Origin of the sequence: Amycolatopsis bullii, from assembly GCF_014654205.1 — a bacterium.
Classification (GTDB): domain Bacteria; phylum Actinomycetota; class Actinomycetes; order Mycobacteriales; family Pseudonocardiaceae; genus Amycolatopsis; species Amycolatopsis plumensis.
Genome location: NZ_BNAW01000025.1, coordinates 1 through 53871, shown reverse-complemented (window position 1 = coordinate 53871; position 53871 = coordinate 1). Strand labels below are relative to the sequence as shown.

Annotated in this window: 62 protein-coding genes and 1 pseudogene (1 of these 63 only partly in view); 23 read left to right on the top strand and 40 right to left on the bottom strand. The window is 72.6% G+C overall.

Annotation, left to right across the window (positions count from 1 at the left end; all coding sequences use genetic code 11):
• Positions 1 to 524: the 5' portion of an L-glyceraldehyde 3-phosphate reductase gene (gene mgrA, locus IE317_RS25610; RefSeq protein WP_191313887.1), read on the bottom strand. It extends 505 nt beyond the left edge of the window; the window shows 524 of its 1029 coding nt (coding positions 1-524); the start codon lies at positions 522 to 524; the stop codon falls past the left edge of the window.
• Between the two features lie 63 nt (positions 525 to 587).
• On the opposite strand from mgrA, the gene IE317_RS25605 reads away from it, so the two are divergent.
• Positions 588 to 1469 carry an AAA family ATPase gene (locus tag IE317_RS25605; RefSeq protein WP_191313886.1) on the top strand — a complete coding sequence of 294 codons (882 nt, stop codon included), beginning with the start codon at positions 588 to 590 and terminating at the stop codon, positions 1467 to 1469.
• A complete protein-coding gene (locus tag IE317_RS25600) occupies positions 1466 to 2833 on the top strand; it encodes a vWA domain-containing protein (protein WP_191313885.1) in 1368 nt (455 codons plus the stop codon). Before IE317_RS25605 ends, IE317_RS25600 begins: the two co-directional genes overlap by 4 nt.
• Here the strand turns inward: IE317_RS25600 and add are convergent.
• Positions 2811 to 3785, bottom strand: a complete 975-nt coding sequence (gene add, locus IE317_RS25595) for an adenosine deaminase (RefSeq protein ID WP_191313884.1) — start codon at positions 3783 to 3785, stop codon at positions 2811 to 2813. The two genes, IE317_RS25600 and add, sit on opposite strands and share 23 nt — an antisense overlap.
• Positions 3786 to 3948: 163 nt before the next feature.
• Between add and IE317_RS25590 the strand changes: the two genes are divergently transcribed.
• Positions 3949 to 4164: an antitoxin gene (locus tag IE317_RS25590; protein WP_444859548.1), complete on the top strand. Its 216-nt coding sequence runs from the start codon at positions 3949 to 3951 to the stop codon at positions 4162 to 4164.
• Position 4165: 1 nt separating this feature from the next.
• On the opposite strand, the gene recQ is transcribed toward IE317_RS25590, so the two are convergent.
• Positions 4166 to 6001 (bottom strand): DNA helicase RecQ, encoded by a 1836-nt coding sequence (recQ, locus tag IE317_RS25585; RefSeq protein WP_191313882.1) that lies wholly within the window; start codon positions 5999 to 6001, stop codon positions 4166 to 4168.
• Positions 6002 to 6069: 68 nt separating this feature from the next.
• On the opposite strand from recQ, the gene IE317_RS25580 reads away from it, so the two are divergent.
• Positions 6070 to 6498 carry a DUF6314 family protein gene (locus IE317_RS25580; RefSeq protein ID WP_191313881.1) on the top strand — a complete coding sequence of 143 codons (429 nt, stop codon included), beginning with the start codon at positions 6070 to 6072 and terminating at the stop codon, positions 6496 to 6498.
• Here the strand turns inward: IE317_RS25580 and IE317_RS25575 are convergent.
• A complete protein-coding gene (locus tag IE317_RS25575; RefSeq protein ID WP_191313880.1) occupies positions 6495 to 7238 on the bottom strand; it encodes an SDR family oxidoreductase in 744 nt (247 codons plus the stop codon). The two genes, IE317_RS25580 and IE317_RS25575, sit on opposite strands and share 4 nt — an antisense overlap.
• A 243-nt stretch (positions 7239 to 7481) precedes the next feature.
• Between IE317_RS25575 and IE317_RS25570 the strand changes: the two genes are divergently transcribed.
• The 3 genes from IE317_RS25570 (at position 7482) to IE317_RS25560 (ending at position 9389) form a co-directional block, all read left to right on the top strand.
• Positions 7482 to 8183, top strand: coding sequence for a hypothetical protein (locus IE317_RS25570; RefSeq protein ID WP_191313879.1), 702 nt, complete (start codon positions 7482 to 7484; stop codon positions 8181 to 8183).
• 2 nt (positions 8184 to 8185) lie between these two features.
• On the top strand, positions 8186 to 8800 hold the full coding sequence (locus IE317_RS25565) for a hypothetical protein (RefSeq protein ID WP_191313878.1): 615 nt from the start codon (positions 8186 to 8188) through the stop codon (positions 8798 to 8800).
• A 73-nt stretch (positions 8801 to 8873) separates the two neighbouring features.
• Positions 8874 to 9389 carry a mycothiol transferase gene (locus IE317_RS25560; RefSeq protein ID WP_191313877.1) on the top strand — a complete coding sequence of 172 codons (516 nt, stop codon included), beginning with the start codon at positions 8874 to 8876 and terminating at the stop codon, positions 9387 to 9389.
• Here the strand turns inward: IE317_RS25560 and soxR are convergent.
• On the bottom strand, positions 9377 to 9847 hold the full coding sequence (soxR, locus tag IE317_RS25555; RefSeq protein ID WP_191313876.1) for a redox-sensitive transcriptional activator SoxR: 471 nt from the start codon (positions 9845 to 9847) through the stop codon (positions 9377 to 9379). The two genes, IE317_RS25560 and soxR, sit on opposite strands and share 13 nt — an antisense overlap.
• Before the next feature lie 98 nt (positions 9848 to 9945).
• On the opposite strand from soxR, the gene IE317_RS25550 reads away from it, so the two are divergent.
• The gene (locus IE317_RS25550; protein WP_191313875.1) at positions 9946 to 10536 is read left to right on the top strand and encodes an NADPH-dependent FMN reductase; all 591 of its coding nucleotides are present in this window, start codon (positions 9946 to 9948) and stop codon (positions 10534 to 10536) included.
• Between the two features lie 30 nt (positions 10537 to 10566).
• Here the strand turns inward: IE317_RS25550 and IE317_RS25545 are convergent, their stop codons facing one another.
• From IE317_RS25545 to IE317_RS25535, 3 genes are read right to left on the bottom strand one after another with little or no spacing between them, the layout of a single operon-like run.
• Positions 10567 to 11052: a hypothetical protein gene (locus tag IE317_RS25545; protein ID WP_229902908.1), complete on the bottom strand. Its 486-nt coding sequence runs from the start codon at positions 11050 to 11052 to the stop codon at positions 10567 to 10569.
• Entirely contained in the window at positions 11049 to 12458 is a 1410-nt protein-coding gene (locus IE317_RS25540; protein WP_191313873.1) for a sensor histidine kinase, read from the bottom strand. Before IE317_RS25540 ends, IE317_RS25545 begins: the two co-directional genes overlap by 4 nt.
• Positions 12455 to 13144, bottom strand: a complete 690-nt coding sequence (locus IE317_RS25535; RefSeq protein WP_191313872.1) for a response regulator transcription factor — start codon at positions 13142 to 13144, stop codon at positions 12455 to 12457. The genes IE317_RS25540 and IE317_RS25535 overlap by 4 nt, the downstream gene beginning before the upstream one ends.
• Positions 13145 to 13254: 110 nt before the next feature.
• Here IE317_RS25535 and IE317_RS25530 point away from each other — a divergent pair, with 110 nt between their 5' ends.
• The 3 genes from IE317_RS25530 (at position 13255) to IE317_RS25520 (ending at position 16535) form a co-directional block, all read left to right on the top strand.
• Positions 13255 to 14157, top strand: coding sequence for a phosphatase PAP2 family protein (locus IE317_RS25530; protein WP_191313871.1), 903 nt, complete (start codon positions 13255 to 13257; stop codon positions 14155 to 14157).
• A gap of 126 nt (positions 14158 to 14283) precedes the next feature.
• Positions 14284 to 15675 (top strand): pyridoxal phosphate-dependent decarboxylase family protein, encoded by a 1392-nt coding sequence (locus IE317_RS25525; RefSeq protein WP_191313870.1) that lies wholly within the window; start codon positions 14284 to 14286, stop codon positions 15673 to 15675.
• Between the two features lie 14 nt (positions 15676 to 15689).
• Positions 15690 to 16535 (top strand): alpha/beta fold hydrolase, encoded by an 846-nt coding sequence (locus tag IE317_RS25520; RefSeq protein ID WP_191313869.1) that lies wholly within the window; start codon positions 15690 to 15692, stop codon positions 16533 to 16535.
• Here the strand turns inward: IE317_RS25520 and IE317_RS25515 are convergent.
• Positions 16509 to 17513 (bottom strand): pirin family protein, encoded by a 1005-nt coding sequence (locus IE317_RS25515; RefSeq protein WP_191313868.1) that lies wholly within the window; start codon positions 17511 to 17513, stop codon positions 16509 to 16511. The genes IE317_RS25520 and IE317_RS25515 overlap by 27 nt on opposite strands.
• Before the next feature lie 490 nt (positions 17514 to 18003).
• Here IE317_RS25515 and IE317_RS25510 point away from each other — a divergent pair, with 490 nt between their 5' ends.
• Both IE317_RS25510 and IE317_RS25505 read left to right on the top strand, forming a co-directional pair.
• A complete protein-coding gene (locus IE317_RS25510; protein ID WP_191313867.1) occupies positions 18004 to 18438 on the top strand; it encodes a single-stranded DNA-binding protein in 435 nt (144 codons plus the stop codon).
• Between the two features lie 168 nt (positions 18439 to 18606).
• Positions 18607 to 18897, top strand: coding sequence for a hypothetical protein (locus tag IE317_RS25505; protein ID WP_191313866.1), 291 nt, complete (start codon positions 18607 to 18609; stop codon positions 18895 to 18897).
• A 118-nt stretch (positions 18898 to 19015) separates the two neighbouring features.
• Here IE317_RS25505 and IE317_RS25500 read toward each other — a convergent pair whose 3' ends face one another.
• On the bottom strand, positions 19016 to 19432 hold the full coding sequence (locus tag IE317_RS25500; RefSeq protein WP_191313865.1) for a zinc-ribbon domain-containing protein: 417 nt from the start codon (positions 19430 to 19432) through the stop codon (positions 19016 to 19018).
• A gap of 156 nt (positions 19433 to 19588) precedes the next feature.
• Here IE317_RS25500 and IE317_RS25495 point away from each other — a divergent pair, with 156 nt between their 5' ends.
• Positions 19589 to 20014, top strand: coding sequence for a nitroreductase/quinone reductase family protein (locus IE317_RS25495; RefSeq protein WP_191313864.1), 426 nt, complete (start codon positions 19589 to 19591; stop codon positions 20012 to 20014).
• On the opposite strand, the gene IE317_RS25490 is transcribed toward IE317_RS25495, so the two are convergent.
• From IE317_RS25490 to IE317_RS25475, 4 genes are read right to left on the bottom strand one after another with little or no spacing between them, the layout of a single operon-like run.
• Complete coding sequence (locus IE317_RS25490) at positions 20011 to 22125, bottom strand: transglycosylase domain-containing protein (protein ID WP_191313863.1); 2115 nt, start codon at positions 22123 to 22125, stop codon at positions 20011 to 20013. The genes IE317_RS25495 and IE317_RS25490 overlap by 4 nt on opposite strands.
• 36 nt (positions 22126 to 22161) lie before the next feature.
• Positions 22162 to 22983, bottom strand: coding sequence for an ABC transporter permease (locus IE317_RS25485; RefSeq protein ID WP_191313862.1), 822 nt, complete (start codon positions 22981 to 22983; stop codon positions 22162 to 22164).
• The gene (locus IE317_RS25480) at positions 22943 to 23749 is read right to left on the bottom strand and encodes an ABC transporter ATP-binding protein (RefSeq protein ID WP_191313861.1); all 807 of its coding nucleotides are present in this window, start codon (positions 23747 to 23749) and stop codon (positions 22943 to 22945) included. The genes IE317_RS25485 and IE317_RS25480 overlap by 41 nt, the downstream gene beginning before the upstream one ends.
• Positions 23746 to 24186, bottom strand: coding sequence for a MarR family winged helix-turn-helix transcriptional regulator (locus IE317_RS25475; protein WP_191313860.1), 441 nt, complete (start codon positions 24184 to 24186; stop codon positions 23746 to 23748). Before IE317_RS25475 ends, IE317_RS25480 begins: the two co-directional genes overlap by 4 nt.
• A 546-nt stretch (positions 24187 to 24732) precedes the next feature.
• Here IE317_RS25475 and pspAB point away from each other — a divergent pair.
• From pspAB to IE317_RS25460, 3 genes are all read left to right on the top strand, one after another.
• Complete coding sequence (gene pspAB / locus IE317_RS25470) at positions 24733 to 25287, top strand: PspA-associated protein PspAB (RefSeq protein WP_191313859.1); 555 nt, start codon at positions 24733 to 24735, stop codon at positions 25285 to 25287.
• Between the two features lie 81 nt (positions 25288 to 25368).
• Positions 25369 to 25776 carry a VOC family protein gene (locus IE317_RS25465; RefSeq protein ID WP_191313858.1) on the top strand — a complete coding sequence of 136 codons (408 nt, stop codon included), beginning with the start codon at positions 25369 to 25371 and terminating at the stop codon, positions 25774 to 25776.
• A gap of 81 nt (positions 25777 to 25857) precedes the next feature.
• The gene (locus IE317_RS25460) at positions 25858 to 26493 is read left to right on the top strand and encodes a hypothetical protein (RefSeq protein ID WP_229902907.1); all 636 of its coding nucleotides are present in this window, start codon (positions 25858 to 25860) and stop codon (positions 26491 to 26493) included.
• Here the strand turns inward: IE317_RS25460 and IE317_RS25455 are convergent.
• A complete protein-coding gene (locus tag IE317_RS25455) occupies positions 26415 to 27041 on the bottom strand; it encodes a hypothetical protein (RefSeq protein WP_191313857.1) in 627 nt (208 codons plus the stop codon). The two genes, IE317_RS25460 and IE317_RS25455, sit on opposite strands and share 79 nt — an antisense overlap.
• Before the next feature lie 66 nt (positions 27042 to 27107).
• Here IE317_RS25455 and IE317_RS25450 point away from each other — a divergent pair, with 66 nt between their 5' ends.
• Entirely contained in the window at positions 27108 to 27797 is a 690-nt protein-coding gene (locus IE317_RS25450) for a GNAT family N-acetyltransferase (RefSeq protein WP_191313856.1), read from the top strand.
• On the opposite strand, the gene IE317_RS25445 is transcribed toward IE317_RS25450, so the two are convergent.
• Positions 27794 to 28222: a hypothetical protein gene (locus tag IE317_RS25445; protein WP_191313855.1), complete on the bottom strand. Its 429-nt coding sequence runs from the start codon at positions 28220 to 28222 to the stop codon at positions 27794 to 27796. The two genes, IE317_RS25450 and IE317_RS25445, sit on opposite strands and share 4 nt — an antisense overlap.
• Before the next feature lie 137 nt (positions 28223 to 28359).
• On the opposite strand from IE317_RS25445, the gene IE317_RS25440 reads away from it, so the two are divergent.
• The gene (locus IE317_RS25440; RefSeq protein ID WP_191313854.1) at positions 28360 to 28716 is read left to right on the top strand and encodes a hypothetical protein; all 357 of its coding nucleotides are present in this window, start codon (positions 28360 to 28362) and stop codon (positions 28714 to 28716) included.
• On the opposite strand, the gene IE317_RS25435 is transcribed toward IE317_RS25440, so the two are convergent.
• From IE317_RS25435 to IE317_RS25415, 5 genes are all read right to left on the bottom strand, one after another.
• The gene (locus tag IE317_RS25435) at positions 28713 to 29990 is read right to left on the bottom strand and encodes a sensor histidine kinase (protein ID WP_191313853.1); all 1278 of its coding nucleotides are present in this window, start codon (positions 29988 to 29990) and stop codon (positions 28713 to 28715) included. The genes IE317_RS25440 and IE317_RS25435 overlap by 4 nt on opposite strands.
• A 349-nt stretch (positions 29991 to 30339) precedes the next feature.
• Positions 30340 to 31770: a carboxylesterase/lipase family protein gene (locus tag IE317_RS25430; protein ID WP_191313852.1), complete on the bottom strand. Its 1431-nt coding sequence runs from the start codon at positions 31768 to 31770 to the stop codon at positions 30340 to 30342.
• Between the two features lie 147 nt (positions 31771 to 31917).
• On the bottom strand, positions 31918 to 34092 hold the full coding sequence (locus IE317_RS25425; RefSeq protein ID WP_191313851.1) for a xanthine dehydrogenase family protein molybdopterin-binding subunit: 2175 nt from the start codon (positions 34090 to 34092) through the stop codon (positions 31918 to 31920).
• Positions 34089 to 35051, bottom strand: a complete 963-nt coding sequence (locus tag IE317_RS25420; protein ID WP_191313850.1) for an FAD binding domain-containing protein — start codon at positions 35049 to 35051, stop codon at positions 34089 to 34091. The genes IE317_RS25425 and IE317_RS25420 overlap by 4 nt, the downstream gene beginning before the upstream one ends.
• A complete protein-coding gene (locus tag IE317_RS25415) occupies positions 35038 to 35490 on the bottom strand; it encodes a (2Fe-2S)-binding protein (RefSeq protein WP_191313849.1) in 453 nt (150 codons plus the stop codon). The genes IE317_RS25420 and IE317_RS25415 overlap by 14 nt, the downstream gene beginning before the upstream one ends.
• Before the next feature lie 194 nt (positions 35491 to 35684).
• Between IE317_RS25415 and IE317_RS25410 the strand changes: the two genes are divergently transcribed.
• Positions 35685 to 36260: a TetR/AcrR family transcriptional regulator gene (locus tag IE317_RS25410; RefSeq protein WP_191313848.1), complete on the top strand. Its 576-nt coding sequence runs from the start codon at positions 35685 to 35687 to the stop codon at positions 36258 to 36260.
• On the opposite strand, the gene IE317_RS25405 is transcribed toward IE317_RS25410, so the two are convergent.
• The 3 genes from IE317_RS25405 to IE317_RS25395 all read right to left on the bottom strand — a co-directional run bounded on the left by IE317_RS25405 (position 36257) and on the right by IE317_RS25395 (position 39749).
• A complete protein-coding gene (locus IE317_RS25405) occupies positions 36257 to 36619 on the bottom strand; it encodes a hypothetical protein (protein WP_191313847.1) in 363 nt (120 codons plus the stop codon). The two genes, IE317_RS25410 and IE317_RS25405, sit on opposite strands and share 4 nt — an antisense overlap.
• A 743-nt stretch (positions 36620 to 37362) precedes the next feature.
• Entirely contained in the window at positions 37363 to 38847 is a 1485-nt protein-coding gene (locus IE317_RS25400; protein ID WP_191313846.1) for a CoA-acylating methylmalonate-semialdehyde dehydrogenase, read from the bottom strand.
• 32 nt (positions 38848 to 38879) lie between these two features.
• Positions 38880 to 39749 carry a Cgl0159 family (beta/alpha)8-fold protein gene (locus tag IE317_RS25395; RefSeq protein ID WP_191313845.1) on the bottom strand — a complete coding sequence of 290 codons (870 nt, stop codon included), beginning with the start codon at positions 39747 to 39749 and terminating at the stop codon, positions 38880 to 38882.
• A 139-nt stretch (positions 39750 to 39888) separates the two neighbouring features.
• Between IE317_RS25395 and IE317_RS25390 the strand changes: the two genes are divergently transcribed.
• A complete protein-coding gene (locus IE317_RS25390) occupies positions 39889 to 40665 on the top strand; it encodes a GntR family transcriptional regulator (RefSeq protein ID WP_191313844.1) in 777 nt (258 codons plus the stop codon).
• 19 nt (positions 40666 to 40684) lie between these two features.
• Here IE317_RS25390 and IE317_RS25385 read toward each other — a convergent pair whose 3' ends face one another.
• From IE317_RS25385 to IE317_RS25335, 11 genes are all read right to left on the bottom strand, one after another.
• Positions 40685 to 41146 carry a hypothetical protein gene (locus IE317_RS25385; protein ID WP_191313843.1) on the bottom strand — a complete coding sequence of 154 codons (462 nt, stop codon included), beginning with the start codon at positions 41144 to 41146 and terminating at the stop codon, positions 40685 to 40687.
• Positions 41143 to 42768, bottom strand: coding sequence for a cytochrome bc1 complex cytochrome b subunit (gene qcrB, locus IE317_RS25380; protein ID WP_191313842.1), 1626 nt, complete (start codon positions 42766 to 42768; stop codon positions 41143 to 41145). The genes IE317_RS25385 and qcrB overlap by 4 nt, the downstream gene beginning before the upstream one ends.
• An 82-nt stretch (positions 42769 to 42850) precedes the next feature.
• Positions 42851 to 43420, bottom strand: a complete 570-nt coding sequence (locus tag IE317_RS25375) for a hypothetical protein (RefSeq protein ID WP_191313841.1) — start codon at positions 43418 to 43420, stop codon at positions 42851 to 42853.
• Between the two features lie 13 nt (positions 43421 to 43433).
• On the bottom strand, positions 43434 to 44573 hold the full coding sequence (locus tag IE317_RS25370) for a zinc-dependent alcohol dehydrogenase (RefSeq protein WP_229902915.1): 1140 nt from the start codon (positions 44571 to 44573) through the stop codon (positions 43434 to 43436).
• 55 nt (positions 44574 to 44628) lie between these two features.
• Positions 44629 to 45339 (bottom strand): alpha/beta fold hydrolase, encoded by a 711-nt coding sequence (locus IE317_RS25365; protein WP_191313839.1) that lies wholly within the window; start codon positions 45337 to 45339, stop codon positions 44629 to 44631.
• A 75-nt stretch (positions 45340 to 45414) separates the two neighbouring features.
• The gene (locus IE317_RS25360) at positions 45415 to 46605 is read right to left on the bottom strand and encodes a PP2C family protein-serine/threonine phosphatase (protein WP_191313838.1); all 1191 of its coding nucleotides are present in this window, start codon (positions 46603 to 46605) and stop codon (positions 45415 to 45417) included.
• Positions 46605 to 47597 (bottom strand): SpoIIE family protein phosphatase, encoded by a 993-nt coding sequence (locus tag IE317_RS25355; RefSeq protein ID WP_191313837.1) that lies wholly within the window; start codon positions 47595 to 47597, stop codon positions 46605 to 46607. The genes IE317_RS25360 and IE317_RS25355 overlap by 1 nt, the downstream gene beginning before the upstream one ends.
• Entirely contained in the window at positions 47594 to 48016 is a 423-nt protein-coding gene (locus IE317_RS25350) for an ATP-binding protein (RefSeq protein ID WP_191313836.1), read from the bottom strand. Before IE317_RS25350 ends, IE317_RS25355 begins: the two co-directional genes overlap by 4 nt.
• Positions 48006 to 48389, bottom strand: coding sequence for an STAS domain-containing protein (locus tag IE317_RS25345; RefSeq protein WP_191313835.1), 384 nt, complete (start codon positions 48387 to 48389; stop codon positions 48006 to 48008). Before IE317_RS25345 ends, IE317_RS25350 begins: the two co-directional genes overlap by 11 nt.
• Entirely contained in the window at positions 48386 to 49249 is an 864-nt protein-coding gene (locus tag IE317_RS25340) for an STAS domain-containing protein (protein ID WP_191313834.1), read from the bottom strand. The genes IE317_RS25345 and IE317_RS25340 overlap by 4 nt, the downstream gene beginning before the upstream one ends.
• Positions 49250 to 49320: 71 nt before the next feature.
• Positions 49321 to 49746, bottom strand: coding sequence for a MarR family transcriptional regulator (locus IE317_RS25335; protein ID WP_191313942.1), 426 nt, complete (start codon positions 49744 to 49746; stop codon positions 49321 to 49323).
• A 170-nt stretch (positions 49747 to 49916) separates the two neighbouring features.
• On the opposite strand from IE317_RS25335, the gene IE317_RS25330 reads away from it, so the two are divergent.
• Complete coding sequence (locus IE317_RS25330) at positions 49917 to 51134, top strand: PP2C family protein-serine/threonine phosphatase (protein WP_191313833.1); 1218 nt, start codon at positions 49917 to 49919, stop codon at positions 51132 to 51134.
• 238 nt (positions 51135 to 51372) lie between these two features.
• Here IE317_RS25330 and IE317_RS25325 read toward each other — a convergent pair whose 3' ends face one another.
• On the bottom strand, positions 51373 to 51663 hold the full coding sequence (locus IE317_RS25325) for a hypothetical protein (protein ID WP_191313832.1): 291 nt from the start codon (positions 51661 to 51663) through the stop codon (positions 51373 to 51375).
• Positions 51663 to 52100, bottom strand: a complete 438-nt coding sequence (locus IE317_RS25320) for an Hsp20/alpha crystallin family protein (protein WP_191313831.1) — start codon at positions 52098 to 52100, stop codon at positions 51663 to 51665. Before IE317_RS25320 ends, IE317_RS25325 begins: the two co-directional genes overlap by 1 nt.
• A gap of 165 nt (positions 52101 to 52265) precedes the next feature.
• Between IE317_RS25320 and IE317_RS25315 the strand changes: the two genes are divergently transcribed.
• Positions 52266 to 53108 (top strand): SDR family oxidoreductase, encoded by an 843-nt coding sequence (locus tag IE317_RS25315; RefSeq protein WP_191313830.1) that lies wholly within the window; start codon positions 52266 to 52268, stop codon positions 53106 to 53108.
• A gap of 49 nt (positions 53109 to 53157) precedes the next feature.
• Here the strand turns inward: IE317_RS25315 and IE317_RS25310 are convergent, their stop codons facing one another.
• The 3 genes and pseudogenes from IE317_RS25310 to IE317_RS25300 all read right to left on the bottom strand — a co-directional run.
• Positions 53158 to 53385 (bottom strand): hypothetical protein, encoded by a 228-nt coding sequence (locus IE317_RS25310; RefSeq protein WP_191313829.1) that lies wholly within the window; start codon positions 53383 to 53385, stop codon positions 53158 to 53160.
• The gene (locus tag IE317_RS25305; RefSeq protein WP_191313828.1) at positions 53373 to 53651 is read right to left on the bottom strand and encodes a hypothetical protein; all 279 of its coding nucleotides are present in this window, start codon (positions 53649 to 53651) and stop codon (positions 53373 to 53375) included. The genes IE317_RS25310 and IE317_RS25305 overlap by 13 nt, the downstream gene beginning before the upstream one ends.
• Positions 53629 to 53871, bottom strand: a pseudogene (locus IE317_RS25300) (cytochrome ubiquinol oxidase subunit I); the annotation flags it as partial. The gene IE317_RS25305 and the pseudogene IE317_RS25300, both read right to left, overlap by 23 nt.

Genomic DNA, 53871 nt, shown 5'->3' with positions numbered 1-53871 from the left:
GTCCGCTCCGAGCTGTAGGACGAGATCCCGACGTACAGCGCCTTCCCGGCGCGCACGGCGGCATCGAGCGCTCCGACCGTCTCCTCGAGGGGCGTCTCGGGGTCGAACCGGTGCGAATAGAAGATGTCGACGTAGTCCAGCCCCATCCGGCCCAGCGACTGGTCCAGGGAGGAGAGCAGGTATTTGCGGGAGCCCCACTCGCCGTACGGGCCGGGCCACATGTCGTAGCCGGCCTTCGTGGAGATGACCAGCTCGTCGCGGTACGGGCGGAAGTCCGTGGCCAGCAGCCGCCCGAAGTTCTCCTCGGCCGAGCCGTAGGGCGGGCCGTAGTTGTTGGCCAGGTCGAAGTGGGTGATGCCCAGGTCGAAGGCCCGGCGGGTGATCGCGCGCTGGGTCTCCAGGGGCCGGTCGTGGCCGAAGTTGTGCCACAGCCCGAGCGAGATCGCGGGCAGTTTCAGCCCGGATCGCCCGCAGCGCCGGTAGGGGATCGAGTCGTATCGGCCGGAAGCGGCAACGTAGGTCACGCGGCCGATGCTAGCCCGGTTGTCGGGTACGCTCCGGGTGAGCGACCGCTTAGGAGGCACGTGGTGGGCACCGGATTCTTCACTTCCGTCGACGACGTGTCGGCCCGGCTGGCCGAGGCGGGCTACCTGGCGTCCACGGCGGTGGCGACCACCGTGTTCCTCGCCGACCGGCTCGGCAAGCCGCTGCTGGTCGAGGGCCCGGCCGGCGTCGGCAAGACCGAACTCGCCAAGGCCGTCGCCCAGGTCAGCGGCTCGCGGCTGGTGCGCCTGCAGTGCTACGAGGGCATCGACGAGGCCCGCGCGCTGTACGAGTGGAACCACGCCAAGCAGCTGCTGCGGATCACCGCCGGGCGCGACGAGACGTGGGAGCAGGCCCGCACCGACATCTTCGGCGAGGAGTTCCTGCTGCGCCGCCCGCTGCTCACCGCGATCTCCTCCGACGAGCCGACCGTGCTGCTAATCGACGAGACCGACAAGGCCGACATGGAGGTCGAGGGCCTGCTGCTGGAGGTGCTCGGCGACTTCCAGGTGACCGTGCCCGAACTCGGCACGATCACCGCCACGCGCGCGCCGTTCGCCGTGCTGACGTCCAACGCCACCCGCGAGCTGTCCGAGGCGCTGCGCCGCCGGTGCCTGTTCCTGCACATCGACTTCCCGGACGAAGACCTCGAACGCGACATCGTCCGGCTCAAGGTGCCCGGGATCGACGCGGCGCTGGCCGATTCCGTCGTCCGGGTGATCGCCGCGCTGCGCGCGATGGACCTGCGCAAGCTACCGTCGGTCGCGGAGACCATCGACTGGGCGCGCACCCTGCTCGCGCTCGGGGCGGCCACGCTGGACGAGCGGGTCGTGCGGGAGAGCCTCGGCGTCGTGCTCAAGCACCAGGACGACATCGCCAAGGCGGGCGCCGGCCTGAAGCTCGAACAGGTCCTGGACGCCTCGTGACCGGCGGCGTGCCGGAGCGGCTCGCGGCGTTCGTCAAGGCCCTGCGCGCCCAGGGCATCCCGGCGGGCCCGAGCGAGACGGTCGACGCCGCCGCCGCGCTGGAGGTCCTCGGCCTCGACGATCGTGAGCTGGTCCGCGAAGGCCTGGCCGCCGCCTTGGTCCGCCGCGGCGGGCAGCGCGCGGTCTTCGACGCCGCGTTCGACCTCTACTTCCCCGCGGGCATCGGCGCGCCCGAGCGGGCCCGCGAAGACCAGCCGACGACGCTGGAGGAGCTGCGCGAAGAGCTGACCACCGCGCTCGCCGACGGCGACCAGCAGGCGCTGTCGCAGCTGGCCGGGCTCGCCGTCGACATGCTGGGCCAGTACGGCTCGGCGTCCGGACCGGGCGGCGGCTTCTCCGCCCACCAGACCCTCGAACGGCTCCAGCCGCAGACGCTGATCGCCCGGGTGCTGGCCGCGGTCCGCGGCGGCGGCGCGCGCGGCGAGTTCACCGACCGCCTCGACCGCGACGAGATCCGCCGCCGCGTCGAGGGCTTCCGCGGGCAGGTCCGCACCGAGGCGCGTCGCCGCGCGGCCGAGGTCCGCGGCCGCGAACGCGTCGCCAAGCACGCCATCGCCCCGTCACCCGACCGGGTCGACTTCCTCATCGCCAGCCGTAACCAGCTCGCCGAACTGCGGCGCACGATCCAGCCGCTGTCCCGCAAGCTGGCGACGCGCCTGGCCGCGCGGCGCCGCCGGCGGACGCGGGGTCAGATCGACCTGCGCCGCACCCTGCGCCGGTCGCTCTCGACCGGCGGCGTGCCGCTGCGCCCGGCCTACCGCCACCGGCGGCCCGGGCGGCCGGAAATCGTGCTGCTGTGCGACCTGTCCGGTTCGGTGGCCGGGTTCGCGAACTTCACGATGCTGCTGGTGCAGGCGCTGCGCGACCAGTTCAGCAAGATCCGCGTGTTCGCCTTCGTCGACAGCGCCGACGAGGTCACCCACCTGGTCACCACCGGCGCGGCCGACCCCGAGCACCTGGGCGCGCGCATGCTGTCCGAAGCGGCGCTGGTGCGCTGGGACGGCCACAGCGACTACGGCGGTTCCCTGCGCCAGTTCACCGAGAACTGGCTGGAGGCGGTCGGCCCGCGGACGTCGGTCCTGATCCTCGGCGACGCCCGCACCAACGGCGGCGACCCCAACCTCGGCGCCGTCCGCGCGATCAAGGCCCGCGCACGGCACGTCTACTGGCTGAACCCGGAGCGCCGGTCGTTGTGGTCCACAGGGGACTCGGCGGCGCTGGAGTACGCCGACGTCGTCGAGATGCACGAGTGCCGCACGGTGCACCAGCTCGGCACGCTGGTCACCCGCCTGCTGCCGGTGTGAGCCAGGCGTCGATGTCGCGCAGCATGGCCTTTTTGGTCGCTTCGGGCGCGAAGGACGCCGTGACGCTCGCGCGGGCGAAGTCCGCCATCGTCGTGTCGTCGTAGCCGAACGCTTCCTGCACGCGGGCGTACTCCTCGGCCAGCGCGGCCCCGGTGACCGAGGGGACGTCGGTGTTGAGCGTGACCGTCAGGCCCGCGTCGAGCAGGCGGGGGAGCGGGTGCCCGGGCAGCGACGGCACCAGCCCCAGCGTCACGTTCGACGACGGGCACACCTCCAGGGCCAGGCCGCGCTCACGCACCTCGGCGACCAGCGAAGGGTCGTCGAGGACGCGGATGCCGTGGCCGAGCCGTTCCGTCCGGCCCACGTCGAGGGCCTCGCGGATGCTGTCGGGCCCGGCGTCTTCACCGGTGTGGTGCAGCAGATGGATACCGGCCTCGCGAGCTTTCTCGAAGAGCGTCGCGAACGGGCGCAGTGAGTGGTTTTCCTCGCCCGCCATGCCGATCGCGAAGACGTCGTCGTACTTCAGGGCGAGGTCGAGGGTGCGCTCGGCGCGCTCGACCGACCGGCGCCGGGAGTGGTCGAGCAGCAGCCGCCACTCGAGGTCCCCGCTCTGCGACAGTCCTTTGAGGACGGATGCGAGCGGCATTTCGAGGTCGCCCAGGCGTTCCCCGTGCGAGGCCGCGGTGAAGATGACTTCGGCGTAGCGCGTGCCCTGGGCGGCTTCGTCCTCGCAGTACTCGCGCGCGATGCGTTCGAAGTCTTCCGGACGCCGGAGGCAGGTCCGGATGAGCGCGTTGTAGTCGGCGAAGGCGCGGAAGCCGTCGAACACCGGGGGTTCGCCCGGGACGTCGACGCCGTTGGCCTCGCCGAGTTCGCGCAGCGTGGCCGGGCGGATCGTGCTCTCCAGGTGGACGTGCAGGTGAGCCTTCGGCAGGGCGGCCAGGTCGCGCATGATCGCCAGCCTAGGGCGGGGCGGCGGCGATCCGCGCGGCAATTTTCCGCGACCGGCCGCGACCGGCCCAGGTTTTGGGCCGCGTCACACGGGGAACCTCCGGGTGGTTCGTCCGCGTTGTCAGGATGACCGGAACCGATGAGGGAGGGCCACCGTGCCTCTGATGAAGAAGCTGACCATGCTGGCCGGCGCTGCCGCTTCGGCTCGTGCCTACGCCAAGAAGAACCCCGAAAAGGTGAACCAGGTCGTCGGCAAGGCCGCGAAGTTCGTCGACGACAAGACCAAGGGCAAGTACCACCACCAGATCGCCGGCGCGGTCCGCAAGGTCAACTCGGTGACCGGGCAGCCGGGCCACCCCGGCCCCGCCACCGGCCGGTAGGTCACTCGGCGGTCAGCACCTCCAGGAGCCCCTCGCCGTACTTGGCGAGCTTGTTCTCGCCCACGCCGCTGACCGTGCCCAGCTCCGCCGGCGACGCCGGCCGTTGCGCGGCGATCTGGCGCAGGGTCGCGTCGTGGAAGACGACGTAGGCGGGCACGCCCTGTTCCTTCGCGACACCGGCGCGCCAGGCCCGCAGGCGTTCGAACAGCGGGGCCGCCTCCGCGGGCATGTCCACCGCGGCGGCGGCCTTCCGCGTGCTGCGGACCTTCGCGGCGGCGGCCCGCTCGGGTTCGCGGCGCAGCAGCACCTGGCGCTCGCCGCCCAGGACCTCCGCGCTGGCTTCGGTGAGCACGAGCGAGCCGTAGTCGCCTTCGACGGCGAGCAGGCCCTGGGCGAGCAGCTGCCGCACCACCGCCCGCCACTCGGGCTCGCGCAGCTCGGTGCCGATGCCGAACGTCTTGAGCGTGTCGTGCTGGAACTGCGTGACCTTGGGCGTGGACTTGCCGAGCAGGATGTCGATGATCTGGCCGGCGCCGAACTTCTGGCGCCGCTCGTTGCGCAGCCGCACGACGGTCGACAACAGCTTCTGCGCCGGGATCGTGCCGTCCCACTTTTCCGGCGGGTTCAGGCACGTGTCGCAGTTGCCGCACGGCCCGGCCGCCTGCCCGAAGTAGTTGAGGATCTGCACGCGGCGGCACTCGACCGTTTCGCACAAGGCGAGCATCGCGTTCAGGTGCGCGCCCAGCCGCCGCCGGTGTGCCTCGTCGCCTTCGGACGTGTCGATCATCTTGCGCTGCTGCACGACGTCCTGCAGCCCGTACGCCAGCCACGCGGTGGACGGGAGGCCGTCCCGGCCCGCGCGGCCGGTTTCCTGGTAGTAGCCCTCGACCGACTTCGGCAGGTCGAGGTGGGCGACGAACCGGACGTCCGGTTTGTCGATGCCCATCCCGAACGCGATCGTCGCGACCACGATCAGCCCGTCCTCGCGCAGGAACCGCGACTGGTGCTTCGCGCGGGTGCGCGCATCGAGCCCCGCGTGGTAGGGCACCGCCGGAATCCCGTTCTGCACCAGGAACTCCGCGGTCTTCTCCACCGAGTTCCGGGACAGGCAGTAGACGATTCCCGCGTCACCGGCGTGCTCGGTGCGCAGCAGCTCCAGCAGCTGCCGCTGCGGCGAGTTCTTGCCGACGATCCGGTACTGGATGTTCGGCCGGTCGAAACTCGCGACGAAGTGCCGGGCTTCGTCGAGCCGCAACCGCGCGGAGATCTCCTTGTGCGTGGCCTCGGTCGCGGTGGCGGTCAGCGCGATCCGCGGCACGTCCGGCCACCGCTCGTGCAGGGCCGACAACTGGAGGTAGTCGGGTCGGAAGTCGTGGCCCCACTGGGCGACGCAGTGCGCCTCGTCGATCGCGAACAGCGAGATCTTGCCGCGGTCGAGCAGCCGCACGGTGGATTCGACCGAAAGCCGTTCCGGTGCCAGGTAGAGCAGGTCGAGCTCGCCGTTCAGGAACGCCGACTCCACCTCCTGCCGCGCCGCGTAGTCCTGGGTGGAGTTGAGGAACCCGGCGCGGACGCCGGCGTTGCGAAGCGCGTCGACCTGGTCCTGCATCAGCGCGATCAGCGGCGAGACGACCACGCCGACCCCGGGCCGCACGAGCGCGGGAATCTGGTAGCACAACGACTTCCCGCCGCCGGTGGGCATCAGCACGAGCGCGTCGCCGCCGGCGATCACGTGCTCGACGATCGCCGCCTGGTCGCCGCGGAAGCTGTCGTAGCCGAACACGCGCCGGAGGGTCTCCAGCGCTTCGGACGCGGGTGCGAGGTCGGTCTCTGCCACCCGCCCGACTATAGAGCGGGGGTCCGACAGTTCCGGGCCGCCCCGCCGCGGGTGGCAGAATGGGCCGGGTGCAGTACTGGCCCGTTCCCGACCTCGCCGCGTATTTCGGCGGCACGTGGCGGCTCGACCGGGAAATCCGCACCGCGGACGGCGAGCCCGCCGGCGAGGTGACCGGGGAAGCCACCTTCACCGAGACCGGGGGCGTCCTCGTCTACCACGAAGAGGGCGTGCTGCGGCTCGGCGGCCACCTCGGACCGGTCACCCGGACCCTGCACTACCGCCCGGCGGGCCCCGGCCGCGCGTCGGTCCACTTCGACCACGGCGGCTTCTTCCACGACCTCGACCTGCGCGAAGGCCGCTGGACGGCGGATCACCCCTGCCGCGCGGACCTGTACCGCGGCGAATACCGCGTGACCGGCGCCGCGCGGTGGCGGCAGGAGTGGGCGGTGCGCGGGCCGGCGAAGGACCACGTGATCGTCAGCCGGTTCAGTCGTTAGACGATGCCGCCGTTGGCGCGCAGCACCTGGCCGTTCACCCAGCGCGCCGGGCCGGCGAGGAACGAGACGACCTCGGCGATGTCCTCCGGCTGCCCGAGCCGCTCCAGCGGCGGCTGCTTGGCCATCCGCTCGATCGTCTCCTCGTCCTTGCCGTCGAGGAAGAGCGCGGTCGCGGTCGGGCCGGGCGCGACGGTGTTCACGGTGATGTCGCGGCCGCGCAGCTCGCGCGCCAGGATCATGGTGATCGCCTCGACCGCGCCCTTCGTCGCGTTGTAGATGCCGTAGCCGGGCAGGTTCAGCCCGAGCACCGACGTCGAGGTGGTGATCACCGCGCCGCCGTCGCGCACCCGGCGCGCGGCCTGCTGGGCCACCGCGAACGTGCCGCGGATGTTGGTGCGGTGCACGCGGTCGAGGACGTCGAAGTCGGTGTCGGCGATCGGAGTCGGCGGGTTCATCACGCCGGCGAGGTGGGCGACGACGTCCACGCCGCCGTACGTGCGTTCCGCCGTGTCGAACAGCTCCGCGACCGCGGCCGGGTCGGCCACGTCGGCGCGGACGGCGATCGCCCGGCCACCCCGCGCGGTGATGGCGTCGACGGCGGCCGCGGCCTCCTTCTCGTTGCCGGCGTAGTTGACGACGACCGCCATGCCGTCGGCGGCGAGACGCTCGGCGACCTGGCGGCCGATGCCGCGCGAGCCGCCGGTGACGATCGCGACACGGGTTTCGGTGGGCGTGCTCATCGGTTCCTTCTTCCGGTTCGTTTCCCTCGGTCTGTTAACAACGATACTACTATCGCGATAACGATGCTAGCCACGCAGTGTCATCGGCGTCACCTCCCCGTCGCGGGGCGGGGGCATCCGGCCGTATCCACGCCGCCGGACGGCCGAATCCCGAGGTCAGGCGTCCCCTTCCCGTTTTCGGCCGAGCTAATCCGGGCACACCGTTCGCATCGGGGGCTTGACATCCTTGAAGGAGTTTGAGCGATGCCCACATGGCTGATCGTCTTGATCGTCGTCGTGGCCGTCGCGGTGCTCGGCGCCGTGATCTGGCTGGTGACGCAGGAGATGCAACGGAAACGGCTGCAGCAGCGGTTCGGTCCGGAATACGACCGCACGGTCGCGGAGAAGGACAGCCCCCGTGCCGCGCAGCGCGAGCTCGCCGAGCGGGAACGCCGGCACAAGGAGCTCGACATCCGGCCGCTTTCGGCGTCGGCGCGCGAGCGCTACACCCGGGAATGGGCCCAGGTGCAGGAAAAGTTCGTCGACCAGCCGTCCGCCGCGGTCGGGGAGGCCGAGCAGCTGCTGAACTCGCTGATGGCCGAGCGCGGGTACCCGACCGAGGGCTACGAGCAGCAGGTGGCCGACCTTTCCGTGCGGCACGCCAAAACCCTCGAGCACTACCGGGCTGCGCACACCACGCAGCAGAAGCGCGACGGTGCGTCCACTGAGGACCTGCGGGACGCGATGGTGCGCTACCGCACCGTGTTCGAGGACCTGCTGACCGACGGTGCCGACGACGACCGGCACGACCACGACCACCACGAGCGCCGGAACGGTCACGACCACGACCGCACCGAGCGACGGGACACCGACCGGCACGACACCGACCGGCACGAGACGGACCGTCACGTGACCGAGCGCCAGGCGTCCGCGAGCCCGCGGACCGAGTCGAATGGAGGACGTTGACCATGACCGATCACCTGACGCGGCACGACGCCGAGGACGACCGGGACCTGACCGGGCGTGAGGACGTCCGCGAAACCGGGGACTACCGGGACGACAGCGGTGACTACCGCGACGACAGCACCGCCGGCGTCCCCGGCCAGGATCGGGCCGACTTCCGCGAGCCGGGCACGGCCGGTGACGACCAGAACCTGAGCACCGCCGACCTGGCCTCCGCCGGGCACCACGACACCACTGCTCCCGAGGAATCGGGCGGCGACGTGGAAGCGCCCGCCGAATCCGGTGGCGACGTCGAGACGCCCGCCGCATCGGGCGGGGACGTCGAGACGCCCGCGGCGTCGGACGACGTGGAGACGCCGGCGCTGATCGACGAGGAGAAGGTCACCGGGTTCCGCGACCGCTGGCAGAACGTCCAGACCGGCTTCGTCGACGACCCGAAGCAGGCGGTCCAGCAGGCCGACGAGCTCGTCGCCGCCGTGATCAGCGCGCTGGCCACCACCTTCGCCGAGCACAAGAGCGAGCTGGAATCCCAGTGGCAGCAGGGCGAACCGGCCACCGAGGAGCTGCGGATCGCGCTGCGCCGCTACCGCTCGTTCTTCGACCAGCTGCTGCCGCGGTAGCGGATCCCGGTTGCCGGCGGGCATGATCGGGTAGCACGCCGGGAAACGCGTCGGCAACGGGAGGCAGCCGGAAATGAATGTGGCCGAATTGCTCGTCGAGGGGTTCAGCCGGGTCCAGGGCACGGTGCGCACGGCGGTGGAGGGGCTCACCGCGGAGCAGCTCGGGACCCGGCCGGACGACGGGGCCAACTCGATCGCCTGGCTGGTGTGGCACCTGACGCGGGTCCAGGACGACCACGTCGCCGACGTGGCCGGGACCGAGCAGGTGTGGACCGGCCAGGACTGGCTGACCCGGTTCGGCCTCCCGTTCCCGGCCGGTGACACCGGCTACGGCCACCGCCCGGCCGACGTGGAAGCGGTCCGGGTCGACGACCCGGCCCTGCTCACCGGCTACTACGACGCGGTGCACGAGCAGACCGTCCGGTACCTCGAGGGGCTCGGCGAGAAGGACCTCGACCGGATCGTCGACGAGGCCTGGGACCCGCCGGTGTCCCTGGGCGTGCGCCTGATCAGCGTCCTCGACGACGACATCCAGCACGCCGGGCAGGCGATGTACCTGCGCGGCCTGCTGGAGCGTCAGTCCTCGTAGCCGCCCCCGCGGTGGTCGGCGAGGCGCCGCGGCCCCGGGCCGTCGGCGCCGAGCCGGTCGCCGGGGTTCGCCAGCCGGCACTTGGCCAGTGACATGCAGCCGCAGCCGATGCAGTCGTCGAGCTGGTCGCGCAGCTGTTCCATCTGCCGGATCCGCGCGTTCAGGTCGTCCTGCCAGCAGCGGGAGATCCGCGCCCAGTCGGCGCGGGTGGGCGTGCGGTCGTCGGAGAGCAGGCCCAGCACCTCCCGGATCTTCGACAGCGGCATCCCGACCCGCTGGGACATCCGGATGAACGTCACCCGCCGCAGCGTGTCGCGGCGGTAGCGCCGCTGGTTGCCCGCGGTGCGGCGGCTGCGGATGAGGCCTTCGTCCTCGTAGAAGCGCAAGGCCGACGCGGGGACTCCGCTGCGCCGGGCGAGTTCGCCGACCGTCAGGTCGGGGAGGGTGGCGTTCACCATGGCGCCCAGCCAACCACAGCGGCACGCTTGACTTCAAGGGAACTTGAAGTTCCATCCTTGGTGCGAGAGCAACAATGCCTGCGTGTCAAGGAGGAAGTGTGCCGGAAGCGCCGATCCGGGTCGCGGTGATCGTCGGAAGTGTCCGGGAAGGACGGTTCGGGCCGGTGGTGGCGGACTGGCTCGCGGCGGTCGCGGACGAGCACGGCGGCTTCGAAGCCGACGTCGTCGACCTCGCCGAGCCCGACCTCCCGCTCGCCATGCCGGCCTTCGGTGCCGCGCCGTCCGCGGCGGTCGTCGCCGAGATCGCGAAGGTGGCTCCGCGGCTCGAAGCCGCCGACGCCTTCGTCGTGGTCACCCCGGAGTACAACCACAGTTACCCCGCTTCGCTCAAGAACGCCATCGACTGGCACCGGGCCGAGTGGCGGGCCAAGCCGGTCGCGTTCGTGTCCTACGGCGGGATTTCGGGCGGGCTGCGCGCGGTCGAGCACCTGCGCGCGGTCTTCGCGGAGCTGCACGCGGTGACCATCCGCGAGACCGTCAGCTTCCACGGCGCCCAGGCGCGGTTCGGGGCCGACGGCGTGCCGCACGACGCCGCGGCGGGGGTCGCGGCGAAGGCGCTGCTCGACCAGCTGGGCTGGTGGGCCCGGTCGCTGGCCGAGGCCAGGGCGGCGCGGCCCTACCCCGGCTGAGACGCCAAGCCGTCATGTCGACATCGGCGCTCAGGCCTGGCACGTCTGGTTCGGCAGCCGCTCGTCCGGGCCGGCGAGGGCGACGGTGCCGTCGATGACGTACTGATCCTGGACGGCCAGCGCCGCGAACGCGGTGCAGACCAGCTGGTTGACCCCGGCCCCGGTGAGCGGCCGCAGCGGGAACGGGACGGTGATCGTCGTCGGCGGGCCGGGGCTCAGGGAGATCGTGCCGGAGAGACGGGGGAGGTCCGTCGTGTACCCGTTCTCCCGCTCGCCGGGGGACGGCCCGTCGAGCAGCATGGTCAGCGCGGACTCGACACCCACCACCCCGGAAGACGGCCGCACCACCGGGGTCACCCGGTCGGCGAAGACGAAGTAGAGGACGAGGTCGGTGCCGCGGCCCTCCGCCGCCGGGTTCCGCAGGGTCGGTGCCGGGCCGGCCGGGACCACCGGCGTCGGCTGGATCCCGCACGCGCTCACCAGCAGCAGCACCGCGAGGACGACGAGTTTCTTCACCACGCCTCCCGGGGCAGGCGGAGCTCGAACCGGGCGCCGGTGCCGGTGTTCGCCGCGACGATGTCGCCGCCGTGCAGCCGCGCGTTCTCCCGCGCGATGGACAGCCCGAGGCCGCTGCCCTCGGACCGGGCGCGGGCGGTGTCGGCCTTGGTGAAGCGGTCGAAGACCTTCGGCAGCACGTCGGCGGGGATCCCCGGTCCGTGGTCGGTGACGGTGAGCACGACGTCACCGCGGTCGGCCCGAAGCACCACCTCGACCGGCGGCGCCCCGTGCCGCAGCGCGTTGCCGACCAGGTTCGCGACGACGATGTCGAGCCGCCGCCGGTCGAGCCGCGCGGTGATCCCGGCGGGCAGGTCGGCGGCCAGGTCGGTCCCGGGTTCCCAGCCGCGGGCGGCGAGGGTGCCGGTGATCGCCTCGGCGACGTCCAGCTCCTCGCGGCGCAGTTCGGCCCGGCCGGCGTCGAACCGGGAGATCTCGATCAGGTCCTGCACCAGCCGGGTGAGCCGCCGCGTTTCGGCCGACACCAGCCGCGCCGCGACCGCGGTGTCCGGTGGCAGCTGCTCGGCGTCCTCGTCGAGGACGTCGGTGACCGCGTTCATCGCCGCCAGCGGGGTGCGCAGCTCGTGGGAGACGTCGGCGACGAACCGCCGCGCGTCGGCCTCCATCGCCCGCAGCGTCCCGACCGTGCGTTCCAGCTCGGCGGCGGTGTGGTTGAACGTCGTGACCAGCTGCGCGAGCTCGTCGGACCCCTTCGCGCGCAGCCGCACGTCCAGCCGTCCGCGGCCGAGCTGGCTCGCCGCGGTGTTCAGCGCGCGCACCGGCCGCAGCACCTGCCGCGCGGCGAGCAGCGCGACCCCGACCGCGAAGGGCAGGGCCAGCGCCGAGAACAAGATGGCGTAGCGGGCCAGCTCGTCGATCGCCTCCTGCTGATCGGTCAGCCGCGTCATCGCGTAGACCTCGAGGCCGCTCGGCTTGCCGTTGCCGGTCTGCACCGGGACGCCGACGAAGAACAGCGGGTAGCCGGCGACGTCGACGCGCTGGAACTGGATGGTGGTGGTGGTGGCCACGGCGTGGCGCAGGTCGCCCGGCACGTCGTCGATCGACAGGCCCGAGGTCGCGTGCAGGTCCTGGTAGACGACCAGGGCGTTGCTGGACTTGAGCGCCGTCGCGAAGCCGTCGAGCGTGGCCTGGGTCGGCGGCAGCGACACGGTCGGCAGGTACGCGGCGATCTGGTCCCGCAGCTTCAGCATCGTCTGGTCCTGGACGCCTTCCAGGATGGCCCGGCGCGCGAAGACGTAGCTGACGCCCGCCGCGGTGGTGGCGCCGAGGATCATGATCACCGCGAAGGCGGCCACCAGCCGGGGCCGCAGCCCGGCGAGCCAGGACCGGATCCGCGGTGCCGTCACGACCGGCCGAACCGGTAACCGAACCCCCGGACCGTCTGCACGTACTCGGGCTTCGCCGGAACGTCCTCGATCTTCGCGCGCAGCCGCTGCACGCAGGCGTCGACGAGCCGGGAGTCCCCGAGGTAGTCGTGGTCCCAGACGGCGGACAGGATCTGCTGGCGGCTGTACACCCGCCCGGGGGTGCGCGAGAGCTCCAGCAGCAGCTTGAGCTCGGTCGGGGTGAGCGACACCGGCGTGCCGTGTTTGGTCACCTCGAGCGCCGCCCGGTCGATGACGAGGTCGCCGTGGCGTTCCTCGGGCGCGGCCGGACCGCTCGGCCGCTCGGCGGCCGAGCGGCGCAGGACGGCGCGAATCCGCGCGTCCAGCACCCGCGGCTCGACCGGCTTGGCGACGTAGTCGTCGGCGCCCGCTTCGAGCCCGGCCACGACGTCGAAGTCGTCGCTGCGCGCGGTGAGCATGATGATCGGGACCGGGCCGGAGGCCCGCATCCGGCGGCAGGTCTCGAAGCCGTCCATGCCGGGCAGCATCAGGTCGAGCACGACGATGTCGGGCCGGTGGTGCACGAGCACCTCGATGCCGAGCTCGCCCGATTCCGCGGTGCGCACCACGTGTCCCTGCCTGCGCAGGGCCAGCTGCAGGCCTTCCCGCACCGCCGCGTCGTCCTCCACCACCAGTACCTCGGCCACGGCGCCATTATTCGGAAAAGCGCACGTCATGGCGACCCGGGCGGATCTTGTAGCAAAACCATGACATCGCGCTGACGGGATCCCGAAAAGCGCGTTCCAGACTCGGGGGCATGGCAGTGATCCTCACCGACGCCCCTTCCGTGACCCGCCCGCCCGGCCCCGCGCTCGTGACCCGGGCCGCGTCCCGCACGGCGGTCCTCCTCGCGGGCGCGGCCGGGTTCGCCCTCGCGTTCGTCGCGGCCTACCTGCTCTTCGTCCGCACGGAGGCCGGCCGCGGTGTCGAGAACGGCGTCGTCCGCAGCGCCCAGTCCGCGGGGACCACAGTGGACTGGGCCGACCCGTTGCGGCAGACCGACCTGGTCGTCCTGCTCGGCGGGGTGGCGGTGCTGATCGTGGCGATCTCCGTGGTGCGGCGGCGGGTGGCCCTCGGCGTCATGGCCCTGGTGCTGCTGGCCGCACCGCTGGTGGTGGCGCAGCTGCTCAAGCTGTACGTCCTGGAGCGCCCGAGCACCGGCGACCGCCTCGGCGTGGCGAGCCACAACAGCTTCCCGAGCGGGCACGTCAGCGCGGCGATGGCCGTGCTCGTGGCGCTCGCGATCGTCCTGCCCCGCCGGTTCCGGCTGCCGGCCCTGCTGACGGGCGCGTTCGGCGTCGCCTGGGTCTCGGCGGCGGCGGTGGCTCTGGGCTGGCACCGGTTGAGCGACACCGTCGGCGGCTGCTTGCTGGTCGCCGCGGTCACCTGCGCCGGGGCGGCGGTGGTGTCCGCCCGCCGCCCCGACGGTGACCGGGTCCCGCTCGTGCCGGTGCTGACCGGCTTCCTGGCCCCGTCGGCCCTGGTACTGGCGGGCTACGCGGTCCTGGCGACGGCGACCTCGGGAGCGGCCCAGTTCGTGGCGGCCCTGGTGCTGGCGGCGCTGTCGTCGATGGCGGTGGTGCTGCTGCTCACGGGCCCGCTGCGCCGGGTGGCCTTCGACCCGGCCGAGACCCGCGTCCGCCGCCTCCGCCGCCGCTGATGCCCCTCCCATCACGCGTGATGCCTTTCCCATCACGTGTGAAGCCCGTCCGAGCACGCCCGAGCGGGCCAGTTTCGGCGGATTGGCCCGCGACACCCGGGCAGCACCGCGCCTAGCGTCGGGAAGATGGACCCGAGGCTCGCCGATGACCTGCACTCCCTGCCCGATCTCCTCGACGCCGCAAGCAAACTCGCGGCGGCGGCACTCGCCGGGCTGGACGGGCGGGCGGCCGCCGTCCCGCCCGTGGCCGTCGAACCGGGGCCCTTGCCGCTCGAAGGCGCCGGTGCGCGCGGTGCCCTGGACGAGTTCACGCGGCGCTGGGAACCCGGCTTCGCCGCGAGCGCCGGCCCGCGGTACCTCGGCTTCGTCACCGGCGGCGCCACTCCGGCCGCGCTGGCCGGCGACTGGCTCACCGCGGCCTACGACCAGAACCCCGCGAGCGGCATGGACTCCTCGGCGCAGGACCTGGAACGCGAGACGGTCGGCTGGCTGGCCGGCCTGTTCGGCCTGGGCCCGGAGTTCTCCGGCACGTTCGTCACCGGCGCCACGATGTCCACGGTGACCGGCCTGGCCATCGCCCGCGAGTGGCTCGGCGAACGGGCCGGGGTGACCGTCTCCACCGAAGGCGCCGCCGCGCTCGGTCCTGTGACCGTCCTGTCCGGTTCGCCGCATTCGAGCGTCCTGAAGGCGTTGTCGTTCCTCGGGATGGGCCGTTCCTCGCTGCGGAAGGTGCCGGTGCTCCCGGGCCGCGAAGCCGTCGACGTCGCGAAGCTCGCCGAAGCGCTCGAGACGCTCGACGGCCCGGCCGTCGTCGTCGCGAACGCGGGGACGGTCAACACCGTCGACTTCGACGACCTGCGGGCGATCGCGGAGCTCAAGCAGCGGTACGACTTCTGGTTGCACGTCGACGCCGCGTTCGGCGGGTTCGCCGCGCTGGCCCCGGAGCACGCGGCGCTCACCGCCGGTCTCGACCAGGCCGATTCGGTGGTCGTCGACCTGCACAAGTGGCTCAACGTGCCCTACGACTCGGCCGTCCAGTTCACCCGCCGCCGCGACCTGCAGCTGCGCGTGTTCAGCAACAACGCGGCCTACCTCGGCGAAATCGGCGAGACGCCGGACTTCCTGCACCTCACGCCGGAGAACTCCCGGCGGCTGCGCGCCCTCCCCGCCTGGTTCTCGCTCGTGGCGTACGGCCGCGCCGGGCACCGCGAGATCGTCGAACGCTGCGTCGCGCTGGCCCGGGACCTGGGCGCGCGGATCGACGGCTCGCCGCGCTGGCACCTGCTCGCGCCGGTCCGGCTCAACGTCGTCTGCTTCACCCCGGCCGGGGAGGTCACGCAGGACCGGATCGACACGCTCGTGCGCGCCATCGCCGAGGACGGGACGACGTTCCTGACGCCGACGGTGTACGACGGCCGGCCGGCGTTGCGGGCGGCGTTCAGCAACTGGCGCACGACCGAGGCCGACGTCGAGCGGGTGTTCGCCGTGCTGGAGCGCTTGTCCCACCGGCCCCGGTGATGCCAGGGTCGGGTGTGCCGATCTTCTCCGCGCCGGACGGAACCGCGCTCGCCGTCCACCTCTCGGGTTCCGGAGCCGCACCGCCGGTGGTATGCCTGCCCGGCGGCCCGATGCGCGCCGGGCGGTACCTCGGCGATCTCGGCGGCCTGACCACCCGGCGCCGCACCGCCGTGCTGGACCTGCGGGGCACCGGGGACTCCGAGGAGCCCGCCGACCCCGCCACCTACCGGTGTGACCGGCAGATCGAGGACGTCGAGGCCCTGCGCAAGCACCTCGGCCTCGAGCGCTTCGACCTGCTCGGGCACTCGGCGGGGGCGAGCCTGGCCGTCCGCTACGCGGCCCGGTACCCGCAGCGGCTGAGCCGGCTCGCGTTGATCACGCCGAGCCCGCGGGCCGTCGGCTTCGACGTCCCGGCCGCCGAACGACGGCGGATCATGGCCCGGCGGGCCGGCGCTCCCTGGTACGCCGCCGCGGCCGCCGCGTACGAGTCGATCGCCGCGAAGACGGCGACCAGCGCCGACTGGGCCGCCCTCGCCCCGTTCTACTACGGCCGCTGGGATGCGGCGGCCCGGCAGCACCAGTCCGGCGAACGCGGCCAGCGCAACGGCGCGGCCGCCCGGATCTACAACGCCACCGGCGCCTTCGAGCCCGAAACGACCCGTGCCGCACTCGGCGCCGTCACCGCTCCGGTGCTGGTGCTCGCCGGCGAACTGGACTGGATCGCGAGCCCGGCCGTCGCGGACCGGATCGCCGCGCTGTTCGCGGACGGCCGAGCCGTCGTCCTGCCCGGTGCCGCGCACTACCCGTGGCTGGACGACGCGGCCGCCTTCGGGTCAGCCGTGGGCGGTTTCCTGGCCTGAGCCGGGGTTGCGGCGCGGTTTGATGCGGACGGCGGGCAGCGCGGGGGCCGGCAGCCGCTCACCGGGATAGCCGGTGACCTCGCCGAACTGGTCCGACCCGGCTTGCCAGGCTTCGCGGTACGCGGCGATCTCTTCGTGGGTGCGGCCGACGAAGTTCCACCACATCAGGATCTCTTCGTCGAACGGGGTGCCGCCCAGCAGCAGGAACCGGGCCGGTCCGGTGCCGCGGTTGCTCAGGGTCAGCGAGCGCACCCCGGTGCCGACGTAGCCCAGTTCCGCCGCGCGGACGCGGGTGCCGGCCACGACGACGTCGCCGGTGTCGACGAGGACGCCGTGCTCGAACCGGGGGTCGACGCCGAGGGACATGTGGGCGTCCGGCCCCAGCACGACTTCGGCGCCCAGCAGCGGCGTGAACGTCGGGATCGGGGACGTCCGGCCGGCGAGCGAGCCGAGGAACACCCGGATTTCCGCGCCTTCGATCCGGTTCACCGAAGGGACGTAGTGGTCGAACGCCCGCGCGGTGTGCCGGTGCCGTTCGGGCAGCGCCACCCAGAGCTGGACGCCGTGCAGCGTCGTCGTGGCGGCGGTGGAGACCTCGGAGTGGCAGATGCCGTGCCCGCCGGTCATCAGGTTCAGCTCGCCGGGGCGGACCATCGCGTGCGTGCCGAGGCTGTCGCGGTGTTCGATCTCGCCGGCGAACAGCCAGCTGACGGTCTGCAACCCGGTGTGCGGATGCGGGGCGACGTCCATCGCGCCCGGCTCGGCGACGGCGTCGGGGCCGTAGTGGTCGGCGAAGCACCAGGCGCCGATCAGCGACCGCGACCGCTGCGGGAGGGTCCGCCGCACCCGCATCGCCCGCGGGCCCCCGAGCGGCACCTCCCGCGGCGTGAGGACCTCGACGGCCGGCCGAGCGGGATCGGCGGCCGCGGGCCGGTCGCCACAGGCGAGTTCGGCCGGGGCGGCCTCGGTGTTGCTCATACCGGCCACGGTAGTCGCGACGGCGGCCGGGGCGCCGGTGGGCGGCGTCACGGCCACGAACCCGGCGACCGTGGCCCCGGTCCGCTCGGGCGCGCAGCTGATCTGCCCGGCCGGTGTGGATCCCGCCGCGCAAGTCCACCCATCCGAGTGAGATCCGCGGCGGTGTGCACTGCCGCGACAACCGCCTGCCGAGGCGTGCGCAGGGCGGGCAGCGCACACGCTTGGTCCTCGCACGCCGCCGCCTGCTCTCGCGCACGTCCGCCCAGCGTGTGGTCACTTTCCAGCACCGAGCGCGTGGCCTCCTCGAGCGCGATCACGACGAGGTCGGCCAGGTCCGCCGGCCGGTGGGCGAGCTCCTTCTGGAATGCCGTCGGCATGGCGGCAGGAAACCAGCCCGTGAGGGGGCCGGCATCCGGGAATTGTCGGACCCCCGTGCTCTCCTCGTCGGCAAGAGCGGTGCACCCCGCACCCGGAAGACGAGGAGAGACCGATGGCAGGCGAAACGACGGTCACGGTGGTCGGCAACCTGACGAGCGACCCCGATCTGCGCTTCACCCCGGCCGGCTCGGCGGTCGCGAACTTCACGGTCGCGAGCACCCCGCGCATGTTCGACCGGCAGTCCGGCGCCTGGCGCGACGGCGACCCGCTGTTCCTGCGCTGCAGCCTCTGGCGGGAGTACGCGGAAAACGCCGCCGAGTCGCTCGTGCGCGGCAGCCGGGTGATCGTCCACGGCCGGCTGAGACAGCGGTCGTACGACACGAAGGAGGGCGAGAAGCGCACAGTCATGGAGCTCGACGTCGAGGAGATCGGACCGGCCCTGCGGTACGCCACGGCGAAGGTCACCAAGATCAGCCGCGCCACGGGCGGCGAAGGGAGCAGTTCCTGGACACCGGAACCGGTCGCGGCGGGCGAGCCGCCCTTCTGACCCCATCCGGGCGGTCCCGGCCTCCGAACGCCCGTTGACGGGGCCTCGACCCGTGCTGGATCGCCTGCGGTGACGATGAGGGGACGCTCCGGCCGGACCTGCTGTCGAAATCCCGCCCACCGATTCGACGCAGGAGCAGAGGCCGAACCACGAGCGGGAGGGACCGACATGAACGGGAACGACAAGACCGGCTCACCGGCGGCGCACCCCGTGGTCAACCACCGGGTGCGGGCGATGCTCCGAGCGGTCGGCGCGGGCCGCGGCCGGGTTTCCTGCAGCAGCGAACCGGACCTGTTCATCGACGGCCTGTCGTGCGGCGACCAGTTCGCGGCCCACACCCTGGCCCACCAGGGCCTAATTCGCGGGGCCCGCCCGGGCAACCCCGGAGAGCTGGTCCCGGCGGTCCTGACCCCGGAGGGCCAGGCCCTCCTCGGCCCCGAGCAGAGATCGGCCGCCTGACCCGGCGACCGGCGGATGTTTGACAACTCCACAGTGAGCGGCCTTGGAACCCTTGCGGCCGCGGGAAATCCCCGGACCGGAGGCAGGTGCGCCGGCAGCCCGGGCCGCCGGCGACGACCTAGTGGCCCTGCTGCGGGAACTGACCCTGCTGCGGCTGACCCTGCTGCGGGAACTGACCCTGCTGCGGGAAGCCCTGCGGCTGGGACGGGTGCTGCGGAGCCCCCTGCTGCGGGAACTGCGAAGCACCCTGCGACGGGTGCGGCGGGTACCCCGGCGCCGCCTGCTGCTGGGCCTGGCCCTGCTCCTCCTGGGCCTGCAGCCGGACGGCGTCCTCCTTCGGGATGCGGTTCTCGATCCCGCAGAACGTGCACTGCGCCGTGTACTTGACGCTGATCGGGAACAGCGGGATGAAGAACAGCGTGAACTTCGTGACCGCCTTGCGCACCGCGTGCGAAGCCGGATTACCGCACCGGCCGCACAAGAACGTCGTCATCGCCAGCACGTAGATGCGGGTACGCCAGCCCCAGATCAGCATCGGTCTTCTCTCTTTCGGTTCTTCCTTCGCCGCGCAGCCTCGCACACCGTTGCGTCCTGCCGGGGCGGTTTTGCCGATCCCGCGCGGAAGACCCCCGCCGAAACCGGACATTCGGCCCGTACCGCGACACGGAAGCCGCGGGACTAGATTGGGATCATGCCGAGCGACTTCGCCCTGAAGACGATGAACGCCGTCCACCGCGGCCTGATCAAGCTCACCGGTGGGCGGGTGGGCTGGCAGGTCGCCATGCCCGTCCTGGAGCTCACCACCGTCGGCCGCAAGAGCGGGCAGCCGCGGTCGGTGCTGCTGACCTCGCCCCACCAGGAGGGTGACGCGGTGGTCGTCGTGGCGTCGCGGGGCGGCGACGACACGCACCCCGCGTGGTTCCTCAACCTGCGCGACAACCCGGACGTCGAGGTCTCGCTGAAGGGCGGGCCGAAGCGGCCGATGCGCGCCCGGATCGCCGACGCGGAGGAGCGGGCTCGGCTGTGGCCGAAGATCACCGCCGACTTCAAGAACTACGCGCAGTACCAGACGAAGACCGAGCGCGAGATCCCGCTCGTCTTCCTCGAACCGCGCTAGCTCCGCGCCTGCAGGTACGCCGGGTCGGCGGCGGGGATCGGCTGGTCGGGGACTCCGGCCAGCAGCTTGCTCATGGCGTGGAAGTACGGCGGCGCGGCGACCGTGCCGCCGAACGCGCCGTGGCCGCAGTCGCCGAGGTGCACCGGGGTGCCGGGGCAGATCTCCCGCGGGTGCGGCCCGTCGGCGAACACCATGGACGACACCGCGTAGTCGTCGACACCCCCGACGAACGCGACCGATTCGCTCAGCTGCGTGGTGCCCGTCTTGCCGATGTCGGGCCGGGTCCAGCCGGCCGCGCGGGCCGCTTCGGCGGACGTGCCGCTGGTGGTGTCCTTGCTCAGCCCCGCTTCCAGGGTGTCCGCCACGCCCTGGGGGATGACCCGTTCGCACGCCTGCTGGGCGACCGGCACGGCGTTGCCGTTCCGGTCGGTCACCGACAGGATCGGGTTCGGCGGGCACCAGACGCCGCCGCTCCTCAGCGTCGCCGAGACGTTGGCCATCTCCAGCGGGCTCACCGGGCTGTTGCCGAGGGTGAACGACAGCAGGTTCTGGAAGTACTGCGACTGCGGCTCGCTGAACTGCGGGTTGCCGGACTTCGGGTCCGGCGTGCGGCCGGCGTCGTTGGTCGCGAGGGTGTTCCGCAGCCCGAGCTTGGCGGCCATGTCGAGCACGGCGGGCATCCCGACCTGGCTCTCCAGCCCGACGAACGCGACGTTCGGTGACGTCGCCAGCCCGTCGGCGAGGGTGATCGGGTCCGCGTAGTGGCCGTCGTTGTGGACGGTGTAGCAGGACGCGTGCGCGTCCGGGACCGGGAAGCACTGGCTGTCCGGGTTGGGCAGCGGGGTGTCGAGGCCCGCCTTGCCGGTGACGAGCGCCGCGGCCGAGGTGAAGATCTTGAACGACGAGCCCGCGCCGAACTCGTTGCCGGCGTCGGCGACGATGTCGGTCGACGTTTCGCCCCGCGCCGGATCGGTGCCGTAGTTGCGGTTCGCGACCATGGCGAGCACCTGGTGCCCGTCCTGGCCCGGCTGGACGACGGCGAAGGTGTTGGCCACACCGTCCTGGGTGGTCGGCACGTTCGCGTCGACGGCGTCCTTGGTCACCTGCGAGACGCGCGGGTCGAGCGTGGTCTTGATCGTGTACCCGCCGGTGGCCAGCCGGTCGGCGGTGAACCCGGCGTGCACCAGGTAGCTTTCCGCGTAGGCGCAGAAGAACCCGGCGTCCGGCGCCGCGCCGAGGCACGTGCCGGGCGGCGTGACCGGGCCGTTCGGCAGCAGCCCGAGCGGGGCCGCCTTCGCCGTCGCGGCGTACGAGGCCGGGATGGAGCCGTTGGTGACCATGTCGTCGATGACGAGGTTGCGGCGCTGCAGCGCCTTGTCCGGGTGGGCGTACGGGTTGTATGTGCTGGGGTTGTTCACCATTCCGGCGAGCAGCGCCGCCTGCGGAACCGTCAGTTTGTCCGGGGTCGTCCCGAAATACGCCTCGGCGGCGGCGCCGACTCCGTACACGGTTCCGCTGAATTCGACCACGTTGAGGTAATTCGCCAGAATGTCGTCTTTGCTCATGGTGGCGTTGAGCTGGACGGCCATTTTCGCCTCCCGCAGCTTGCGGGCGAGCGAGTCCTCGCGGTCGGCCTGCTGGGCCGCCGGATCGGTCCGGTCGACGACGTTGATGAGGTAGTTCTTGACGTACTGCTGCGTGATCGTCGAGGCGCCCTGCAGTGCCCCGCCGGTGCTGTCGTTGACCGCCGCGCGGAGCATCCCCTGCAGGTCGACGCCGCCCTCGGTGTAGAACCGGCGGTCCTCGACGGCGATGATCGCGGCCTTCATGGTGGTCGCGATCCCGGCCGCGTCCACCGGGAGCCGGTACTGCGCGTACAGCGTGGCGATCGGCGTGCCGTCGCGGTCGGTGACCGTGGTGGTCAGCGGGGGCTCGGCGGCGGCGAGCTGGGCGGAAATGGCGTCCACCGAATCGCTGACCTGATTCGACAACAGGCCGGCGCCGATGGCGGCGGGCGCCATCGTCCCGGCCGTCAGAATTCCGGCGAGAAGGCACAAACCGGCAAACGGGACCACGGCCCGGCGACGTTTCACGAATTCGAGATTAGGCATCGGGCGATAAAGCTTCCGTTCGGTGAGACATGTGCCTCACCGGGCCAACCTGCCGAGCAGCGCCGAGGCGACCGAAACGGCCACCGCCGTCGCCGCGGCCAGCACGGCGAAGTCGGTGCCGAGGTGGGCGGGAGTTCCGATGAGCAGGCCGCGCAGCGCGTCGACCTGGTAGCTCAGCGGGTTGACGTGGCTGAGCACCTTCAGCCACGACGGCATCAGGTCCACCGGGTACAGCGCGTTCGAGCCGAAGAACAGCGGCATCGTGATCGCCTGCCCGATACCCATCAGGCGTTCGCGCGACAGCACGATCCCGGCGATCACGATGGACAGGCAGCAGAAGAACGCCGAACCGAGCACGAGGACGACGGCCATGGCCAGCAGCTTCAGCGGGTTGGCGGTCAGCCCGACGCCGAGCACCGCGGCCAGTATCAGCACGATCAGCGCCTGGACCAGCGCGCGGAGCCCGGCGGCGAACGCCTTCCCCGCGACGAGCGCCGCGCGCGGGGTCGGGGTGACCAGGAGCTTGGCGAGCACGCCGGCGTCGCGCTCCCAGATGATCTGGATGCCGTAGAAGATCGCGATGAACAGCGCCGACTGGGCCAGGATGCCCGGCGCCAGGAAGTCGAGGTACGGCGTCGAGCCGGTCGGGATCGCGCGCAGCCTGCTGAAGGTTTCCCCGAAGATCAGCAGCCACAGCGCGGGCTGGATCGCCCTGGTGAGCAGCTCGGTCTGGTCGCGCCGCAGCTTCTGCAGCTCCACCAGGCACATCGCGCCGACGCGGGCGCCGAGCACGCGCAGCCGGCGCAGCGGGCCCGGGTCAGCCGAGGCGGCGGGCGGTACGGCGAGTGGCACGGACACCGCGGATCCCTCCTTCTTCCCGGTCGAGGCGGTTCCCCGTCACCGCGCGGAACACTTCGTCCAAAGTGGATTCCGGACCGAGGCCGGCCTCCAGCTCGGCCGGGGTGCCCAGCGCGCGGATCCGGCCGGCGTGCATCAGGGCGACGCGGTCGCAGTACTGCTCGGCTTCGTCCATGTAGTGCGTGGTGACGAGCACCGTCATGCCGGTCGCCTCGCGGATCGAGGCGATGCGGTCCCACACCGACGACCGGGCGACCGGGTCGAGCCCGATCGTCGGCTCGTCGAGGATGAGCAGCCGCGGCGAGCTGACCAGGGCCTGGGCCAGTTCGAGGCGGCGAATCATGCCTCCGGAGTACGTCTTAGCCGTGCGGTCGGCGTCGCCGGCGAGCCCGACGAGGTCCAGGGCGAGCCGCACCTGCTCGGCCCGCTGTCGGCGGGGCACGTCGAAGAGCCGGGCGAACAGGGCGACGTTCTCGCGGCCGGTCAGCGCGCCGTCCGCGGACAGCTGCTGCGGGACGTACCCGATCAGCCGCCGCACGGCCATCCGGCGGCGGGCGACGTCGACGCCGAAGACGGTGATGCGGTCCGGCGTGGTCGGCAGCAGCGTGGTGATCATCCGGAGGGTGGTCGTCTTGCCGGCGCCGTTCGGGCCGAGCAGGCCGAACACCTCGCCCGGGTGGATTTCCAGGTCGACGCCGTCCACCGCGCGGGTCGCGCCGAACGAGTGGCTGAGGCCGGTGCAGCGCACCGCCGCGGGTTCGGTCATGGTTGCTCCTTCAGGATGCCCATGAGTTTTTCGAGCGCCGGCAACGCCTGGCCGATGGCGTCGATGTCCTCTTCGGACAATCGGGCGAGGGCGTCGGCGACGAGCCCGGTGCGGGCGCGGCGCCAGGCCGCCATCCGATCGGCCGCGGCGGCGGTGATCTCCAGCCGCGCCGCGCGCCGGTCGGCGGGATCGGCCTCCCGGCGCAGCAGTCCGCTGTCGGCGAGCTGGTTGACCAGCGTGCTGACCGAGTTGTTCGCCAGGTGCAGTTCGCGGGCGGCCGCGGCGACGCCGATGCCGGGGTGGTCGGCCACGACACGCAGGAGCTCGACCTGCGCGCCCGGCAGCGGAACGCCCGGCACATCGGCACGCACCCGCCGCCGCACCACCCGGCGAATCCCCTGGACGGTGCCCAGCAGCCGGTCGGCGAGTTCGGTCATGCCCCCGAAGGTAGCTCTGCCCCAGAGCTATTAGCAACGCTAAATGTCCGCTTGGCGAGGAAAGGGGGAAGCTGCCGCGGGCGGCTTCGATTGGGGCCGGCCGCGGCCCGAACCGCGCTGAGGTGCTCGTCCGGGGGCGGGGTGCGTCGTAGCCTCGCCCGCCGCACTGCCGCACTGCCGCACTGCCGCACTGCCGCACTGCCGCACTGTCGCACTGTCGCACTGCCGCACTGCCGCACTGCCGCACCGCCCGCACCGCCCGCACCGCCGCACCGCCGCACCGCCTGGGCCGGCTGCCGCGAGGGCATGATCGCCGCCGCGTGAGGCGAGAGGGGATACCGCTGATCGGCGGAACCTACCCGGAGTGACCGTTCGGCGGCGGACCGGTGCCGTTCGCCGCGCCGCGGCGGGAGTTGTGCTCCGGAACGGGCCGTGCGGGCGCATGCTGTCCCCTCCGGCCCCGCGTCCCCGCGCCTGACGTCCACAGTGGACACTGCCAGTGCGCCCGGTCCGGCGGCCTCCGAAATGAGGATAGGAACGTTCGTCGTGACCCTGCTGGACAGCAAGCTGGTCCGGTGCTGGACCTCCCGCCCGCACCTGCAGTCCCTCTACTCCCTCGCCGCGGCCGCCCCGCGGATGCGTGCCGCGCTCGGGCTCGCGCCCACCGGCGGTGGCACCGTCGACTTCAAGGTGGCCGGGGACGCGCTGGCCCGCACCGCGGCGGAGCTGATCGCCGCGACGTCGGCGCGGCTGCCGGTGCACCCGCTGGTGACACAGGACCTGCACGGCCGTTCGACGGTCCGGTGCTGGCGCCGCGACCGCGACCTGCGCGTGCTGACCAGCGACCTGGTCGACGTCGCCGAGCGGCTGGCCAGGGCGGGGTACGGCGGCTCCCTGCGTTTCGCGACCGTCGAGTTCGCCGAGCCGGCCGGGCGCCGCGAGGGGAAGCTGGCCCTGGTGTACCTGTTCGACCGTGGGACGTTCCACACCGCGGGGCCGGGAGCCCGGCCGCTGGACCGGGCGCTGGAGCTGCGTGCCCGGGCCGCGTTGCACGGCGCGCTGCCGCTGGAACCGGTCGCGCAGCGGCGGTTCGTCCTCTGAGGTGGCGCTGAAAATCCGCCGATTGGCGCAGGTCACGCGTTCTGCGAGGATGCTGCTCTCGTCCGATCGAAGGAGATGGCCGTGGCTTCTCGCCTGAACCCGTACCTGAGCTTCCGCGACGACGCGCGGCAGGCCATGGAGTTCTACAAGAGCGTCTTCGGCGGCACGCTCACCCTGAACACGTTCGGGGAATTCGGCTCACCCGAAGGGGCGGATGCGGACAAGGTCATGCACGCCCAGCTGGAGGCCGAAAACGGCTTCACGCTGATGGCGTCGGACACCCCGGCCGGGATGGAGCACAACCCGGGCACGAACATCTCGGTCAGCCTCAGCGGGGACGACGCCGACGACCTGCGCGGCTACTGGGACAAGCTGAGCGACGGCGGCACCGTGACGGTTCCCTTCGAAAAGCAGATGTGGGGCGACGAATTCGGCGCCTGCGTCGACAAATTCGGCATCCCCTGGATGGTCAACGTCGTGCACGCCTAGCCACGAGCCGTTGCAGCCGGTGCCCGCGTCGGTGACGATGGGGGAACCGGCGTGGCGTGGCGCCGGGCCGAAGGAGGCCCGATGGCGGGTTTTCCCTGGACGTGTGCGCAGTGCGGCGCGGTCAACGACCCCGCCGCCCGGCGCTGCGGCACCTGCGCGGGCCTGGCACCGGGCCGGGCTCGCGCGCGGGCGCTGTGGGTGCTGCTGACCCTGATGGTGGTCGCCGGTGTGGCGGTGGGCGGCGTGCTGCTGTTCGCCGGGGAGCCGGAGCCTCCGCCGTCCGCGTCGGGGCCCTTCCCGGCGTACACGACCCCCGCGCTGCCGACCACCAAGACCGTCGTCACGACCGCGAACGCCGTCACGCCGCCCAGCACGCCGTCGCCGTCCACGACCGCGACCACGCCGACGGACAAGCCCTGCCCGGAGGACGCGGCGCGCTACCTGCCCGGTGGCACGGGCACGGCGCTGCTCGTCGCGCAGACCGCGAAGTCCGTCGTGACGATCTGCCGGGTCGCCGACGGCCGGATCTTCTACGACGGCCAGGCCCGCGGGCAGGCGGCGTCGGACGAAACCCACATCGTGCTGCCGGCTCAGGCCGAGGGCAGCGGCTTCGTCGCGGTCAACGGCGACTACCGCTATCAGGTCGACGGCGGCAGGCTGGTCGTGTCGGCCGGGTCCGAGGTGCTCTCGGACGAGGAGCTGACCACGGTCGGCTGAGTGCCGAACAGCTCGTCCACCGGCTCGGCGTCGAACCCCAGGTCGGCCCGCATCCGGGCACGCATGACGCGGTAGCCGCGCTGGCCGGCGTCCCAGGCGGGCCGGAGGCTGGTGCGGTCGCGCTTCGGGTCGAGCAGCATCGCGGCCAGCCGCATCCGGGGCAGCGTGGCGTCACTGACCAGCCGCCGGACCGCCTCCGGCGCGTGCAGCACGACGGGCCCGAGCGCGTGCTGGGCCTCGCTGCGCACCTCGCGCAGCTCGCCGATCTGGTGTTCGTCGAGTTCGCCGTCCGCTTCGACGACCGTCCGGGCCTGGAAGAGCACGCCGTCGAACGCTTCGAGGACACCCATCAGCTGGGCGTAGGCGTCGGCGCGGGTCTCGTGGGTCCGGGCTTCGCGTTCGCGCTGCCAGCGGCGCTCCTCGCGGGCGGCCTCTTCGGCCATCCGGCGGGCCTCCCGCCGTCCCGAAAGGACCTGGGTCAGGATCACGCCGGCGAGGCCGAGCAGGGCGACGACGATCGGAATCCACACCGGGACCTGGGAACCCACGTGCGCACCCTACCCAGGATGTGAGAGTGGCGGCGGCCACCCGGCCCGAATCCGCATGCTGGAGCCATGGCTTTTCCGCTCGACAACCCCACTTGGGCGTCGCTGACCGGCCCGCACGCCCACTTCGCCGAACGGCAGGGCCGCGTCCTGCGCTACCCGGAGGACGTCGCGCCGTTCCTGGCGCTGCCCGACGACCCCGGCGAGCAGGACTGGCGGGACGTCGCCGAACTCGCCGGGCCGGGCGGGACCGTCGTGCTGGCCGCGACCACCGCGCGGCCGCCGGCGGGCTGGGAGGTGCTCGACGAGACCCCCGGCGTGCAGCTGGTCGACGAGGGCGTCGCGGCCGCGCCCGAGCCGGAGGCGGTGCGGCTGGGCCCCGCGGACGTGCCGGAGATGCTGGACCTCGTCGAGCGGACGCGGCCGGGACCGTTGCGGAAGCGGACCGTCGAGCTCGGCACGTACCTCGGCATCCGGCGCGGCGGCGCGCTCGTCGCGATGGCCGGTGAGCGGCTGCACCCGCCGGGCCACACGGAGATCAGCGCGGTCTGCACGGACCCGGCGTACCGCGGGCAGGGTCTCGCGACGCGGCTGGTGCTCGCGGTGGCGGCGGGCATCCGCGAACGCGGTGAGACCCCGATGATGCACGCGGCGGCGGGGAACACCTCGGCGATCCGCCTCTACCTCTCCCTGGGGTTCGCCCTGCGGGCGCGGCCGGACTTCGTGGCGGTGCGCGTGCCGCTCGCGGTCGCGGTCTAGGCACCGGTCGACGAGCCGGGCCGGACGATCATCAACACCGTCACCGCGGCCCACAGCAGGTTGAACACGCCGGTCAGCATGGCCAGCCGGCCGAGGATGTCCGAAGTGGACTCCTCGGCCGCCAGCAGCCGCTTCTGGCGCGGCAGGATCAGCAGGCCGAGCACGGCGGCCGCGACCGCCGTCAGGCCGATCGACACGAGCAGCCACGGGTCGCCCATCACGTGCATCGTGCCGGCGACACCGAAGCCGAACACCGGCACCGCGACGGCCGCGTAGGCGTACACGCGGCAGATCCGGTGCAGCAGGGTCGCTGCTTTGCCGTCGCCCCGGCGGACCGCGGCGGGGAACATGCTGGCCGCGACCGCGACCGGGCCCACGGCGAGAATCGCCGCGAGGACGTGAATCGAGAGCAGGATTTTCGACACGCCCCGAAACTAGTGATCTTCGAGGGTGCCGGGGAGTGGCTGAATTGCCATGAACCGCCGGGATCCGGCCAGTCGGCGTCCGGATGTCGATCCGGGGCTCGCCGGTTCGACGTCCGGGTAAGGGGAAGGAGAGCCCGATGACCGCCACGACCACCACCCCGAACCGGGTCCGGAGCCTGCCGGTCCTGCTCGCCACCGAGGACGACGCCGAGGACATGGGCCTGCTGGCGCCCGACGACCGGCTGACCTGCCACGTGCACGGCCGGTGGATCCACCAGTGCGTCGCCTCGCCGGCGCACGTCAGCCCGGTCACCCGTCACCGCTGGTGTCGCGGCTGCGGGACCGAGCTGGTCGTCGCGGTCGACGAGCTGTCCCTGACCGTCGCGATGTCCTGCCCGCGCTGTGGTCACGGCGGCAGCGCCGCCACCACCCGGCTGACCGCGGCCTGCCGCGCGAGCCTCGCCGCCGAGCGCGCCGCCCGTCAGGCGGCTTAGCCCGGCACCCACATCGTGACGCGGGTGCCGCGGCCCGGCTGCGAGTCCACCGTGCCGTGCCCGCCGACCTCGGCCAGCCGCGCCATGATGGACTGGCTGATGCCGAAGCCCGGGGGCCGGTCGCGGACGTCGAAGCCCAGGCCCTGGTCGCGGGCCACCACCGCGATCCCGCCGTCGCGTTCCTCCACGCGCAGCACGACCTGTTTCGTCCCCGAGTGCTTCACCGTGTTGCGCAACGCTTCCCGGACCGCTTCGCACAACGCGGTCCGCCGGTCCTGCGACACCTTGTGGTCGTCGGCGAAGTCCGCGGCGACGAGCTGGGTGCGCAGGCCGTCGCGGGCGAGCTCGGTGGCGACGTCGGCGAGTTCGACCGCGAACCCGCGCGTCGACCCGGTCGGCACCGGCTCGGTGATCCGGCGGCGCAGCTCGGCCGCCTCCGCCTTGGCGACCGAACGCAGTTCCGACAGCCGGGTGGCGGCCTGGGCGTCGTCGCCCGGTGCCGAGATGGCCAGCGCTTCGAGGGTCTGCAGGACGCTGTCGTGCATGATCCGCCGCGTCCGGCGGCGCTCGGCCTCGCGTCCGCGGCGCAGCCCGATGTCCACCGCGAACCGCGTGCCGACGCCGAGCAGGATGAGGATGGCCACGGCGAGCACGATCGCCACCGCGAGCGCCACCATGCAGCCGATCGACCGCGTCAGGGCGAGCTGGTGGCTCAGGGGCAGGCCGCCGGCCAGGGTGAGCGCGGCCCGGAACGGCACGGCCGCGGCGAACAGCCACAGCGCCGCGGGCAGCCCGGACGTGCCGGCCCACATGGCGACCGAGCCGACCAGCCAGGTCCAGGACACGTCGACGGCGAACGGCTGGATGGCGGGCGGGGCCGTCACGGCGACCACGAGGTTGAGGACCACGCCGAGGGAAAGGTCCAGACCGAGGGCGCGCCCGGTGAGCCGCGCCCGCAGGCCGCCCGCGCGCAGCACCCAGACGACGGCGGCCACGTTGGCGGCGACGGCGAAGACGGTGGCGCCGAGCACCGGCCCGAGCCCGAGCACGCCGTTCGCGGCGGTGAACCCGATGAACACCTTGACGAACGCGGCGGCCCGGTAGGCCAGCGGCACGGCAACCCAGTAGCGCGAGGCGCGGGCGAGCGTCGCGTCCCCGACGGCGGTGAGGTCGCCGCTGTCGGCAACGGGCTCGGCGGGGTCCGCGGGTGTCCCGCTGCGCAGCAGCGTGCGGACGAAGGCGCGTGGCGGTGCGGCAGAGCCCGCCTCGGGCATCGGTGGTCCCCATTCATCCGGCCGTCCGGGCGGCCTGAGCCTGGCAGCGGGGAAGGGGGATAGTCAACCATCCTGCCCAGGAGCCAGCCCGCTGGAGCAAAGCCCTCGACCGGTTCGTGATCTACGGCCGATCGGGGCGGCCGGCAGTCGCGGAGACGGGGAGCCGCGACTCGCGGGGCACGCGGCGCGGAGCCCGCCGGCCGGGCGGCGGTTTCGGCCGGGGCGGTGGTTGGGTTCAGCGGGGGTGCGCGGTCCCGGTGGCCCGCGCGGGGGAGTGGCCGGGGCCGCGGTGCGGCCGGTTGCGGCGGGCCGAGCGCGGCTCACCGCTCGACCGGCCCGCGTCGCGCCGTCAGTACGCGTGGAACATCGTGTCCTCGCCCGTGTACTCCGCCCAGCCCGGCGAACCCGTCGTCGCGAAGCGGTGCCAGGCGCCGTTCAACTCGGCCGCCAGCTCGTGCGGCGGGTTCTCGCCGAGCAGGCCGCGCGGTCCCGACAGCGCGTCCAATGCTCCGAACACGAACGGCAGCTCCAGTCCGTGGCACGCGCCCAGCCTGCCTTCGAGCAGGGGCGAGCCCCACTCGAACTCGTACCGGAACGTCCGGCCGGTGTGGTTGGCGGCCAGGTCGCGCACGCCGTCGCGGAAGACCAGGTCCGTCAGGGCCTCGACCAGGACCTCGCCCGCCGTGCGGCCCGAGCCCAGTCCGTACGCGTACAGCACGCCCGCCGGGTCCGGGTGGGACACCGCCAGAGAGGCCACCGCCTGGTCGTCGGTGACCGCTTCGAGCACGCCCGTCGGCACCAGGTAGAGGCGCATCTCTTCGCTGCAGCTGCCCACGATCAGGTCGACGTCGCGGCCCGCGCCCGCCTTGATCGCCTTGGCCGGGTGCTGGGGCAGGACGTCGTCGCCCACCACCGGGAGGAACGGGCTCAGGCCGTAGCCGCGGTCGTAGCCCAGCGCGTCGCGCAGGTCGGGGGCGCCGCCCGGCCGCAACACCGCGTCCTGGGCGTCGAGCAGCTGCTCGGTCGACACCTTGCGGAACGCCTCCGCGGTCGGCTCCGCCTTCAGCTCGTCGGCGACCACCTTGGCCAGCCGGCGGCCCTGGACGCCGTCGCGGACCATGTCCGGGTGTCCGCTTTGGACGATGGCGCGGTGGAAGAGCCCTGTGGCAAGGGGCGAGCCGAGCAGGCAGGAGACGCTGACGGCGCCCGACGCCGCGCCGAAGAGCGTGACGTTGGCGGGGTCGCCGCCGAACGCGGCGATGTTCTCCCGCACCCAGTGCAGGGCCGCGAGCTGGTCGCGCAGGCCGAGGTTGGTCGTGCCGCCGTCCAACGGGAGGAATCCGTCGATGCCGAGCCGGCACTGCACCGTCACCAGCACCGCGCCGGCGCGGGCGAACGCCGTGCCGTCGTGGACCGCGGCGGAGGCGGCGCCGCCGAGGAACGCGCCGCCGTGCACGAACACCAGCACCGGCAGCGATGCGCCGCCCGGCTGCGGCGTCCAGACGTCCACCGTCAGGTACTCCGGTCCCGGGCGCCAGCCGGTGCCGGTGAGCGGGGTCAGGTCGAGACCGGGCACGTCGTGACGGCGCTGCGGCGCCGTCGGCCCCGGTCTCCGGGTGTCTCGGATGCCCTCCCACGGCGGTGCCGGGACGGGCTCGGCGAAGCGCAGTTCGCCGTCGGGCGCGGCGGCGTACGGGATGCCGCGGAAGAGCGCCACGCCGGCGGGGGTGACCTGACCGCGGACCGCGCCGGACGTGGTGGGGACGACGGGGTCGGTCATGCGGGGGTCCCTTCGTGGACTGTCGGGGGAAGCGCCCGTCAGCCTAGGACCGCGGACGGGCCGCCGTCATGGGCGTTCCGTCTCCGAGGTTGTCGCGGATGGATAACGGCGCGGGCAGGGCGTCCGGGAACGCCCTGCCCGCGCCGGTCAGCCCTCGAGGAGGTCCTCGATGGTGATCGGGATGTGCCGGACCCGGATGCCGGTGGCGTTGTACACGGCGTTGGCGACCGCCGCGGCCATGCCGACCGTGCCGATCTCGCCGAGGCCCCGCGCGCCGACCGCGTTGTGCAGCGTGTCGGGGTACTCGACGAACTGGACGTCGACCTCCGGGATGTCGGCGTTGACCGGCAGCAGGTAGCTCGCGAAGTCACCGTTGGCGAGCCGGCCGTTCGCCTCAATCTCCAGGCCCTCGTGCAGCGCGGCCGAGACACCCCAGATCATGCCGCCCATGAGCTGGCTGCGGGCCGCCTTGTCGTTGATGATCCGGCCCGCGTCGAACACCCCGAGCATCCGCGACACCCGCGCCTCGCGCGTCCACCTGTGCACCCGGACCTCGCAGAACTGGGCGCCCCACGAGGCGAACGAGTGCTTGGTCAGCTCCTCGCCGGGCGCCGACGTGCCGGTCACCTCGACCGTTTCGCGGCCCACCGTCCGCAGCAGCTCGCCGAAGGTCATCGACTCGCCGTCGGCGAAGACACAGCCGTCGGCGTAGGTGACCTGGCGCCCCTCGAACGGTGCGCCGGGGTCGGCGGCGAGCGCGGTGAGTTCGTCGATCGCCTTGGTGGCGGCGAGCATGATCGCGGTGCCCGCGCTCGCCGTCGCCGTGGAGCCACCGGACATGCCGCCCGGCGGGAGGGCCGAGTCGCCGAGGCGCGGGGTGATCCGGTCCGCCGGGATGTCCAGCGATTCGGCGCCGACCAGGGAAAGCACGGTCAGCAGGCCGGTGCCGGGGTCCGCGCCGCTCGTCGCGACGACGGCGGTGTCGTCGGCCCGCAGCGTGATGCCGACGGTCGCCGGGAACCGCAGGGCGGGAAACACCGCGGTGGCGACGCCCATGCCGACGAGCCAGTCGCCGTCGGTGCGGGTGCCCGGCGGGCGGTGTGCCCAGCCGAAGCGGTCGGCGCCGATGCGGAAGCACTCGTCGAGGTGCTTGCTCGACCACTGCAGGTCGTGGCCGGGCGGCGCCGTCGAGTTGTTGCGGACGCGCAGCTCGATCGGGTCCATGCCGAGCTTCACGGCGAGCTCGTCGATCGCGCTCTCCAGCGCGAACGAGCCGGGTGCCTCGCCGGGGGCCCGCATGAACGTGGTCGGCGGGACGTTCAGCGGCACGATCTTCTGGCTGATCGACAGGTTCTTCGTGGCGTACCACTCGCGCGAGGTGCCGTGCGACGTCGGTTCGACGAACGACCGCGCGGTGTCGGTGTGGCACCACGAGTCGTGCCGCAGGGCGACCAGGGTGCCGTCCGGCTCGGCGCCGATCGCGAGCTTCTGGACCGTCGCGGCCCGGCCGGCGGTGGCGGTGAAGACCTGTTCGCGGGTGAGCGCGGCCTTCACCGGCCGGCCAAGAGCGCGGGCGGCCGCCGAGGCCAGGAACGCCGGTGTGGACGTCCGCCCCTTGCCGCCGAACGCGCCGCCGACGAACGGGTTGACCGCGTGGACGGCTTCGGGCGCCAGTTGGAGGGCCATGGCCAGTTCCGCCGCCTGCATGTGCGACGCCTGGTTTCCGCTGTAGACGGTCAGCTCGCCGTCGTCCCACACCGCGACCGCCGAGTGCGGCTCCATCGCGGCGTGGTTCTGCGTGGCGGTCGTGTAGGTCGCCTCGACGACCACCGGGCTCGCGGCCAGAGCGGCTTCGAAGGATTCGACGCCGTCTTCGAGCACCTCGATCTCCGGGGGAGCGCCGTCCATGGCCGGTGGTGCGGGCTCGGCCGAGTCGAGGTGCTCGGCGAGCGAGGTCCGGGCGGGCCGCTCGCGATAGGCCACCTCGACGAGCGCTGCGGCGTCCCTGGCCTGCTCGAACGTCTCCGCGACCACGAAGCCGATCGGCTGGCCGTAGTAGGTGACTTCCTTGTCCTGCAACGGAACCCACGTGTCGCCGAAGATCGGCAGGCTCGGGGTGCCGAGGGGCAGCGGGTCGAACGGCGTGTACACCTCGAGCACGCCGGGCGCGCTCTTCGCCGCGGTGGTGTCCACGGCCTCGACTTCACCGTGGGCGATCGTGCTGAGCAGGACGTAGCCGTAGACCATGCCGTCGAAGGTGTGGTCGGCGCCGTACTTGGCCGCGCCGGTGACCTTCAGCGGCGCGTCGAGCCGGGCGATCATCGGGAGCTCCCGTCGGTCAGTTCGAGCAGGGCGCGGACGATGGTCCGGTGCAGCAGCGGCACCTTGAACCCGTTCTCGGACAACGGTCGTGCGCCGTCGGCGGCCACGGCCGCGGCCGCTTCGAAGGCGGCCTCGGTCGCCGGGCCACCGCGCAGGGCTTCTTCGACGGACGGCAGCCGCCACGGCACCGTCCCGACGCCGCCGGCCGCGACACGGGCGTCGGCGACGACCCCGTCCCGGACGTCCAGCGCGACGGCGGCGGAGCACAGCGCGAACTCGTAGGACTGCCGGTCGCGCACCTTGACGTAGGTGGAGTTCGCGGCCCAGTCCAGCCGGGGCACGATCACCTCGGTGATCAGTTCGCCGGGGCGCAGGTCGTTCTCCACGGCCGGGGTGTCGCCGGGCAGCTGGTAGAAGTCGCCGAGCGCGACCTCGCGGGTGCCGGTCGCGTCCGCCAGCCGCAGGCGGGCGTCGAGGGCGATCAGGGCGACGGCGACGTCGCTGGCGTGCGTGGCCACGCACGAATCGCTCGTGCCGAGGATCGCGTGCATCCGGTTCGCGCCGTCGATCGCGGAGCAGCCGCTGCCGGGAACGCGCTTGTTGCACGGCATGGCGACGTCGCGGAAGTACGAGCAGCGCGTGCGCTGCAGCAGGTTCCCGCCGATGCTGGCCATGTTCCGCAGCTGCTGGGACGCGCTCAGCAGCAGGGCGCGCGAGATCGCCGGGTAGACGCCCGGGTGCGCGGCGATGGCGCCCATCCGCTCGAGCGCGCCGAAGCGCAGCCCGTCGGTGGTGTCGATGCCGCGCAACGGCACGCCGTTGATGTCCAGGACGTGCTGCGGCGTCAGGACGTCGAGCTTCATGAGGTCGACCAGGGTCGTCCCGCCGGCGAGGTAGGTGCCGGGCGTGGCGACCGCCGCTTCGACGGTGGTGGGTGCGGTCAGCTCAAAGGGACGCATCGGCCCGCCTCGCCTGCTCGACCGCCTTGACGATGTTCGGGTAGGCCGCGCACCGGCAGAGGTTGCCGGACATGAACTCCCGCACGTCTTCGACGTCCTGCTCGACGGCGGCGACCGCCGACATGATCTGCCCGGCGGTGCAGAACCCGCACTGCAGGGCGTCCTGGTCGACGAACGCCTGCTGCACCGGGTGCAGCCCGTCCTCTGTGGACAGTCCTTCGACGGTGGTCACGGGCTGCTTGACGGTCGCGGCCAGGGTGAGGCACGACAGCACGGGCTTGCCGCCGACGTGCACGGTGCAGGCACCGCACTGCCCGCGGTCGCAGCCCTTCTTCGGGCCGGTGACCGCGAGGCGCTCGCGCAGCGCGTCCAAGAGTGTGACGCCGGGATCGACGTCCAGCTGTTCGGTTCGGCCGTTGACTTCGAGTGAGATTTCCACTGGTCTCTTTCCGCGGAGCCGGGCAGGCTGCCCGACGGTGTGGTGGGGCGGTCACACGGGGAGCGGATACTCATCCGCTTCACTCGGTCGCGAGGCTAGCGGATTACAATCCGCTTGGCAACGAGCCGGGCAGGCTGGAGTCGCTCCAGCACTCGGCTAGATTCAGCGGGACGGCACGACCTCCGGGAGGAACGATGACGACCGGATCGGTCAGCCCACGCCGCGCGGACACGCGGCGCAACCACGAGCGCATCCTCGCCGCGGCGGCGGCCTCGCTGGCCGACACGGGCGAGGTCTCGTTCAACGCGATCGCCAAGCAGGCCGGGGTCGGCGTCGGCACGGTCTACCGGCACTTCCCGACGCCGGAGGCGCTGATCCTGGCGGTCTACCGGCGGGAGGTCCGGCACATCGTGGAGGTCGTGCCGGTGCTGCTGGAGAAGCACGCCCCGGACGAAGCGCTCCGGGTGTGGGTGACCGACCACGTCGCTCACTACATGATGACGAAGAAGGGCCTGGCCGACGCCCTGCGGACCGCGACGGCGGCCCGGGGGGAACTGCCGAGCGACGCCTTCGAGGACATGCTCGGCGCGGTGTCGGAGATGCTCGAAGCCAACGTGGCGGCCGGCACGGTCCGGCCGGGCCTGACCCCGGTCCTGGTCATGCGCGGCCTCGGCGGCCTGCTGTGGCTCGACCCGAACGGCGACTGGCGGCGCGACGCGGCGGAGCTCGCGGACCTGCTCTGGCACGGGCTGGCCGCGCACCCCGGCTAGGCCCCGCCCTCGCCGAGGCGGACGGTCACGGTGACCCGCCCCTTCGCGTCGCGGTGGGCGACCGCGTTCCCGGTGCGGTCGGTGTCGTCGAGCTCGAGCGAGATCGGGCCGCCGTCGCCGGTGAAGTTGCGCCACCACGACTTCGCGTCGGGCATCATCACGCGGATGGTGACGACGTCGCCCGCCCGCCGGTAGCCGACCGGCGTGCTGAAGGTGCGGCCCGACCGGCGGCCCGTGTAGGTGATCTGCGTGAGGTGCCGCCGGACCAGCGGTCCCCAGCGCGGTGACGTCCGGAGCGCGCCCACGCAGGTGTTGTACCGGGCGATCGCGGTGCGGGGGAGCGGGCCTCGGTATTCCACGGCAGCCTCCTTGGGGTGGTGCCGCCACCGTACCGGAAAACGGAGAGACGTGTTCCGGTTGCGGGCGTGACCACCGCGGGAGGCTCGCAGCGGCGGGATGTGCCGGTGGTGCTCGGTCGGTGGCCGACCATGGGCAGCCGGCATCGCAGGATGGGCGGTCACGGTACCCGGAACGCGGTGCTGGAGCGTTTTGCTGACCGACGCTTGCGCCGGCTGGTTCGGTGGGTGGGTCGATGCCGGTAGATCCGGCGATCGTGCGCTGCCCCGGGGCTGGGCCGAGCTACACGGATCAGCTGGGCTTGATCACGCGCTCGGCCGCTCGGGGCGCGGCCTCGCCCGCGGTAAGGCCCGAGCGATGCGCGGTGTGCGCACCTGCGGCATCTCCGCGGCGATCCCGGACCTGCAGAGCGGGACGGGCCCCGCAACCGCCGCGGTTCCCGCGGCGGTCGACCACCTTTCGGCCCAGTGAACGCCCACGGCCGCAACGGCATTGAACGCCACCTCGCGCCGCTCGGCCGTGATGCGGGCCGCGCTGCCGGTTCGAGGTTGGTCTCGTTACAGGTGGCTTCTCGAACCCGGGGAGATTGTCAGATGCCCCACGCAGGGCAGCCGCACGGGTTGCGGAGCCGGGCCCGTTCGCCGACCGCGGTGACCGGGACGGGCTCCGGCAATGGCGGCGGCACGGCGAGCGCCGGGTCGATCCGAGTGGGCGTGGCGGAACCTCTGCCCGACGCCGCCGAGCCTCAGCTCGAGGTGGGGAAGGTGAAGGCGGCCTCGCTGTGCGGCCAGCGGGTGGTGACGACCTTGGCGCGGGTGTAGAAGCGGACGCCCGCGGGGCCGTGGATCGGGCTGTCGCCGATGAGGGAGTCCTTCCAGCCGCCGAACGAGTAGTACGACATGGGGACCGGGATCGGCACGTTGACGCCGATCATGCCGACCTTCACCTCGCGCTGGAACTTGCGCGCCGCCTCCCCGCTGGCGGTGAAGACGGCGGTGCCGTTGCCGTACGGGTTGGCGTTGATGACGGCGATCGCCTCGTCGAGGGTCTCGGTGCGGACGATCGCCAGCACCGGGCCGAAGATCTCGTCGCGGTAGGCGTCCATCTCCGGGGTGACCTCGTCGAGCAGGGACGGGCCGACGAAGAAGCCTTCCTCGTGGCCTTCGACCTTCAGGTCACGGCCGTCGACGACGACCTTCGCGCCCTGCTCCGCGCCGCGGGTGACGGAGTGCACCACGCGCTCGCGGGCGGCTTCGGTGACGACCGGGCCCATGTCGCTGGCCGGGTCGGTGCCGGGGCCGACGCGCACTTCGCGGGCCTTGCGTTCGAGGATCTCCACCAGCCTGTCTCCGGCCGGGCCGACCGCGACGCCGACGGAAATGGCCATGCAGCGCTGGCCGGCCGAGCCGAACGCGGCGGCGGTGAGATGGTCGGCGGCGTACTCGAGGTCGGCGTCGGGCAGGACGACCGCGTGGTTCTTCGCGCCGCCGAGGGCTTGGACGCGCTTGCCGGCGGCGGTGCCGCGCTCGTGGACGTACTTGGCGATCGGCGTGGAGCCGACGAACGACACCGCCGCGATGCCGGGGTGGTCCAGGATCGCGTCGACGGCGGTCTTGTCGCCGTGCACGACGTTGAAGACGCCGTCGGGCAACCCGGCTTCGGCGTAGAGCCGGGCGACGAAGTTCGAGGCCGACGGGTCGCGCTCGCTGGGCTTGAGGACGAAGGTGTTGCCGGTGGCGATGGCGATCGGGTGCATCCACAGCGGCACCATGATCGGGAAGTTGAACGGCGTGATCCCGGCGACCACGCCCAGGGGCTGGTGGAAGTCGTGCACGTCGACGTCCCGCGAGACCTGGTCGGAGAAGCTGCCCTTGAGGGCGTCGGCGATGCCGCAGGCGTACTCGACGACCTCGCGGCCGCGGACGATCTCGCCGCGAGCGTCTTCGATCACCTTGCCGTGCTCGGCGGAGATGATCCGGGCGAGCTCGTCTTCGTGCCGCACGAGCAGCTCGCGGAAGGCGAACATCACCTTGGTGCGCTGGGACAGCGAGGAGTTGCCCCACGACTCGAAGGCCTTGCCCGCGGCCGCGACCGCGGTGTCCACATCGGACGCTTCGGCGAGCAGGACCGCCGCCTGCCGGCGCCCGGTGGCCGGGTCGTAGACCGGCGCCGTGCGGGTCGAGCCCGCCGGCGTGGCCGTGCCGTTGATCCAGTGTTCGATGGTGTTCACGGTGTCCTCCGGGTAGTGGCGCCGGTGCGGGTTCACAGCAGTCCGACGGCGGTGTCGACGGCCTTGGCGACATCGCCGTCGTGGGGGTAGAGCAGCGACCGGCCGACCACCAGCCCCTGCACCGTCGGCTGGTTCAGGGCCCGCTGCCAGGCGGCGAAGGCCGCGTCCGGGTCCTTGACCTCGCCGCCGAGCAGGACGGCCGGCAGGGTCGAGGACGCCAGCACGCGCTCCATCTCGTCCACCACGGGCAGCTTGAGCCACGTGTAGGCCGAGGAGCGGCCGAGGCCGGCGGCGATCGTGATCGACTTGATCACGGCGTCGGGGGAGAGGTCGTTCTGCAGGCGCCCGTCGACCCACCTCGACAGGAACGGCTCGACCAGCGCGAGCAGCTTGCGGTCGGCCAGCTCGTTGACGGCCTTCGCGGTGTTCTCCAGGACGCTGGGCGTGGCCGGATCCTCCAGGCAGATCCTGGTCAGGGTCTTGCCGCCGTCGAACCGCATCCGCTCGATCGCTTCCGCGTCGTAGCAGGCGAAGCGGTCGTCGATCTCGAAGCTCGACCCGGCCAGGCCGGTGCGGTTCATCGAGCCGAGCACCGTCTTGCCGTCGAGCACGCCGAGCAGCAGCAGGTCGTCGATGACGTCCGCGGTGGCCAGGACGCCGGTGACGCCGGGGCGTTCGAGGGCGAGGCACAACCGTTCGAGCAGCTCGCCGCGGTCGGCCATCGCCGTCGGGTTGCCGCCCACCGCGTTCGCGCCGCGGGCGGGGTGGTCCGCGGCGATGATCATCGTGCGGCCCCTGTCGTTGAAGGGCGACTCGGCCCGGACGCGGGTCGCGGCCGCTTCGGCGATCGCTTCCGGGTCGTGCACGCGTCGGGCGACGATGCGCCGCAGCACGTCGGTCACGGTTCCGCTCCCAGCTTCCGGTCTTCGAGGCACGCCTCTCGTGTCCCGATGGCGACGATTCCAGCGGGCGGATACTTTGTCAAGACATATGGACAACACGTCATCCCAACAGGTGGCGGCCAAGCGGTAGGCTGCCCGGATGAGCAAGCTGGACGCCACCTTCCCGGCCTGGGACGCGGGCCGCGAGATCGTCCTGGACCCGGGCAGCCCCGAGCCGCTGTACTTCCAGGTGTCCCGGCAGCTGCACGCCGCGATCGAGGACGGCAGGCTGCCGGCGGGGGCGCGGCTGGACAACGAGGTCGACCTCGCCGCGAGCCTGCGCCTGTCGCGGCCGACGATCCGCCAGGCGATCCAGACGCTGGTCAACCAGGGCCTGCTCGTGCGGCGACGCGGGATCGGCACCCAGGTCGTCCGCACGAAGGTGGCCCGGCCGCTGCGGCTGAGCAGCCTGTTCGACGACCTCGCCGGGCTGGGCGGCAAGCCGGAGTCGGCGGTGCTGGTCAACCGGGTCGAAGACGCCCGCCCCGACGTGGCCGAGCTGCTGGAGGCACCCGGGCTCACCCGCGTCCGGCGGCTGAAACGGCTCCGCTCGACCGACGGCGAGCCGCTCGCCCTGATGAACAACTACCTGCCCGACGGCGTCATCGACCCGGCCGACGACGAGCTGCGCGAGCGCGGGCTCTACCAGCTCCTGCGGTCGGCGGGCGTGCGGCTGCACGCGGCCGAGCAGAACATCGGCGCCCGGCTCGCGACCGAAGAGGACGCGGAACTGCTGCACGAGGAGCCGGGAGCGGCGCTGCTCACCATGCAGCGCACGACGTACGACGACTCGGGGCGGGTGGTCGAGTACGGGTGGCACGTGTACCGGGCGTCCCGGTACACGTTCAACCTTTCCCTGACCAACGGACCTCAGTAGGGGAGAACGCCACTTTCCGTCAGGCGGCCGCGAGCGGGATGGTGCCCGTCAGGCAGCCGTCCCGCTCGGCCGGGAGGACCAGGCGGCTCACGTCGTCGATGATCAGGGCGTCTTCGGCCGCGTGCGGGCGAGGTGGCAGCAGCACGAACAGCACCTGACGCTGCCGGCGCGCGGCCGCCAGCCACGGCTGGGGTGGTTCGGTGAACTGGAAACCGACGGTGAGGCAGTGCTCGCCGACGCGCACCGACACCGCCGACGGGCCATCCGCCAGTTCGACTTCGCAGCCCGCCGCCAAGGGCCAGTAGCCGTGCTCCCACTCCCACGTCGTCGGGGCCGCCAGCCCCGCCCGCGCCAGCAGGCCGAGCAGCCGCCGGTGATCGTCCTCCCGGGCTGGCTGCAGGAGCAGCACCGGGTAGGAGTACTCCTCCTCGTAGACCAGGATGTCGATCTGCCAGCGCGAGGGCATCGCCGCGCCGGTCACGACCGGGCCTGCCCGTCCTGCGGTTCGCCGCCGAGGCCGTGGCGCCCTTCGCCGCGGCGGGCGGCCGCTTCCAGGGCCGCGGTCTCCTCGGGCGGGTCGGGCCGCAGCAGGCTGCCCGGGACCGCGTGCCCGGCGGCGCCGAGCTTGTTCGGCTTCTTCGGCACGGGAGCTCCTTGGTAGGTCAGGGCCTTGCCGTCGAGCGGCTGGTGGATCTCGAGGTAGGTGCCCGCCGGGGACCGGGTGATGATCCCGGTTTCGAGGCCGTGGTCGAGCACTTCGCGGTCCGACCGCTGCAACGCGAGGCAGATGCGGTAGGTGAGCAGGTACGCGACAGGCGGGGCGAGGACCAGCCCGATGCGCCCGGCCCAGGTGGTGGCGTTGAGCGAGATGTCGAACTCCAGCGCGATGATGTCGTTGAACGACGACAGCGTCAGCACGCCGTAGAAGGCGAGGGCCATCATGCCGATGCCGGTGCGGACCGGGGCGTCACGCGGCCGCTGGACGAGGTTGTGGTGAGCGGTGTCGCCGGAGAGCTTCCGTTCGAGCCACGGGTAGGACAGCAGCGCCCCGAAGAGCACCGTCAGGCCGACGACGCCGGCGAAGAACGGCTGCGGAACGGTGTGGTTGCCCAGGAACAGCTCCCACGGCGGGTAGACGCGCAGCAGGCCGTCGGCGAACCCCATGTACCAGTCGGGCTGGGAGCCGGCGGAGACCTTCGACGGGTCGTACGGGCCGAACTTCCACACCGGGTTGATCTGGAACAGCCCGGACATCAGCGTGATGATCCCGGTGACGAGCGCGAAGAAGGCACCGCCCTTGAGCGCGAACACCGGCAGGATCCGGACACCGACGACGTTGCCCTCCTTCCGCCGCACGCCGGGGAACTGGGTGTGCTTCTGGTACCAGACCAGCGCGAGGTGCACGCCGACGAGCGCGAGCATGATCCCGGGGATCAGCAGGATGTGGATGGTGTAGAGCCGTGGGATGATGACGTCGCCGGGGAACTCCCCGCCGAAGATGGCCCAGTGCAGCCAGGTGCCGATCACCGGCAGGGACAGCACGATCCCGGACAGCGTGGCGCGGATGCCGGTGCCGGAGAGCAGGTCGTCGGGCAGGGAGTAGCCGAAGAACCCTTCGAACATGCCCAGGATCAGCAGCAGCGCCCCGACCACCCAGTTGGCTTCGCGGGGACGGCGGAAGGCTCCGGTGAAGAAGATCCGGAGCATGTGCACCATCATCGCGGCGACGAAGATCAGTGCCGCCCAGTGGTGCAGCTGCCGGACGAAGAGCCCGCCGCGGACCTCGAACGACAGGTCGAGGGTGGTCGCGAACGCCCGCGACATCGGCACCCCGCGCAGGTTCCCGTAGGCGCCTTGGTAGGTGACCTCCTGCATCGAGGGGTCGAAGAACAGCGTCAGGTACACCCCGCTGAGGAGCAGGACCAGGAAGCTGTAGAGCGCCACTTCGCCGAGCAGGAACGACCAGTGGGTGGGGAAGACCTTGTTGAACTGGTGACGCAGGCCGGCCGCCGCGTGCAGCCGCCGGTCGGCGGCGTCGGCCGCCGAGGCTGCCGCACGGGTGGCGCGGCCCGGCCCGCGGGTGGGGGCGGGTACGTGGCTCATGGGCTTCTCCGTGAAGTCGGCGACCGTCAGCCGTGCGTACCCGTGCCTGCCCGGGACAACCCCGGTTCTTCCCCGAAGCCGGTCACCTTCGCCGCAGCAGCTTCCGGGCCGCCGAGTACGCCAGCCCCGCCGCCAGCACCCACGGGCCCGCGACGATGATCGGGTCCGCCAGGTGGTGCTTGACGTCCGCGCGCTTCTTCCCCACCCGGGAGGAGAACCCGTGCCGGGTGAACTCGCTCAGCACGCCGGTCTCGGTGATCGGGTTGTCCGGGCGGAGCGTGGCGAACGAGCGCAGGTGGCTCTCCCAGGCGTCCACCCGGTCGGCGGCGAGCAGGAGCAGCCAGTGCGCGGCCCGCCCTTCGCTGTACTTGCGGTAGGAGAACTTCCGCAGCGCACCGGAAAGGCCCTTCGGCGGGCACGACGTCCCGAACACCGGGGTCAGGAACTCGTGCTCGATCGAGCGTTCCCGCGGCCACTTCTCGGGCTGCCGCTCGGGGAAGTCCCAGTGGGCGCCGCTGCGGTCCTCCTGCCACTGCAGCTTGGGTACCGACGGCCGGTTCTTCGGGTCCAGGTCCGCGCCCCAGCCGGGGATCCGCGCGCGCAGGCTGTCGCTCGATTCGGCGATCGGCGGCCGTTCCGACGTGTACGTCATGGTCGTTCCTTCCTCAGCCGGCGTTCGGCACGATCAGCGGCTTGATGCAGCCGTCCAGCTTGGCGGAGAAGATGTGGTAGCCCTCGGCGATGTGCTCCAGGGGGATGCGGTGGGTGACGATGTCGCTCGGCTTGAGGTAGCCGTTGCGGATGTGCTCGAACAGCCGCGGCCACTGCCGCTTCACCGGGCATTGGTTCATCCGCAGCGTGAGGCCCTTGTTGAGCGCGTCGCCGAACTTGACGGCGCTGAACATCGGGCCGTAGGCGCCCATCACCGAAACCGTGCCGCCCTTGCGGACACCGTCGATGCACCAGTTGAGCGCCACCGGCGAGCCGCCCTGCAGCTTGAGCTTGGCCGAGGTGACGTGCTGGGTGAGGTTGCCGTCGGCCTCCGCGCCCACCGCGTCGATCGCGACGTCGGCACCGAGGTGGCCGGTGAGTTTCTTGAGGTGCACGATGATGTCGTCGTACTCGGTGAAGTTGTACGTCTCGGCGTGGGCGAAGGTCCGCGCCTTCTCCAGGCGGTTCTCCAGGTGGTCGATGACGATCACCCGGCCCGCGCCCATCAGCCACGCCGACTTCGCCGCGAACAGGCCCACCGGACCGGCGCCGAAGACCACGACGACGTCACCCTCGACGATCCCGCCGAGCTGGGCGCCGAAGTAGCCGGTGGCGAGCGCGTCGGTGAGCAGGACGGCGTCCTCGTCGTCCATCCAGTCGGGGATCACGGCCGGCCCGACGTCGGCGAACGGCACCCGGACGAACTCCGCCTGGCCGCCGTCGTAGCCGCCGCAGGTGTGGGAGTAGCCGTAGATGCCGCCGACGGCGGTGGCGTTCGGGTTCACGTTGTGGCAGTTGGAGTACAGCCCGCGTGCGCAGAACCAGCAGGTGCCGCAGAAGACGTTGAAGGGCACCATGACCCGGTCGCCGCGCTTGAGGTTCCGCACGCCGGAGCCGACTTCCTCGACCACGCCGATGAACTCGTGGCCGAAGGTCATGCCGACCCGGGTGTCCGGCATCATCCCGTGGTACAGGTGCAGGTCCGAACCGCAGATCGCGGCCAGGGTGACCCGGACGATCGCGTCACCGGGGTGTTCGATCGCGGGGACGTCCTTCTCTTCGACACGGATCTTGTACGGCCCGCGGTACACCATCGCACGCACAGCGTCTCCTTCCGACAGGCCGACGGCATACCCGGGCCCGGTGCGGCTAACCTTCGGCGAACTGCGTGATCAACGCCGAGGTCGCGCCGCCGGACCGGGCGGGGAAGGTGTGCGCGCCCGGGACGGTGACGAACTCGCCGCCCGACGCGGCGGCCAGTGACCGGGCCCAGGGTTCGGGGCTCAGCGTGTCCCGGCGGCCGCGCACGACGAGGACGGGGCAGCGCAGCAGCGGCATCGCCCGTTCCGGTTCGTCCCGCTGGGCCGAGCGGATCATCCGCAGCAGCCGCCGCGGACCGGCGCGCAGGTAGTGCGGGACGGTGCCGGGCAGCGCGGACGGCGATTCGTGGACGACGTCGGCCAGGAACGCCGCGGCGAGGGGGCCGAGGCGGCGCAGCTCGGGCGGGAACGTCGGCCCGGCGAGCACGAGCGCCCGGACGAGGTCCGGGCGCCGGACCGCGACGGTGACGGCGACCTGCGCGGCCGTCGAATGTCCGAAGAGGACGGACGGGCGGTCCAGCCAGGCGGCGACGGTGCCGGCGATCGCGTCGATCTCCGGCTCGCACGCGAGCGGGCCCGGCCCGCCGAAGCCGGGGACGTCGAGGAGGTGGGCGCGGGTGGCCGCGGCACAGCCGCGCAGCGTGTCGGCGAGGTACCCGGGCGCACCCAAGCCCGGCAGCAGCACGACCGGGGCGCGGCCCGGGCGTTCCGTGCCCGCGGAAAGGACTCGGACGGTCCCGGCGGAAGTCGAGGTGGGCATCGCCGGCCGGATACCCCGGAACGACAGCCCCACACGGGACGCGAAGGGGCACTTCACGGGAAAGTGCCCCTCGGGTCAGTGCGGCGGTGTGCGGCGCAGGGCCAGGACCACCGTGTCGTCGGAGTGCAGGACGACGTCGTGCATCCGGGTCACCAGCTCCCGCGGCAGGTCCGCCGTCGGCCGGGTGCGGAGGCGGTCGGCCAGTGCCAGCAGCCGGGACTGGCCTTCGTCGACGTCCTTGCGGCTCTCGACCAGGCCGTCCGTGTAGAGCAGCACCGTGTCGCCCTCGGCCAGGACCACGTCGACCAGTTCGCGGCTGCCCGGATCGGGAAAACCGACCCCGCGACCCGGCACCGGGGCGGGCAGCAGCCGCGCCGGCTCGGACGGCGTGACCACCACCGGCTCCGGGTGGCCGCCGTTCGCGAACCGGGCGCGGCCGGTCGCCGGGTCCAGGCGGGCCAGCAGCACCGTGGCCATCAGGCCCGGCTCGATCGCCGCCAGGGTGTGGGACGCGTGGGCGATCAGGTCGCGGAACGGGTGGCCCTCCAGCGCCAGCGTCCGGATCGCGTGGGTGACCGTCAGCGCGTGCCGGGTGGAGGTCACGCCGTGGCCGACCGCGTCGACGAGGGTCACGTGGACCTGGCCGTCGGGCAGGACGAACCAGTCGTAGAGGTCGCCGCCGGTCGGGGAGTCCTGGTCGGTCGGCGAATAGTGGACGGCCAGCTCCAGGCCCGGCACCACCGGCGGCCGTGGGCGCAGCGCGTCCTCCAGCTCGCGGAAGATCGCCGAGTGCGCGCGGCGGAGCTGTTCGTCCCGCTGCTCGAGCTCGACGTACATCGCCAGGACGCCGCTGTTGGTCTCCGCGAGCTCGTGCTTGAGGTTCCGCTGTTCGTGGGCGAGGGTGTCGGCGCGGGCCACCAGCGCCAGCATCTCTTCGCGCGTCGCCCGGTCGTCGTCGGGGTCGGCGGGGGCCGGCGGCCCGCCACCGGCGAGGTGCCAGGTCAGGGTGTGGCCGTCGCCGCGCTCGGGCAGCAGGGGCAGCGCGTCGCGGCTGCCCTGGCTCACGGCGTGGTCCAGCCGGACCGTGACGGCCAGCCGCCGGTCCGAAGCCGCCGTCGCCACGTCCACCGTTTCGCCCGCGGTGAGGGCGGGCTCGGCGAGCAGCGTGACGGCGAGGACCAGCCGCCCGCGGTCGTCGGCGGCCACGCCGGCTTCCGCGCAGGCGGTGCGCAGCCGTCGCCGGATGCGGGCCAGGTCGGGGCGCATCAGCCGGACCGGTCCGCGCTCAGGGCGAGCATCGCCGCGTCGTCGCGGGCGTTCCGGTGCCGGTGGGCCAGGTCCGCGGCGAGCAGCAGCAGGTCCGGGGCCCGGCCGGGAACGCGCCAGCCGGTGCCGACGCCGTCGGTGTGCAGGACGACGACGTCGTCGTCGGCCAGCGTCAGGTGCCGGACCGGCGCCGACGGCAGCGTGAACCCGACGACGCCGGGGGTGCTGAGCAGCAGCCGGGACGGGCCACCGCCGAGGCTCGCGCCGCTGACGTTGCCGACACCGCAGAACTCGAGCCGCCGCGGCGCGATCCGCACGAGCGCGACCGCCGCGCCGCGGGTGGTGCGCAGCGCCCGGTGCATGGTCGTGAGCTGGTGGGGCAGCGGGCGGTCCGGGTTCTCGGCGAACACGCGCAGCGCGGCTTCCGCGGCTTCGGCGGCGTCGGGCCCGTGGCCGAGCCCGTCGGCGACGACCGCGGTCCGGCTGCCGGTGACGTCGGCCAGCGCGACGGCGTCACCGCAGTACTGCTCGCCGTCGCGGGGCAGGCGGAAGTGCCCGATCGCGCGGCGGTGCGGCGGCGCGGCCGGGTCGAGCAGGCGGGCGGCGGCGAGCGTCCCGGCCGCGGGCGAGGAGGTGATCCGGAACTCGGTCGCCATCCGCTTCACCGCGCCCAGGCCGGCGCCCAGGGTGGCGGTGGTCGTGTTGCCGTCGAGCAGCCAGTGGTCGAGGTCGGCCATGCCGGGACCGTCGTCGGCGGCCAGCACGTCGACGCCGCGCCCGGTCAGAGACTGGTGCACGAACACCGAGCCGCCGCCGGTGTGCTTGTCGATGTTGCCGGCGAGCTCGGCCGCCACCACGGCGGCGCGGTCGGCGAGCACGCCCGCGAGCCCGGCCTCGTGCGCGGCTTCGCGGGCGAGGCGGGCGGCGGCGTACGCCGCGCTGGGGTGGTCGACGCGGATCTGGCGCGTCAGGCCGGCGACGGTCGCGGTCATGGCTTCCAGCGCACGACCGTGACGGTGGTGCCGCGGCCGGGCGTGGTGTCGAGGTCGAACTCGTCGACCAGCCGCCGGGTGCCGCCGAGGCCGTGCCCGAGTCCCGCGCCGGTGCTGAAGCCGTCGGTCATCGCCTGGTCGACGTCGGCGATCCCGGGCCCTTCGTCGCGCACCCGCAGCCGCAGCCCGAGCCGCCCGGCCGGGTCCCGCACGGCCTCGACGGTCATCGTGCCGCCCCCGCCGTGGATGTAGGCGTTGCGGACCAGCTCGCTGGCCGCGGTCACGATCTTCGTCTGGTCGACGATCGTGAACCCGGCGGCGACCGCGGCCGCCCGCACGGCGTGCCGGGCCGCCAGGAGGTCCTCCTCCACCCGGACCGGGTGCTCGCCGGAGGGGACGGTCCGCTCGTCAGGAAGCATGGGGTGCTTCTTCGGCGGGACGGCGCCAGCCCAGCAGTTCCATCGCCTGTTCCGCGTTGAGGGCGGTCCGGACACCGGTGAGCTGCAGCCCGAGCTCGGTCAGCGTCAGCGCGACGGCCGGGCGCATCCCCGCCACGATCATCCGCGTGCCGAGCAGCCGTCCGGTGCCGGCCAGCTGCATGAGCACGCGCGCGACGAAGGAGTCGATGATCTCCAGCCGGGAGATGTCGATGATGACGCCGCGGATGCCTTCGTTCGCGATCCGCTCGGTCAGCTCCTCGGTGAACGCGAGGGCCGCCTTGTCGTCCAGGTCGCTCAGCAGCCCGCTGAGCAGGATGTCCCCCAGGCGCAGGATCGGCAGGCCGGCGGTCACCCGGTCACCGCGCCCGGGCGGGCGCCGTCGCCGAGCAGCTGCATCGCGGTCGCCAGCGCGTCGGCGAGCGAGCCGCGGGTGACGATGTGCGAGAGGTCGATGCCCAGCTGGGTGATGGTCTGCGCGATCGACGGGCGGATGCCGCTGATCACGCACTCCGCGCCCATCAGCCGGACGGCGCTGACGGTCTGCAGCAGGTGCTGCGCGACCGCGGTGTCGACGGTCGGGACGCCGGTGATGTCGATGATCGCCACCCGCGCCTCGTTCGCCTGGATCGACTCCAGGAGGTTGTTCATCACGACCTGGGTCCGGGCGCTGTCGAGCGTGCCGATCAGCGGCACCGCCAGGACGTGGCGCCACAGCCGCACGACGGGCGTGGACAGCTCGAGCATCTGGTCGTGCTGCTCGCGGATGATCCGCTCGCGGCCGGCGGAGTAGACCTCGAAGGTCAGCACGCCCGCGCTGTCGAGCAGCTCGTTGACCAGCAGGGCGGCCCGGTAGCGCAGGGCGGAATCGTCGGTGTGCCGCTCGATCGCGCTGAGCATCGTGCGCTTGAGCGCGAGGATCGCCATGGCGGTGGCCGACGGCTGGGCGCCCGCGCGGGCGCGGCGCTCCGACAGCGACGTCAGCGCGTCGCGCACCGCCGGGTCCTGGTCGACGATCCGGGACACCGGGAGCGAGCCGCCCAGCGCGTCGCGGAGGGCCTCCAGCAGCTCGACCGCCTCGCGGCGCAGTTCTTGCCCGCTCCGGTCGCCGTCGCGCGGCTCCTGCCCGGCCCAGTCCCGGGCCAGCGCGGACCGGTCTTCCTCCAGCATGCGCGCCAGGACTGTGCGGACCTGGCTGTCGTCCGTGCCCAGCACCGACGCCTCCTATGTTCGGGGCGCGCTCTGCTGTACGCCGACCTGATCATTGTCATATAACAACGTTTGTATCAGGAATGCAACTCGGGCGGGTCACCGGCCGCCTCGGCCAGCGCCCGGTATTCCCGGAGCCCGGCGGCCAGCGCGGCCCGGCCCGCGGGGCTCATCTTCGCCAGCAGCGCTTGGACGCGTTCCCGCCGCCGGGCCCGCAGGTCCTGCAGGTAGGCGCGCCCGCGGTCGGACAGCCGCAGCGTCAGCTCCCGCCGGCTGCGTGCACTGGGCAGGCGTTCGAGGAACCCGACCGCCTCCAGCCGGTCGCAGAGCCTGCTGACCAGCGGCGGCGTCGAGCCCAGCTGCTCGGCGAGCTGGCGCAGGTTGACCCCGTCGTGGCGGTCCAGTGCGACGACGGCGCGCAACTGCGAAATCGAAAGCGGGCGCGGCGAAACGTCCCGCTCGCCCTCGACCACCGTCTCCAGGAGGCGGGCGAGGTCCGACACGGCAGCCGGCCCGTCCGGGGCGGCCTGCTCGCGGGATCGATCCACGGCGTCCACTCTGGCATCCCTATGCTGAACCGGCAGCACAGCTCACCCGACTCGCCGTGGACCGGCGCGCCGGAGCGGCGCAGACTCGACAGAAGCGGCACGGGCCCGTGAGCAGGAGGCAGGCGTTGGACAGATCCCTGGCGGTGGAGCGTCTCCTCCGTGACGTCCCGCCGCACGACCTGCCGGGAGCGCTGCGCTCGGGACTCGGCGAGCACTTCGGGGCCGAGGCGGTCGAGCTGCTGATGGCCGATTACGCACTGACGGAACTGTGCCAGGTGGGCGAGCAGCCCTACACGGCGGAGCCGATCCCGGTCGAGAGCACCACCCCGGGTGCGGCCTTTCTCACGCAGGCGGCGACGTTCTCCCGCGACGGCGACCGCGTCACCGGCTACCTGCCGGTCAGCGTCCGCGGCGACCGGCTCGGCGTCCTGGCCGTCACCCTGCCGAGCGAACCCGAACCGCCGGTGTGGGCCGAGCTCCAGCGGTTCGCCGAGGCGGTGGCCCACGAGCTGTTCGTCGCCGACCGCGACACCGACCTCTACATCCAGGCGCGGCGGTCTTCGCGGCTGACGCTGGCCGCGGAGATGCAGTGGCAGCTGCTGCCCGGCCGGGCCTGCACGCGCGCCGAGTTCGCGCTCGGCGGCCAGCTGGAACCCGCCTACGCCATCTACGGCGACTGCTTCGACTGGTCGGCGTCCGCCCGGAAGCTCGCCGTCACGCTGATCAACGGCATGGGGGAGGGCAGCGAAGCGGCGCTGCTGACGAACCTCGCGGTGAACGCGCTGCGCAACGCCCGGCGCGCCGGGATCCCGCTCGACGCGCAGGCCGAGCTCGCCGACCAGGCGCTGTACGCGCACTACCGCGGCGCCGAGCACGTGGCCGCGCTGCTGCTGGAGTTCGACCTCCGCACCGGCGCGGTGGCCGTGGTCGACGCGGGCTCGCCGCGGCTGTGGCGGCTGCGGGACGGCAAGGCCGAGCGGATCCTGTTCGACGAGCAGCTCCCGCTCGGCACGTTCGACGGAACGATCTACGTGGTCGAGGGTTTCCAGGCGGCGGACGGCGACCGGTTCGTGTTCGTCAGCGACGGCGTCTACAACGCGCTCGGCCCGCACGGCGAGCGCTACGGGGACCGGGAACTCGCCGAGGCGGTGACGGCGACGGCGGAGCTGCCGGCCGCGCACGTGCCGGGCGCGATGCTGCGGGAGCTGTCGACCCGGCGGCACGGCAGCCAGGCCGAGGACGACGCGATGGTGGTGTGCCTCGACTGGTTCGGGTCGACGCCGTTGTCCGGGACCGGGAAGGGACCGGCGGTGACCGTGCGGCGGGCTGAGGAGACGCGGTAGCGGTGGGGCCGGGCCGCGGGAATCCGCCGGTCGGAATCGCCCGCGTGGGGTGAGTCGAAAGCTCCCGCCGCGGGGGCGCCCCCCGTTTTCCACTCTACCGGTGACCACCGACAGTTTCGGGCCGCCCGAATCCGGTCTGCCCGGAAGGGACCGCCCTGGGCGGGCGCCCGATCCCAGGTTTGCGGTCATGGCCGCCGGGGCGGAACCGGGCGGCCACCGTGCCCACAGCCGTTCCGGCTCAGGCGGCCACCGAGGACTGACGCTCCCGGGCGGCCGTCCGGCCCACCTCGATGACCGCCGCGAGGACTTCGTCCGCGTCCAGGGCCGGGTCCCACAGGGCGCAGCCGGCGACGTGGGCCAGCTTGCGCCGCCGGTGCTGGGGGGTGTCCGTGAGCGCGACCTCGGTCGGGCGGCCCTTCTTGACCGCGTGGACCGCCCGGGTCACGAGGATCGCCTCCTGGCGGGTGGTGCCGAGTTCCGCGGCCGCGGCGAAGATCCGCTCCGCCGCGGCGCGGGCCTGGTCGTTCATCAGGCCTGGATTTCCTTGCGGTCGGACCGGTTGCCGCTGATCTCGATGCGCCGCGGCTTGGCCTTCTCGGCGACCGGGATGCGCAGCGTCAGCACGCCCGCTTCGTAGTCGGCGGCGATGTGGTCGGTGTCGAGGCTCTCGCCGAGGAACAGCTGGCGCGAGAAGACGCCCAGCGGGCGCTCGGAGACCTGCATCTCGACGTTGTCCCCGCCGGGGAGCGGCCGGCGCTCGGCTTTGACCGTCAGCACGTTGCGTTCGATGTCGAGCTCGATGGCGTCCGGGGCGACGCCGGGCAGGTCGAAGCAGACCACGAACTCGTCGCCGGCGCGATAGGCGTCCATGGGCATCGCGGCCGGCTTCGACCAGGTTCCGGCGGTGCCGAGGACCTGCTGGGTGAGGCGGTCCAGCTCACGGAACGGGTCGGTGCGCATCAACATCGTTGTCCTCCTTCCGGGTTCGACGGTGGGTGTCAACACGCACTACTGTTCTAACATGTCATCCAAACGATGACAAGTAGGAAGTCATCATCAAGATGACGGAATGTTTCGCCGGGTGACGGGAACTCGGGGAGGAAGATCATTCCCGTATCCGAGGAGCCCACTGTGTCCCAGCAGCCCGCCCAGCAGCAGACCCCGCCCGGGACCACCGCCGCCATGACGCCGCAGCCCGACCACGGTGAGCACACCTACCGCGGCTCCGGCAAGCTGACCGGCAAGGCGGCGCTCATCACCGGCGCGGACAGCGGGATCGGCCGCGCGGTGGCCATCGCGTACGCGCGGGAAGGCGCCGACGTCCTGATCTCCTACCTCGACGAGCACGAGGACGCCGAAGAGACGCGGCGCTGGGTGGAGGAGGCCGGGCGCAAGGCCGTCGTCGTGCCCGGTGACGTCGCCGACCCGGCGCACTGCCGGGCCCTGGTGGCCCGCACGGTCGAGGAGTTCGGCCGGATCGACGTCCTGGTGAACAACGCCGCCTTCCAGATGACCCACGAAACCCTGGAAGAGATCCCGGACGAGGAGTGGGACCGCACGCTCGCCATCAACCTGAGCGCGTTCTTCCACCTCACCAAGGCGGCCGTGCCGCACATGAAGCCGGGCGCGTCGATCATCGGCAGCTCGTCGGTGAACTCCGACAACCCGACCCCGCAGCTGCTGCCCTACGACGTGACGAAGGCGGGCATCGCGAACATGTGCGCCGCGCTGGCGCAGCTGCTGGGCCCGAAGGGAATTCGCGCCAACAGCGTCGCGCCGGGGCCGATCTGGACGCCGCTGATCCCGTCCACCATGCCGGAGGAGGCGGTGAAGACCTTCGGCGAGCAGGTGCCGCTGGGCCGCGCCGGCCAGCCGGCCGAGCTGGCGCCGGTGTACGTGCTGCTGGCCTCCGACGACGGCAGTTACGTGTCCGGGGCCCGCGTCGCGGTGACGGGCGGCACGCCGATCCTCTGACCGGCCGGAAAAGCCGCCGGAGCCGCGAGCTCCGGCGGCTTCTTCGTGCTCAGCCCCCGCGCTGGACGATCGTCGTGGTGAGCGTCGCGGCGATGACGTCCAGGCCGCGTTCGGCCTGCTGCCGGCGCAGGTCGCCCCGGGTGATCACCTCGCTCGCGCCCGCGGTCCGGTCGCCGGACGGCTCGACCACCACCCGGCCACCAGTCAGGACCAGCACCGGATCCGGCACGTCGGATTCGAGCAGCCCGCGCAGGTCCTCGACGGTCACCTCGGCCATGGGTTTCCTTTCGCTCGGTCGGTCCCGCTGCGCCGCTGGAGGTGGACGCAGACGGCGAGGTTGCCGGCGACGCACGCGGCGAACAGCCACGGCAGCGCCAGGAAGATCCCGGCGGCCAGCAGCGCCAGTGCGACGGCGTCCAGGCCGAGGCACGGCAGCAGCCGCGACCCCGTGCTCGCCCGCAGTCCCCGCTCGATCCCGCGCAGCCGCCGCCGTTCCCACGCCCTCAGCGGCGGGCCGGGGTCAGCGGCCGCGGGGGTCGTCACTTTCGCCCTGGTCGTCGGGCTGGGTGGCGGCGGCCGCGACCTCGGCGGGCGACGCCTTGTCGCCGGGGTGCCCGCGGGTCACGTGCCCTTCGGCGTGCATCCGTTCGATCATGTGCGGGTAGTGCAGTTCGAACGCCGGGCGCTCCGAGCGGATGCGTGGCAGCTCGAGGAAGTTGTGCCGCGGTGGTGGGCTGGTGGTGGCCCACTCGAGGGAGTTGCC

Excerpts from the sequence above, each read along its gene's own strand:
- IE317_RS25325 (WP_191313832.1), bottom strand. The coding sequence starts at position 51,663 with ATGAACGACCAGGCCCGCGCCGCGGCGGAGCGGATCTTCGCCGCGGCC.
- IE317_RS25450 (WP_191313856.1), top strand. The coding sequence starts at position 27,108 with ATGGCTTTTCCGCTCGACAACCCCACTTGGGCGTCGCTGACCGGCCCG.
- IE317_RS25440 (WP_191313854.1), top strand. The coding sequence starts at position 28,360 with ATGACCGCCACGACCACCACCCCGAACCGGGTCCGGAGCCTGCCGGTC.
- IE317_RS25575 (WP_191313880.1), bottom strand. The coding sequence starts at position 7,238 with ATGAGCACGCCCACCGAAACCCGTGTCGCGATCGTCACCGGCGGCTCG.
- IE317_RS25420 (WP_191313850.1), bottom strand. The coding sequence starts at position 35,051 with ATGCGTCCCTTTGAGCTGACCGCACCCACCACCGTCGAAGCGGCGGTC.
- IE317_RS25490 (WP_191313863.1), bottom strand. The coding sequence starts at position 22,125 with ATGCCTAATCTCGAATTCGTGAAACGTCGCCGGGCCGTGGTCCCGTTT.
- IE317_RS25560 (WP_191313877.1), top strand. The coding sequence starts at position 8,874 with ATGAATGTGGCCGAATTGCTCGTCGAGGGGTTCAGCCGGGTCCAGGGC.
- IE317_RS25425 (WP_191313851.1), bottom strand. The coding sequence starts at position 34,092 with ATGATCGCCCGGCTCGACGCGCCGCTGAAGGTCACCGGCGCGGCCAAG.
- IE317_RS25590 (WP_444859548.1), top strand. The coding sequence starts at position 3,949 with ATGAAGAAGCTGACCATGCTGGCCGGCGCTGCCGCTTCGGCTCGTGCC.
- IE317_RS25320 (WP_191313831.1), bottom strand. The coding sequence starts at position 52,100 with ATGTTGATGCGCACCGACCCGTTCCGTGAGCTGGACCGCCTCACCCAG.
- qcrB (WP_191313842.1), bottom strand. The coding sequence starts at position 42,768 with ATGAGCCACGTACCCGCCCCCACCCGCGGGCCGGGCCGCGCCACCCGT.
- IE317_RS25495 (WP_191313864.1), top strand. The coding sequence starts at position 19,589 with ATGCCGAGCGACTTCGCCCTGAAGACGATGAACGCCGTCCACCGCGGC.
- IE317_RS25475 (WP_191313860.1), bottom strand. The coding sequence starts at position 24,186 with ATGACCGAACTCGCCGACCGGCTGCTGGGCACCGTCCAGGGGATTCGC.
- IE317_RS25365 (WP_191313839.1), bottom strand. The coding sequence starts at position 45,339 with ATGCCCACCTCGACTTCCGCCGGGACCGTCCGAGTCCTTTCCGCGGGC.
- add (WP_191313884.1), bottom strand. The coding sequence starts at position 3,785 with ATGCGCGACCTGGCCGCCCTGCCGAAGGCTCACCTGCACGTCCACCTG.
- IE317_RS25460 (WP_229902907.1), top strand. The coding sequence starts at position 25,858 with ATGGCGGGTTTTCCCTGGACGTGTGCGCAGTGCGGCGCGGTCAACGAC.
- IE317_RS25525 (WP_191313870.1), top strand. The coding sequence starts at position 14,284 with ATGGACCCGAGGCTCGCCGATGACCTGCACTCCCTGCCCGATCTCCTC.
- IE317_RS25500 (WP_191313865.1), bottom strand. The coding sequence starts at position 19,432 with ATGCTGATCTGGGGCTGGCGTACCCGCATCTACGTGCTGGCGATGACG.
- IE317_RS25430 (WP_191313852.1), bottom strand. The coding sequence starts at position 31,770 with ATGACCGACCCCGTCGTCCCCACCACGTCCGGCGCGGTCCGCGGTCAG.
- IE317_RS25570 (WP_191313879.1), top strand. The coding sequence starts at position 7,482 with ATGCCCACATGGCTGATCGTCTTGATCGTCGTCGTGGCCGTCGCGGTG.
- IE317_RS25370 (WP_229902915.1), bottom strand. The coding sequence starts at position 44,573 with ATGGTGTACCGCGGGCCGTACAAGATCCGTGTCGAAGAGAAGGACGTC.
- IE317_RS25480 (WP_191313861.1), bottom strand. The coding sequence starts at position 23,749 with ATGACCGAACCCGCGGCGGTGCGCTGCACCGGCCTCAGCCACTCGTTC.
- IE317_RS25410 (WP_191313848.1), top strand. The coding sequence starts at position 35,685 with ATGACGACCGGATCGGTCAGCCCACGCCGCGCGGACACGCGGCGCAAC.
- soxR (WP_191313876.1), bottom strand. The coding sequence starts at position 9,847 with ATGGTGAACGCCACCCTCCCCGACCTGACGGTCGGCGAACTCGCCCGG.
- IE317_RS25360 (WP_191313838.1), bottom strand. The coding sequence starts at position 46,605 with ATGCGCCCCGACCTGGCCCGCATCCGGCGACGGCTGCGCACCGCCTGC.
- IE317_RS25515 (WP_191313868.1), bottom strand. The coding sequence starts at position 17,513 with ATGAGCAACACCGAGGCCGCCCCGGCCGAACTCGCCTGTGGCGACCGG.
- IE317_RS25435 (WP_191313853.1), bottom strand. The coding sequence starts at position 29,990 with ATGCCCGAGGCGGGCTCTGCCGCACCGCCACGCGCCTTCGTCCGCACG.
- IE317_RS25510 (WP_191313867.1), top strand. The coding sequence starts at position 18,004 with ATGGCAGGCGAAACGACGGTCACGGTGGTCGGCAACCTGACGAGCGAC.
- IE317_RS25350 (WP_191313836.1), bottom strand. The coding sequence starts at position 48,016 with ATGCTTCCTGACGAGCGGACCGTCCCCTCCGGCGAGCACCCGGTCCGG.
- IE317_RS25505 (WP_191313866.1), top strand. The coding sequence starts at position 18,607 with ATGAACGGGAACGACAAGACCGGCTCACCGGCGGCGCACCCCGTGGTC.
- IE317_RS25565 (WP_191313878.1), top strand. The coding sequence starts at position 8,186 with ATGACCGATCACCTGACGCGGCACGACGCCGAGGACGACCGGGACCTG.
- IE317_RS25375 (WP_191313841.1), bottom strand. The coding sequence starts at position 43,420 with ATGACGTACACGTCGGAACGGCCGCCGATCGCCGAATCGAGCGACAGC.
- IE317_RS25530 (WP_191313871.1), top strand. The coding sequence starts at position 13,255 with ATGGCAGTGATCCTCACCGACGCCCCTTCCGTGACCCGCCCGCCCGGC.
- IE317_RS25390 (WP_191313844.1), top strand. The coding sequence starts at position 39,889 with ATGAGCAAGCTGGACGCCACCTTCCCGGCCTGGGACGCGGGCCGCGAG.
- IE317_RS25310 (WP_191313829.1), bottom strand. The coding sequence starts at position 53,385 with ATGGCCGAGGTGACCGTCGAGGACCTGCGCGGGCTGCTCGAATCCGAC.
- IE317_RS25355 (WP_191313837.1), bottom strand. The coding sequence starts at position 47,597 with ATGACCGCGACCGTCGCCGGCCTGACGCGCCAGATCCGCGTCGACCAC.